56 protein-coding genes and 1 pseudogene (1 of these 57 only partly in view) are annotated in these 55,155 nt (G+C 31.2%); 24 read left to right on the top strand and 33 right to left on the bottom strand.

Features of this window, described 5'->3' with window-relative positions; genetic code table 11:
* Positions 1-196 precede the first annotated feature (196 nt).
* Entirely contained in the window at positions 197-1,153 is a 957-nt protein-coding gene (gene metF / locus N5D90_RS01895) for a methylenetetrahydrofolate reductase [NAD(P)H] (protein ID WP_180906735.1), read from the top strand.
* Between the two features lie 53 nt (positions 1,154-1,206).
* On the opposite strand, the gene N5D90_RS01890 is transcribed toward metF, so the two are convergent.
* From N5D90_RS01890 to N5D90_RS01870, 5 genes are all read right to left on the bottom strand, one after another.
* Positions 1,207-1,983, bottom strand: a complete 777-nt coding sequence (locus N5D90_RS01890) for a hypothetical protein (protein WP_280061392.1) — start codon at positions 1,981-1,983, stop codon at positions 1,207-1,209.
* Positions 1,984-2,023: 40 nt separating this feature from the next.
* Positions 2,024-2,323, bottom strand: coding sequence for a hypothetical protein (locus N5D90_RS01885; protein ID WP_280061391.1), 300 nt, complete (start codon positions 2,321-2,323; stop codon positions 2,024-2,026).
* 42 nt (positions 2,324-2,365) lie between these two features.
* Positions 2,366-2,569 (bottom strand): hypothetical protein, encoded by a 204-nt coding sequence (locus N5D90_RS01880; RefSeq protein ID WP_280061390.1) that lies wholly within the window; start codon positions 2,567-2,569, stop codon positions 2,366-2,368.
* 164 nt (positions 2,570-2,733) lie between these two features.
* Positions 2,734-3,948, bottom strand: a complete 1,215-nt coding sequence (locus N5D90_RS01875; RefSeq protein ID WP_280061389.1) for an MFS transporter — start codon at positions 3,946-3,948, stop codon at positions 2,734-2,736.
* A gap of 87 nt (positions 3,949-4,035) precedes the next feature.
* Complete coding sequence (locus N5D90_RS01870; RefSeq protein ID WP_347881104.1) at positions 4,036-4,971, bottom strand: AraC family transcriptional regulator; 936 nt, start codon at positions 4,969-4,971, stop codon at positions 4,036-4,038.
* A 98-nt stretch (positions 4,972-5,069) separates the two neighbouring features.
* Between N5D90_RS01870 and N5D90_RS01865 the strand changes: the two genes are divergently transcribed.
* Positions 5,070-5,837, top strand: a complete 768-nt coding sequence (locus tag N5D90_RS01865; protein WP_280048910.1) for a methyltransferase domain-containing protein — start codon at positions 5,070-5,072, stop codon at positions 5,835-5,837.
* 46 nt (positions 5,838-5,883) lie between these two features.
* Here the strand turns inward: N5D90_RS01865 and N5D90_RS01860 are convergent, their stop codons facing one another.
* The 3 genes from N5D90_RS01860 to N5D90_RS01850 are packed head-to-tail and all read right to left on the bottom strand — an operon-like array spanning position 5,884 to position 9,337.
* Complete coding sequence (locus N5D90_RS01860; RefSeq protein ID WP_280061388.1) at positions 5,884-7,071, bottom strand: aspartate aminotransferase family protein; 1,188 nt, start codon at positions 7,069-7,071, stop codon at positions 5,884-5,886.
* 1 nt (position 7,072) lies between these two features.
* A complete protein-coding gene (locus N5D90_RS01855) occupies positions 7,073-7,624 on the bottom strand; it encodes a hypothetical protein (RefSeq protein WP_280061387.1) in 552 nt (183 codons plus the stop codon).
* Between the two features lie 39 nt (positions 7,625-7,663).
* Positions 7,664-9,337 carry an OstA-like protein gene (locus N5D90_RS01850; RefSeq protein ID WP_236688166.1) on the bottom strand — a complete coding sequence of 558 codons (1,674 nt, stop codon included), beginning with the start codon at positions 9,335-9,337 and terminating at the stop codon, positions 7,664-7,666.
* A 244-nt stretch (positions 9,338-9,581) separates the two neighbouring features.
* Between N5D90_RS01850 and N5D90_RS01845 the strand changes: the two genes are divergently transcribed.
* Entirely contained in the window at positions 9,582-10,502 is a 921-nt protein-coding gene (locus N5D90_RS01845; protein ID WP_280061386.1) for a Dyp-type peroxidase, read from the top strand.
* Positions 10,503-10,562: 60 nt separating this feature from the next.
* Here the strand turns inward: N5D90_RS01845 and N5D90_RS01840 are convergent, their stop codons facing one another.
* Positions 10,563-11,015 (bottom strand): Fur family transcriptional regulator, encoded by a 453-nt coding sequence (locus N5D90_RS01840; RefSeq protein ID WP_038331681.1) that lies wholly within the window; start codon positions 11,013-11,015, stop codon positions 10,563-10,565.
* Positions 11,016-11,211: 196 nt separating this feature from the next.
* Between N5D90_RS01840 and N5D90_RS01835 the strand changes: the two genes are divergently transcribed.
* Positions 11,212-13,554 (top strand): ATP-dependent helicase, encoded by a 2,343-nt coding sequence (locus N5D90_RS01835; RefSeq protein ID WP_280061385.1) that lies wholly within the window; start codon positions 11,212-11,214, stop codon positions 13,552-13,554.
* Positions 13,555-13,788: 234 nt separating this feature from the next.
* Positions 13,789-15,252 carry an alanine/glycine:cation symporter family protein gene (locus tag N5D90_RS01830; protein ID WP_280061384.1) on the top strand — a complete coding sequence of 488 codons (1,464 nt, stop codon included), beginning with the start codon at positions 13,789-13,791 and terminating at the stop codon, positions 15,250-15,252.
* 52 nt (positions 15,253-15,304) lie between these two features.
* Here the strand turns inward: N5D90_RS01830 and N5D90_RS01825 are convergent, their stop codons facing one another.
* From N5D90_RS01825 to N5D90_RS01775, 11 genes and pseudogenes are all read right to left on the bottom strand, one after another.
* The gene (locus N5D90_RS01825) at positions 15,305-15,823 is read right to left on the bottom strand and encodes a YceI family protein (protein WP_115000649.1); all 519 of its coding nucleotides are present in this window, start codon (positions 15,821-15,823) and stop codon (positions 15,305-15,307) included.
* Between the two features lie 37 nt (positions 15,824-15,860).
* A pseudogene (ygiD, locus tag N5D90_RS01820) lies at positions 15,861-16,679 on the bottom strand (4,5-DOPA dioxygenase extradiol).
* 26 nt (positions 16,680-16,705) lie between these two features.
* Positions 16,706-17,278: a YceI family protein gene (locus N5D90_RS01815; RefSeq protein ID WP_115000651.1), complete on the bottom strand. Its 573-nt coding sequence runs from the start codon at positions 17,276-17,278 to the stop codon at positions 16,706-16,708.
* Between the two features lie 212 nt (positions 17,279-17,490).
* Positions 17,491-17,790: a hypothetical protein gene (locus N5D90_RS01810; RefSeq protein ID WP_038331664.1), complete on the bottom strand. Its 300-nt coding sequence runs from the start codon at positions 17,788-17,790 to the stop codon at positions 17,491-17,493.
* A 6-nt stretch (positions 17,791-17,796) separates the two neighbouring features.
* Positions 17,797-18,558 (bottom strand): type I methionyl aminopeptidase, encoded by a 762-nt coding sequence (gene map, locus N5D90_RS01805; RefSeq protein WP_115000652.1) that lies wholly within the window; start codon positions 18,556-18,558, stop codon positions 17,797-17,799.
* A gap of 136 nt (positions 18,559-18,694) precedes the next feature.
* On the bottom strand, positions 18,695-18,952 hold the full coding sequence (locus N5D90_RS01800) for a Txe/YoeB family addiction module toxin (protein ID WP_115000653.1): 258 nt from the start codon (positions 18,950-18,952) through the stop codon (positions 18,695-18,697).
* Positions 18,953-19,207, bottom strand: a complete 255-nt coding sequence (locus tag N5D90_RS01795) for a type II toxin-antitoxin system Phd/YefM family antitoxin (RefSeq protein ID WP_115000654.1) — start codon at positions 19,205-19,207, stop codon at positions 18,953-18,955.
* A 121-nt stretch (positions 19,208-19,328) separates the two neighbouring features.
* Complete coding sequence (locus N5D90_RS01790; RefSeq protein ID WP_180906722.1) at positions 19,329-19,625, bottom strand: Dabb family protein; 297 nt, start codon at positions 19,623-19,625, stop codon at positions 19,329-19,331.
* 11 nt (positions 19,626-19,636) lie between these two features.
* On the bottom strand, positions 19,637-20,944 hold the full coding sequence (locus tag N5D90_RS01785) for a DEAD/DEAH box helicase (protein ID WP_180906721.1): 1,308 nt from the start codon (positions 20,942-20,944) through the stop codon (positions 19,637-19,639).
* Positions 20,945-20,971: 27 nt separating this feature from the next.
* Complete coding sequence (locus N5D90_RS01780; protein WP_280061383.1) at positions 20,972-21,505, bottom strand: STM3941 family protein; 534 nt, start codon at positions 21,503-21,505, stop codon at positions 20,972-20,974.
* 86 nt (positions 21,506-21,591) lie between these two features.
* Positions 21,592-23,355 (bottom strand): long-chain fatty acid--CoA ligase, encoded by a 1,764-nt coding sequence (locus N5D90_RS01775; protein ID WP_280061382.1) that lies wholly within the window; start codon positions 23,353-23,355, stop codon positions 21,592-21,594.
* Between the two features lie 121 nt (positions 23,356-23,476).
* Between N5D90_RS01775 and N5D90_RS01770 the strand changes: the two genes are divergently transcribed.
* On the top strand, positions 23,477-23,863 hold the full coding sequence (locus N5D90_RS01770) for a hypothetical protein (protein WP_115000663.1): 387 nt from the start codon (positions 23,477-23,479) through the stop codon (positions 23,861-23,863).
* Positions 23,864-23,899: 36 nt separating this feature from the next.
* Here the strand turns inward: N5D90_RS01770 and N5D90_RS01765 are convergent, their stop codons facing one another.
* Positions 23,900-25,666: a long-chain fatty acid--CoA ligase gene (locus N5D90_RS01765; protein WP_280061381.1), complete on the bottom strand. Its 1,767-nt coding sequence runs from the start codon at positions 25,664-25,666 to the stop codon at positions 23,900-23,902.
* 105 nt (positions 25,667-25,771) lie between these two features.
* Positions 25,772-26,425, bottom strand: a complete 654-nt coding sequence (locus N5D90_RS01760; RefSeq protein WP_038331641.1) for a class I SAM-dependent methyltransferase — start codon at positions 26,423-26,425, stop codon at positions 25,772-25,774.
* Positions 26,426-26,532: 107 nt separating this feature from the next.
* On the opposite strand from N5D90_RS01760, the gene N5D90_RS01755 reads away from it, so the two are divergent.
* Complete coding sequence (locus N5D90_RS01755; protein WP_115000667.1) at positions 26,533-27,114, top strand: DUF6642 family protein; 582 nt, start codon at positions 26,533-26,535, stop codon at positions 27,112-27,114.
* 206 nt (positions 27,115-27,320) lie between these two features.
* Here N5D90_RS01755 and uvrA read toward each other — a convergent pair whose 3' ends face one another.
* Together uvrA and N5D90_RS01745 are read right to left on the bottom strand one after the other, a co-directional pair.
* Positions 27,321-30,125, bottom strand: a complete 2,805-nt coding sequence (gene uvrA / locus N5D90_RS01750; RefSeq protein ID WP_280061380.1) for an excinuclease ABC subunit UvrA — start codon at positions 30,123-30,125, stop codon at positions 27,321-27,323.
* 152 nt (positions 30,126-30,277) lie between these two features.
* A complete protein-coding gene (locus N5D90_RS01745) occupies positions 30,278-30,616 on the bottom strand; it encodes a hypothetical protein (RefSeq protein WP_280061379.1) in 339 nt (112 codons plus the stop codon).
* A gap of 156 nt (positions 30,617-30,772) precedes the next feature.
* Between N5D90_RS01745 and N5D90_RS01740 the strand changes: the two genes are divergently transcribed.
* Both N5D90_RS01740 and N5D90_RS01735 read left to right on the top strand, forming a co-directional pair.
* Positions 30,773-31,747: a bile acid:sodium symporter family protein gene (locus N5D90_RS01740; RefSeq protein ID WP_280061378.1), complete on the top strand. Its 975-nt coding sequence runs from the start codon at positions 30,773-30,775 to the stop codon at positions 31,745-31,747.
* Positions 31,728-32,819 (top strand): DUF3810 family protein, encoded by a 1,092-nt coding sequence (locus tag N5D90_RS01735; protein ID WP_280061377.1) that lies wholly within the window; start codon positions 31,728-31,730, stop codon positions 32,817-32,819. Before N5D90_RS01740 ends, N5D90_RS01735 begins: the two co-directional genes overlap by 20 nt.
* A 32-nt stretch (positions 32,820-32,851) precedes the next feature.
* Here the strand turns inward: N5D90_RS01735 and N5D90_RS01730 are convergent, their stop codons facing one another.
* Both N5D90_RS01730 and pepT read right to left on the bottom strand, forming a co-directional pair.
* On the bottom strand, positions 32,852-33,520 hold the full coding sequence (locus tag N5D90_RS01730) for a head GIN domain-containing protein (RefSeq protein WP_280061376.1): 669 nt from the start codon (positions 33,518-33,520) through the stop codon (positions 32,852-32,854).
* 87 nt (positions 33,521-33,607) lie between these two features.
* On the bottom strand, positions 33,608-34,849 hold the full coding sequence (gene pepT, locus N5D90_RS01725; RefSeq protein ID WP_280061375.1) for a peptidase T: 1,242 nt from the start codon (positions 34,847-34,849) through the stop codon (positions 33,608-33,610).
* 64 nt (positions 34,850-34,913) lie between these two features.
* Between pepT and N5D90_RS01720 the strand changes: the two genes are divergently transcribed.
* Together N5D90_RS01720 and N5D90_RS01715 are read left to right on the top strand one after the other, a co-directional pair.
* Positions 34,914-35,780 (top strand): hydroxymethylglutaryl-CoA lyase, encoded by an 867-nt coding sequence (locus tag N5D90_RS01720; protein ID WP_115000675.1) that lies wholly within the window; start codon positions 34,914-34,916, stop codon positions 35,778-35,780.
* A gap of 136 nt (positions 35,781-35,916) precedes the next feature.
* On the top strand, positions 35,917-37,287 hold the full coding sequence (locus N5D90_RS01715; RefSeq protein WP_280061374.1) for a peptidylprolyl isomerase: 1,371 nt from the start codon (positions 35,917-35,919) through the stop codon (positions 37,285-37,287).
* 58 nt (positions 37,288-37,345) lie between these two features.
* Here the strand turns inward: N5D90_RS01715 and N5D90_RS01710 are convergent, their stop codons facing one another.
* A complete protein-coding gene (locus tag N5D90_RS01710) occupies positions 37,346-37,888 on the bottom strand; it encodes a lipocalin family protein (protein ID WP_038331617.1) in 543 nt (180 codons plus the stop codon).
* A gap of 125 nt (positions 37,889-38,013) precedes the next feature.
* Here N5D90_RS01710 and N5D90_RS01705 point away from each other — a divergent pair, with 125 nt between their 5' ends.
* The 4 genes from N5D90_RS01705 to N5D90_RS01690 are packed head-to-tail and all read left to right on the top strand — an operon-like array spanning position 38,014 to position 40,258.
* Positions 38,014-38,286 (top strand): DUF2089 family protein, encoded by a 273-nt coding sequence (locus tag N5D90_RS01705; protein WP_038331614.1) that lies wholly within the window; start codon positions 38,014-38,016, stop codon positions 38,284-38,286.
* A complete protein-coding gene (locus N5D90_RS01700) occupies positions 38,279-38,758 on the top strand; it encodes a PH domain-containing protein (RefSeq protein ID WP_038331612.1) in 480 nt (159 codons plus the stop codon). The genes N5D90_RS01705 and N5D90_RS01700 overlap by 8 nt, the downstream gene beginning before the upstream one ends.
* The gene (locus tag N5D90_RS01695) at positions 38,739-39,335 is read left to right on the top strand and encodes a hypothetical protein (protein ID WP_038331609.1); all 597 of its coding nucleotides are present in this window, start codon (positions 38,739-38,741) and stop codon (positions 39,333-39,335) included. Before N5D90_RS01700 ends, N5D90_RS01695 begins: the two co-directional genes overlap by 20 nt.
* Entirely contained in the window at positions 39,332-40,258 is a 927-nt protein-coding gene (locus N5D90_RS01690) for an alpha/beta hydrolase (protein WP_280061373.1), read from the top strand. The genes N5D90_RS01695 and N5D90_RS01690 overlap by 4 nt, the downstream gene beginning before the upstream one ends.
* A gap of 43 nt (positions 40,259-40,301) precedes the next feature.
* On the opposite strand, the gene N5D90_RS01685 is transcribed toward N5D90_RS01690, so the two are convergent.
* Complete coding sequence (locus N5D90_RS01685; RefSeq protein WP_280061372.1) at positions 40,302-40,748, bottom strand: hypothetical protein; 447 nt, start codon at positions 40,746-40,748, stop codon at positions 40,302-40,304.
* A 639-nt stretch (positions 40,749-41,387) separates the two neighbouring features.
* On the opposite strand from N5D90_RS01685, the gene N5D90_RS01680 reads away from it, so the two are divergent.
* Genes N5D90_RS01680 through N5D90_RS01670 form a run of 3 tightly spaced genes read left to right on the top strand, consistent with a single transcriptional unit; the run spans position 41,388 to position 43,878 of the window.
* Positions 41,388-42,218 (top strand): hypothetical protein, encoded by an 831-nt coding sequence (locus N5D90_RS01680; protein WP_280061371.1) that lies wholly within the window; start codon positions 41,388-41,390, stop codon positions 42,216-42,218.
* Positions 42,219-42,242: 24 nt separating this feature from the next.
* Complete coding sequence (locus N5D90_RS01675) at positions 42,243-43,064, top strand: hypothetical protein (RefSeq protein WP_280061370.1); 822 nt, start codon at positions 42,243-42,245, stop codon at positions 43,062-43,064.
* Positions 43,065-43,083: 19 nt separating this feature from the next.
* On the top strand, positions 43,084-43,878 hold the full coding sequence (locus N5D90_RS01670) for a hypothetical protein (RefSeq protein WP_280061369.1): 795 nt from the start codon (positions 43,084-43,086) through the stop codon (positions 43,876-43,878).
* Positions 43,879-43,938: 60 nt separating this feature from the next.
* Here the strand turns inward: N5D90_RS01670 and N5D90_RS01665 are convergent, their stop codons facing one another.
* Entirely contained in the window at positions 43,939-44,466 is a 528-nt protein-coding gene (locus tag N5D90_RS01665; RefSeq protein ID WP_280061368.1) for an SRPBCC family protein, read from the bottom strand.
* 119 nt (positions 44,467-44,585) lie between these two features.
* Positions 44,586-45,617: a pirin family protein gene (locus N5D90_RS01660; protein WP_280061367.1), complete on the bottom strand. Its 1,032-nt coding sequence runs from the start codon at positions 45,615-45,617 to the stop codon at positions 44,586-44,588.
* Between the two features lie 284 nt (positions 45,618-45,901).
* Here N5D90_RS01660 and N5D90_RS01655 point away from each other — a divergent pair, with 284 nt between their 5' ends.
* Positions 45,902-46,819 (top strand): hypothetical protein, encoded by a 918-nt coding sequence (locus tag N5D90_RS01655; protein WP_280061366.1) that lies wholly within the window; start codon positions 45,902-45,904, stop codon positions 46,817-46,819.
* Between the two features lie 38 nt (positions 46,820-46,857).
* Here N5D90_RS01655 and N5D90_RS01650 read toward each other — a convergent pair whose 3' ends face one another.
* Together N5D90_RS01650 and N5D90_RS01645 are read right to left on the bottom strand one after the other, a co-directional pair.
* Positions 46,858-47,844 carry a lipoate--protein ligase gene (locus tag N5D90_RS01650; protein ID WP_280061365.1) on the bottom strand — a complete coding sequence of 329 codons (987 nt, stop codon included), beginning with the start codon at positions 47,842-47,844 and terminating at the stop codon, positions 46,858-46,860.
* Between the two features lie 126 nt (positions 47,845-47,970).
* Positions 47,971-49,830, bottom strand: coding sequence for a TonB-dependent siderophore receptor (locus N5D90_RS01645; RefSeq protein ID WP_280061364.1), 1,860 nt, complete (start codon positions 49,828-49,830; stop codon positions 47,971-47,973).
* Positions 49,831-49,917: 87 nt separating this feature from the next.
* Here N5D90_RS01645 and N5D90_RS01640 point away from each other — a divergent pair, with 87 nt between their 5' ends.
* The gene (locus N5D90_RS01640; RefSeq protein ID WP_280061363.1) at positions 49,918-51,399 is read left to right on the top strand and encodes a PLP-dependent aminotransferase family protein; all 1,482 of its coding nucleotides are present in this window, start codon (positions 49,918-49,920) and stop codon (positions 51,397-51,399) included.
* Positions 51,400-51,416: 17 nt separating this feature from the next.
* Here N5D90_RS01640 and N5D90_RS01635 read toward each other — a convergent pair whose 3' ends face one another.
* Positions 51,417-51,872 (bottom strand): DUF4442 domain-containing protein, encoded by a 456-nt coding sequence (locus tag N5D90_RS01635; RefSeq protein WP_280061362.1) that lies wholly within the window; start codon positions 51,870-51,872, stop codon positions 51,417-51,419.
* A gap of 391 nt (positions 51,873-52,263) precedes the next feature.
* Here N5D90_RS01635 and N5D90_RS01630 point away from each other — a divergent pair, with 391 nt between their 5' ends.
* The 4 genes from N5D90_RS01630 to N5D90_RS01615 all read left to right on the top strand — a co-directional run.
* Positions 52,264-52,905, top strand: a complete 642-nt coding sequence (locus N5D90_RS01630) for a hypothetical protein (protein WP_347881103.1) — start codon at positions 52,264-52,266, stop codon at positions 52,903-52,905.
* A complete protein-coding gene (locus N5D90_RS01625; protein ID WP_280061360.1) occupies positions 52,906-53,769 on the top strand; it encodes a hypothetical protein in 864 nt (287 codons plus the stop codon).
* A gap of 49 nt (positions 53,770-53,818) precedes the next feature.
* Positions 53,819-54,904 (top strand): NAD(P)-binding domain-containing protein, encoded by a 1,086-nt coding sequence (locus N5D90_RS01620; RefSeq protein WP_280061359.1) that lies wholly within the window; start codon positions 53,819-53,821, stop codon positions 54,902-54,904.
* A 203-nt stretch (positions 54,905-55,107) separates the two neighbouring features.
* Positions 55,108-55,155 carry the beginning of an acyl-CoA desaturase gene (locus N5D90_RS01615; RefSeq protein WP_038331764.1) on the top strand. Its footprint extends 708 nt past the window's final position, so only the first 48 of its 756 coding nucleotides appear in the window; its start codon is at positions 55,108-55,110; the stop codon falls past the right edge of the window.

Here is a 55,155-nt window from a genome sequence, read left to right as displayed (position 1 = left end):
AGAATGATAACGAACGTAGAACAAAATTAAAAAAAGCGTTAGGGATTGCAGTGAAAATCCTTTTTTGTTGATTAAACAAAGTCGAAATCAACAAAAAAGATTGCAACGAAAAGCCCGCCCGAAGGGAACGCCCTTATAAAAGAAATTATATAATCGAAATTCGAGATTCGAACTTCGCTAAACGATAAAATAAAGAATGAAAGTTACCGAACATATAGAACGCGCAAACGGAAAACCGTTGTTTTCTGTGGAAATTTTACCACCTTTGAAAGGGCAAGATGTCAATGCGACGTTCAAAACTTTAGATCCATTAGTTGAGTTAAATCCAGCTTTTATCGATGTAACTTATCATCGTCAAGAGTATATTTACAAACAGAAAGAAAACGGGTTATTGAAGCGTTATCAGGTGCGAAAACGTCCTGGTACAGTTGCGATTTGCGCTGCGATACAGAATCATTATAAGATAGATGCAATTCCTCATTTGATTTGTGGTGGATTTACAAAAGAGGATACAGAAGATGCGTTAATAGATTTGAATTTCTTGGGAATTGATAATCTTTTGGTTTTGCGTGGAGATCCTATAAAATCAGAAAAGTCTTTTGTTCCAGAAGTTGGTGGACATGCGCATGCATCGGAATTGATTGAGCAAATTACGGCTTTAAATACTGGAAATTATTTGGACGACGAGCTACAAGAATCGCATGCAATGGATTTTTGTATTGGTGTGGCGGGTTATCCTGAAAAGCATTTCGAATCGCCGAATCTTGCAATGGATTTGTATTATTTGAAAAAGAAAGTGGAATTGGGTGCAGATTATATCGTGACGCAAATGTTTTTCGATAATCAGAAATATTTTGATTTCGTGAAGAAATGTCGCGAAATGGATATTAATATTCCGATTATTCCAGGTATAAAACCTTTAACAACTTTCAATCAACTAACGTCGATTCCGCAAAATTTCTATTTGGATCTGCCAGAAGCTTTGGCAATGGAAGTTTTGAAGTCGAAAGATAAAGAACGAATTAAGGAAATCGGGATTGAATGGTGTATTCAACAATGTAAAGAATTGATCGATTTTGGTGTTCCAGGATTACATTTTTACACAATGAGTAATTCAATAAATACAAAAAAAATCGCTGAAGCGGTTTATTAAAATAGAAAATATAAGTTATTAAAAATCCGAGTGAATGCTCGGATTTTTGATAATCAATTTTTAAAATAAATATCTTTAAAAAATAAATTATCTGTATAATCTGGTAAATTAGATTTAGATTTTTTAGAAGAAATAATTTTGAGACTATTCTTATTCAAAATTCCTTTGGTTGTTCTAAAAATTTCTTCTTTTCTTGGACTTTCAACAAAAGTTACTTCAATCTTATTTTTAAGTATTTGACCTTTTCTATTTACAATCTTATTTTCTGTAATATAACCACGCCTTAAATCTCCTGTTTTTAAAACATAACTATATCTTATCGCCGCTAATTCACTTCTATTTGGAATTTCATTATAAGGAATTTTCAAGAAAAAATTTTCATCTAATAATCTATCAGTTTTAAAATCTTTCAATTTAGAATCATAATCATATATAAATGAAATTTCAATTTGCTTATCATTAAGTTTATTAAATTTATCTGATTTAAACTTTATTTTATAGTCTTCATCACTATCTTCAGAGAATGAATAATAAGCATCATTTTCTATTATAGTAAGTTTTTCGGTAAAAATTAATGTGTCATTTTTTATTTCCCAATTTCCATTGTAATCTTTCCAACTAAAACAACTAATAGAAGGTCTTTTAGAAAAAGTAAAATCTTTATCTGATGTTAAATTTATTCCTCGAATTTCATCATCCCATTTCATAATTACGTCATTTATTTCAAGTGAATCCTTAATGTCATTATTTATATAAGCTACAGGATATATTTGCCCTAATAAATTCAAATTAGATAATGCAAATAATATAAAAAATAAATTTTTGTTCATAGTTGAGCCAAAGAAATAGATAGAATTAAACTTCAATAACTTAGCAGAAATTATCATTATAATTTTTTAAATTATTCATAAACTTAGTTTTATTTTTTATAACCTTATTTTTAAATAATTTATATATATGGTATTGATTAATATTGTTTTGAGTAATAATAAGTGGTTTTTTGTGATTTTTTATATTTATTTTACTAAAACCTAAATCTTTAGAAAATAAATTCGTGTTCCAAGAGTAAAATAATTCTACAGACTCTACTTCAGAGAAGTCTATTTCAGTTTTACTATTGTTCTTTTTATTAGTAATAATTATTTTTTTAGTCAATTTATCAATTTTCACGTCTTCAATTTGATTTTGTTTAAAATATTTGCTTCTAATAATTTACATTCCTAAAAATAAATATGCTAAAATTGAAAAAAGTATAATAGAAGTTAATGCAAAAATTATTTTACCAAAATGAAAATCATTCCAATTTAAATACATTTTTCTAATAATCATCACTGTTATATAACCTGAAAATAAAAGCATTATAAAACCGAATATTAAATCAGTCTGTATTTTATTTTTATTATACTCAAATTCCATTATAAATGATTTTGGATTTACTTACAATTATTCGAAAAAGTTTTGACTAAAATTCTTTTTCAATTCCACTAAACAAAAGCCTTTTCAAATTACACTAAATTAAACAATAAACCAATATAAAAAAACTCTTTTCACAAAAAATCCGAGCATTTGCTCGGATTTAATTATACGATTATAGCCTTTTTTCGAGTTGATTTTTTCATTCGATACATAAGGTAAATAATTAGAGACAATAGAAATGAAAATATAAAGTATCTGATTGCTAATCCATTTTGAGTATCAACTTTACCAGTGCTTGAGATTATAAAACTTGTAAGCGAAGTAATAATATACGTCATTCCTCCCATCAAACCGCCAGCAACACCAGCATTTTTAGGAAAAGCCATCATATTTGAAGTAAAAAATGATGTGAATAAAATTCCTGAACAAATATGAATGAAAAACGCAAAGAATAATAAAACAAATAGATTTTGAACAAAGAAACCTGTGATAATCAATAGTGAAATCAAAATTAATTGAACAATAATAGGTAAAGCTATACTTTCTTTAAAATCAAGATGCATTCTTTTCTTTCCGACAAATCCGCCAATCATCCACGAAAAACCTAAAATTAAAGTTGAATAACCAATCACAACAGAATTAAAATGATAGGTATTTTCAATTAAAAACGGACCAATAATATTGAAAATCATCACAATAGAATAAGCAACAGCTTGTATCATAATTCCGACTATAAATAATTGATTTTTAAGCATCATTCTATACGTATCGATGACGTTTTTAAAATTTAATTTAGTTTTTTCAGTAATACTTTCTCCACTAAAAACCAATTCAAAAATTAAAATTAAAGCAGCATAAATAGCCAAAAAATAGAAATTTGCATGCCAATTGAACAATTTTTCTAAATATCCACCTAAAAAAGGTGCTAAAATAGGTCCGCATGACCAAACAATTGTAAAATAACCTAAATAATGTTTCGCCTTTTCTGGTGTATGCATATCGATAAAAAGTGCTCGAGTTGCAATGACAATAATCGCAACTGAAATTCCTTGAATAACACGCAGCAAACAAATCAACAAAATACTATCTGTACTCGCGATAACCAAACTTGTGATTAATACGACAAATAATGCTACAATTTTTGGATAATATCGTCCAATTGCATCCAAAATACTTCCAATAAACAATTGAGACAAACCGTAACTCAATAAAAAACAAGTCAAAGTTAATTGAATACTACTTTCTGGAACCATCAACGATTTTGCCATCGACGGAAATGATGGCAAATAGATATCTGTTACAAATCCCGAAATTGGAATCGAAAAGAAACCAAGTATACTTACAATTTTTTTTCTTTTTTCTGATGCTTCTCTCAACATAAATCATTTTTTACCATGCAAAAGTAAAATGAATGTCAAATTGATGAATTAAAAAAGACAAATAAAAAATTACAAAAATCAAATAAATTAATTTTCTTGTTTAAATTTTAATGGAGAAGTTAAAGTATGTTTTTTAAAAAAATTATTAAAATGAGCAGGTTCTTCAAAGCCTAATGTATAACCAACTTGCGCAATATCCCAATCAGTATACAACAGCAAATTTTTAGCTTCTTCAACAATTTTCTGTTTAATAATCTGCGTCGTTGTTTGTTTCGTCACAGATTTCACCGATGAATTTAGATGATTTACATGAATATTTAATTTCGTTGCGAAATCAGCTGGTGTTTTCAAAACAAGTGGATGAGCAGGAGAATCTAACGGAAATTGTTTATTTAATAATTCATCAAACTTCTTATACAATCTCACATTCGAAGGCAATTCAACCGCATGTATTTCATCAACTTTTTGTTCTAAAACATAATGAAAAATAGCAGATAAATGATTACGAATACTAAAATATCTCAATTGGTAATTGGATTGATTAAGACGATACATTTCCTGAAAATAAGACAAAATCAAAGGCAATTGCTCTTCAGAAATCTCAATGAAAGGAGAACTCCAATCTTTAAACAAAGATGTTTTTTTGAATACATCAAACTCTTTATTTTCAGAAAAAAATTGTTGATTGAACAAACAAAAATAACCTTCTTGTAAACTCGATTTACATTCCCAAGTGTAAGAAATATGCGGAGATGGAAGAAATAAAACCGGTTTAGAAATATACCGTTCATTATTTCCATATTTAAAAATTCCTTCACCAATCAACAGACTAATTTTGTAATAATCTCGTCGACTATATGGACTTTTAAAACTACAATACTTGCGCAAAGAAATATTAAAATGCGCTTTATCGTGTTCAAAATTAGCAGAATTCATCAATTCGGCTTGCTCTAAACTAATTTTATTATAATAATCTGCAATAGTTTCTAATTCTTGGCTCATCTCTATTCTTACAAAATTCAAATAAACAACATTTTAGAATAATTACATGTTAAAATCTATATTAATCATAAATATTATAAAATTTCATTAACTTTAATCACATTCAAAATTCAATAAAAATGCCTTGGAATCCCGAAATTTATAATCAATTCAAAAATATTCGTTATCAACCTTTTTATGATTTAGCGGTTTTGATTTCTGCTGATAATTTGAAAAATTGCGTCGATGTTGGTTGTGGAACTGGTGAACAAACAGCTATTCTTGCCAATAAATTTGAACACGCTAACTTTTTAGGAATTGATTCTTCAAAAGAAATGCTCGAAAAGTCAAAAGAATTTGATTTAGCAAACCTTTCCTTTAAACAACAAACGATTGAAGAATTTTCAAATTCTGATTCAAATTGGGATTTAATTTTTAGTAATGCCGCATTGCAATGGTCAGATAATCACGAAAAATTATTTCCTAAATTAATCTCAAAACTGAATATTAATGGACAATTTGCGGTACAAATGCCTTGTCAAAAAGATAATGTATTGAATGTTATTTTGAGTGATTTAGCACGAGAAAAACCTTTTGCAGATTATTTGAATAATTTTCATCGAGACTCGCCTTTGTTAGCGATAGATGATTATGCGAAAATCATGTTTGATAATGGATTGAAGGATTTAAACATCAGCATGAAAGTTTATCCAATTTACGGAAATGACGAAACAGAATTTTATAATTTCATTTCTGGTTCTGCTTTGATTCCTTATATGGAGCACTTAACGACTGAACAACAAGAATTATTTACTACAGAATTCAAAACGAGAATGAAGAAATATTATAAGACTTTTCCTGCAATTTATTCCTTTAAGAGAATGTTGTTGTATGGGAGAAAGAGCTAAATAAAAAAGAGAATCATAACTGATTCTCTTTTTTATTTATTAAAATTTAATCTAAATCGTCTAATACAGATTTTAAGATATTACAACCTTTTATAATATCTTCATCCGAAATATTAATCGGTGGTGTAATTCGTAAATTCTCGATGCTATACATCAAAAAGAAAATAATCAAACCTCTGTTCATACATTCTTGCTGAACGCGCAACGTATATTCTGGCGATGATAACTCAGGAGCTAACATCAAACCTTTACCATGAATTTTCTTAATTTTTGGATGCTGAAGATTTTCTCTGAATAATTGCTCTTTTCGATCAATATCATCCATTAATTTTTCATCTTCTATAACATTTAGTAACTCCAAAGCCGCTGCTGCAATCACAGGATTTCCTCCAAAAGTCGTAATATGTCCCAATTGAGGATTTTGTTTCAACGAACTCATAATTTTATCAGAAGTCATAAACGCACCAACAGGCAAACCGCTCGCCATGCCTTTTCCCATTGCCACAATATCTGGCACAACTCCAAAATGTTCGAAACCAAACAATTTTCCAGTACGTCCAAAACCTGGCTGAATTTCGTCCATAATCAATAATGCACCAACTTCTTCACAACGTTTTTTCAACTTGATAAAGAAATCATTTTCTGGCAATCTAAAACCAGAAGCACCACGAATAGATTCAACAATAACACCAGCTGTTTCTTTGGTAATTTTTTGTAAATCTTCTTCGTTATTAAAATCGATGAAATAAACTTCTGGTAACAATGGTCGGAAAGCAGCCTTTTTACGTTCATCACCCGAAACACTCAACGAACCATGTGTATTTCCATGATAGGCATTACGAAAAGAAATTAATTGACGACGACCTGTAAAACGTTTCGCTAATTTAAGCGAAACTTCGATCGCTTCTGTCCCAGAATTCACCAAATAAACTTGATCCAATCCTTCTGGTGTTAAATCAACCAGTCGCTTACATAATTCAACTGGTTTTTCTTGCGCATATTCACCATAAACAGCGACATGCATATATTTGTTTACCTGATCTATAATCGCTTGATTGATGCGCGGATGGCTATGTCCAAGTGTATTCACCGAAACGCCAGCTACAAAATCAAGATAGGCTCTTCCATCCTTTCCATAGATATAAGAGCCCTTTGCGTAATCGACTTCAAAACCAGATGCAAAATTTGTTGTTTGCGCCTGATATTTGAAAAATCCTTCCTTTAATCTTCCCATTTTATTTTAATAAAAAAAGTACAGCTGCACCGCCCATTGCATATGCTGCAACAGTAAGAGCATCTGATTTACCTTTCGAAAATTTTCTTATTTTGAACGATGAAATATCGTTTTTATGAAACTTTAATTCTTTTTCTGTTCCTTTTACAACAGCATATAAAGTATCAGCTTTCCATTGCTTCGCCTCTATTGTATATTCTTTTCCTTGCGCATCTACTTTATAAAATTGATCGGGTTTGATAACATCCGAAATTTTAATTGTAGAAGGATCTATCGCTACTTTCTCTTCTTTATTCTCTTGTTTTTTAGCTTTTAATGCAGCTAATTCTTCTTTACTTTCTGAAAGAGATGAACTAATTGCATTTTCATTAGGACTTTTGCGTTCTCTTTTCATGTCAGCAATTCTTCCGTCTGCCGTATTTCTACTTCTTACATTAGAAGGTTCAGTTTTGGTTTTCGCCATTTCCAATGCATACTCCTCAGGATCAAAAGCTTTGTATGTATAACAACTTGATAATAACAGAATAGATAATATGATAGATGTAGTTTTCATTTATAGTTTTAGAAATTAAACGATTAATTTATGAAAAGATTATTTCGAATCGATAAAAATATCTCGCCAAGTGTTTAATCGTTCAGAAATTCGCCATTTAAAATCGGGTAAATAACGCATTTCTTCTGGAAATTTTGACAATGGATACATTTTTCCGTCCGATTTTATGCGACATGCAACCAATTCCACATCTTTTCCTACAACATCAACTTCTATAATTCCACAATAAGAAATATTAACTCCATAACGTTCTTTCACTTTCGTTTTTTGATCCGTGTCATCCATGTACGTCAATGCAACAGCATTTTCTTCTACATTAATAAAATCAATTTTATCATCTTGAAAAAGAACAGTTAAATATTTTCCTTTGATTTGATGATATTCATTTTCCACAAGCGAATCCACTTTAGCAATCACAAACGCATTATTGAACACTTTCATCGAGTCTAATTTTTCTGTTTTCGCATTTGTATACGCTTCGATATAATCTCCAGTCACTTGATTATCGCCAGAAAACAAAATTGGATCTTTATAAAATTGCATCAATCCTTTAGTTTGATTGTACACCAAAGAATCTGCTTTTCCGTTCGCATTCGATTTGTAAAAACGCGCTTTATGAAATGCTTTCACCAATGAAGTCGAATCAACATCGTGACGTTTTACCGCCAACAAAGTATCCGCACTAATGTAAAGCGAATCTTTATCAAACGCTTTCACAGCATACGCATTCTTCGTTACAAAAGCCGAATCTAAGTATTTAAAAGCTTCTCCGTAATCTCCCTTCAAAAATCTTTTTTCTAAAGGATCATCTAAAAAAACATCACCTTCACCTTTACCAAAACCTGTTTTATCGTTGAAATAAAGTTTTTTAGCCGTCAACGTTTTGTTTTGATAATAAACTTTTGAATTTCCTCTTAACCAAGCTTCACCTGTTTTTTTATTAAAATCTCCATCAGAAGTAATAATATATTGCGATGGATCATTTCGACGCGTAATTTTAGAATAATCGCGGAAAGTTGTAATTCCCGTAATATCATTGGTCGTCATTTTTCTTGAATAAATCGTATAATCTTTATTCGTAATAAAAACTTCTGAACCAAAATTTGCCGATTTAGACTTTACATTATACACAACATTTCGTCCTTCAACTAAAGTACCATCAGAACCGATTGTTTTGTAAGTATCATTTACAATAATATTTCCAGTCAATCGCTCGTAAATCATTTTCTCAGAACTTATTTGTTGCGTAGGCGTCTTCACTTCTACTTTCCCAATACCAGTCGCAATCTCAGTTGTACGATTATAATCCATATAATCTGCCGTAATACGAGAACTTGGATCAGTCAACACCACATCTTTGAAAGCTTTTGCAATTGTTGTGTTTCCGTCATACTCCATTTTATGCGCCGTAATTGTTTTGTCTTTACTCACCAAACGTGCATTCGACCAAACAACAGCCAAGTTTTTATCACGATATAAAACCGCACTATCAGCTGTAATTACATCACCTTTATATTCAATAACAACATTACCTGTTAAAATCTGATTCCCTTCAAAACGATCTGGATAACGCTCAACTAAATCAGCATTCTTCAACACAACTTTTTCTTTTTTAGGTTTCTGTTGCGCAAAAGCACTTATCGTCATAAAACATGAAAGTAAAAAAGCAACTTTCAAACCTGTTTTATTTTTATTTATATAATTAATTAACAATTACTTAATGTTTTTATTTAATCTCTATTTCACTTCAAAAAAGTGTTAGCCAAAATTAGTATTATTTTTTTAGTCCTAAAAATTAATTATTACGTTAAAACGTGCTTGAATACTTAAAATTTTCATAATGTTTTAATCACTATGATAGATTTTTAAGTCTTAATTTGATTAAAAAAATAACTATTATTCATAAAATTCAATTTTAAAATTCTTAACTTCATATTCAATTTTTTAAATCTATTAAATGCCTCAATATCAAAATGTATTAGATAGTCCAAATACCAATACTATTTTTATGGTTTGGAATTTCAAGGAAAATACTGTTTACAAAAATGCTTTCAAAAAGCTTTGTGCTTTGGTTATCAATCTTAACCATTCAGCAAATACACGTTTTCCGAAAACACAATCGAGCGTTATTTTAGGAATTAGCTACGATGCTTGGATAAAATTAAATTTACCAAAACCTTTACCGAAAGAATTAAAACCATTTGTTGCCATTAAGGGAGAAAAGCATGAAGCCGTTTCTACAAAAGCTGATATTCATTTTCATATCCGTTCTACGCAACAAAGTTATTGCATTGATATTGTTTCTAATCTAACTGATTTATTAAATGATGTTGCGACTTGTCAAGAAGAAATTCATGGATTTAGATATTGGGATGGACGTAGTATTTTAGGTTTTGTCGATGGAACTGAAAATCCTCAAGGTGACGAGAGAACAAATTTTGGTTTGATTGGCAATGAAGATTCTGCTTATACAAATGGAAGTTACTTATTTGTGCAAAAATACATTCATGATATGCAAGCTTGGAAAAATTTACCAATCTCTGAACAAGAAAAAGTAATTGGTAGATCTAAAGTTGATGATATCGAAATGAATGATGATGAAAAACCTTCGAATTCGCATTCTGCATTAGCAAATGTTGGAGATGACAAAAAAATTGTTCGTGATAATATGCCTTTTGGAAATATGTCGACAAATGAAATGGGAACCTATTTTATTGCTTATGCCAGAAAATTTAGCATTGTAGAAGAAATGTTAGAACGCATGTTTGTTGGTGAACCTGCCGGAAACTATGATCGAATATTAGATTTTAGTAAAGCCAAAACTGGAACTCTATTTTTTGTTCCTTCTTTTGATTTGTTAGACCAATTTTCTAATTAAAATAACAAAAAAGACCTTTTACGAAATCGTAAAAGGTCTTTTGATTTTATAAAATCAAGGTTATTTATTTTTACGAGTTCCGTAAAAATACAATGAATGATTATCAATTTTGATATCAAAAATATCTTCTATCGTTTGTTTAATAGATTGAATTCTTGGATCACAAAACTCCAATACTTCTCCTGTATCAGACAAAATAATATGGTCATGATTTTTGTCGAAATATGATTTTTCGTAATGCGCTTGTTGATCTCCAAACTGATGTTTACGCACCAATTTAGCTTCCATCAAAAGCTCGATAGTATTGTATAAAGTAGCACGACTAACGCGGTATTTCTTATTTTTCATTTTGATATACAACATATCAATATCAAAATGATCATCTGTAAAATAAATTTCCTCTAAAATAGCATAACGTTCAGGTGTCTTACGATGTCCATTGTCTTCCAAGAAATTCGTAAACACTTGCTTTACTATTTCGTAATTACTTGATTTTACTGATTCGTCTGTCATATAAAAAATTTGTGTAAATATACAGAATATTTCCTTATCAATGTAACGAAACAGCTTTCAATTCGTACGTTTTTTTCTATCTCTTGATAATAAATCTTTATAGCAGCATATAATTAACAATACATCTATATAAGAAAATATATAATCTTTCAAAATTATTTTATCCTTTACACCACAAAGGTTAACTTTGCACACGATGGAAGAAAATTATTTAGAAAAACTGAACGAACCACAGCGTTTGGCTGTAGAAGCTACCGAAGGTCCAGTAATGGTGATTGCAGGTGCGGGTTCTGGAAAGACGAGAGTGTTAACTTATCGCATTGCTCATTTACTAAATAAAGGAGTTGATGCTTTCAATATATTGTCTTTAACATTTACCAATAAAGCTGCCCGAGAAATGAAAGAACGTATCGGACATGTGGTTGGTGAAGCGAATGCAAAAGCTCTTTGGATGGGTACCTTCCACTCTGTTTTTGCGCGCATTCTACGTGTTGAAGCACCGCTTTTAGGTTATCCATCAGATTTTACAATCTACGATCAACAAGATGCAGTTTCGGTAATGACAAAGATTATTAACGAAATGCATTTGGATAAAGATATTTACAAAGCAAAACAAGTTTTGGGAAGAATTTCTCAATACAAAAATAACTTGATTACAGTTAGAGCTTATCATAACAATCAAGCTTTAATTGAAGCAGATAATGAAGCAATGCGACCTCGAATGGGCGATATTTATAGAGCTTATGTAGATCGTTGTTTCAAATCTGGTGCAATGGATTTTGATGATTTATTGTTGCGTACCAACGAAATTTTGACGCGTTTTCCTGAAGTTTTAGCAAAATATCAAGAACGTTTCAAATACATTATGGTAGATGAGTACCAAGATACCAATCATTCGCAATATTTGATTGTAAAAGCATTGGCTTCTCGTTACGAAAATCTTTGTGTAGTTGGTGATGATGCGCAATCTATCTATGCTTTCCGTGGTGCAAATATTCGAAATATTTTATCATTCAAATCTGATTATCCTGACGCGAAATTGTATCCATTAGAACAAAATTATCGTTCGACACAAATGATTGTGGAAGCAGCGAATCAGATTATCAAACAAAATCAAGATCAATTAGAAAAAAATGTTTGGACAGCAAATGAAACTGGTGAAAAAATAGCCGTTTATCGTGGACTTTCTGATGCTGATGAAGCGCGTTATATTGCAACTCAGATTTGGGAAAGACAGATCAATGAACATCTTCAACCAAAAGATTTTGCTATTCTTTATCGTACCAATGCTCAATCTCGTGCATTAGAAGAAGCCTTGAGAAAAAGAGGAATTCAGTACCGTGTTTATGGCGGAACCTCTTTCTATCAGCGCAAAGAGATTAAGGATATGGTAGGCTATATGCGATTATTGATAAATCAAAATGATGAAGAATCTTTATTGCGAACAATCAATTATCCAGCACGTGGAATTGGTCAAACAACAATTTCTAAACTTTTGGTCGCAGCAGATCAACATCAAATTAGTTTATTTTCTTTAATTGAAAATATTGCGATGTATGCGCCAACAATTGGTATAAATGCAGGAACAGCAAACAAACTGAATGATTTTGTGTTGATGATTAAGCGCTTCCAAGTCATGTTAAAATCGCATGATGTATACGAAGTAACGATGGAAATGGCAAAAACGACACAATTGTTGAATGCGTTGAAAGAAGATTCTACTCCAGAAGGTGTTTCTCGTTTAGAAAACGTTCAAGAGTTGTTGAATTCAATTCAAGGTTATGTTGAAGAACAACAACAATTAGACGAAGGAGACGCTTCTTTAGGAGGTTTCTTAGAAAATATTGCTTTAGCAACTGATGCGGACAACGAAGAAGATGACGATAACAAGGTAAATTTGATGACTGTTCACTTAGCAAAAGGTTTAGAATTCCCTGTTGTATTTATTGCAGGTTTAGAAGAAAATCTTTTCCCTTCTATGATGAGCGTTAACACGCGCGCTGAGTTAGAAGAAGAGCGTCGTTTATTTTATGTTGCCTTGACGCGTGCTGAGAAAGTGGCTTATATGACCTATTCTGTTTCACGTTTTCGTTGGGGCAAAATTATCGATTGCGAACCTTCTCGCTTCTTAGAAGAAATTGATGATAGTTTCTTGGATTGGAAAAATCTTAATATTTCTGCAAGAGCTTCTAATAATAGTGGATTATCAGCTGATTTATTTGGAGATGAACCAACGCCGCAACAGTATCAACAACGAGAAAAATCGGTTGCACGACCTAACCCGAGAGCACGTGTAGAATCAGCTCAACCAAGATCAAATTTCAAACCAGTTAATCAAACAAAAAGTAGTACTTCATCAACAGCGAATGCTCAAGGTCTGCAAGTTGGTCAAGTTGTCGTTCACGATCGTTTTGGACGTGGAATTGTGAAAGATTTTCAAGGAGAACCATCAGATATGAAAGCAATTATTCATTTTGATAATGCTGGAGAGAAAAAATTACTCTTAAATTTTGCTAAACTAAAAATTATTCGATCATAATATAAAACAGAAAAGGTTACAATAATTTGTAACCTTTTTCTATTTATTTTCAATTGTTTAAATACTAAAATATAAACCTAAACTTTAATCACTAATAAATAACTCCTTTAACTTATTGAGTATAAATTGTTCAAATCTTTTGTTGAAAAAAAGAAATAATAAATATCATATATTAAGATTTTTTTAGCATTTTAGCACCACAAATAAACACAAGAACAAAAATTTTATACTCAAATGGATGATATCATCAATCTCGTAAGCAGCTACGTCTGGTCATATGCTTTAATTGGACTTTGCGCTTTAACAGGAATTTACTTCTCTATTCGCACCGGATTTTTACAAATCGTTTACATAAAAGACATGGTTCGCTTGCTATTTAGTGGCGAAAAATCAGACAAGGGGATTACACCTTTTCAAGCCTTTTCTTTAGCCATATCTGGTCGTGTAGGGACAGGAAACATTGTTGGTGTAGCTACCGCAATCGCAATGGGAGGACCTGGAGCAATTTTCTGGATGTGGTTTATCGCATTTTTAGGAAGTGCATCTGCTTTCATCGAATCTGCATTGGGACAAGTCTACAAACAAGAAATCAATGGAGAATATCGTGGAGGACCATCATATTACATCGAAAAAGGTTTAGGAATCAAATGGTACGCAGTTTTATTCGCAATCATTACAATTATGAGCTGCGGATTATTATTACCAGGCGTTCAGTCCAATAGTATTTCATCTGCTTTGAATAACGCGTTTGATATTCCTATTTATAATTTTGTTGGGATTCCAATCAACATAGTAGGATTCGTCATTATTGGATTATTAGCCCTGATTATTTTTGGAGGTGTAAAACGTTTAGGACAAGCTTCTGAATTTATCGTTCCCTTTATGGCAGGTGCTTACATCTTAATGGCAATCATCATTATTGGAATGAATATTCATCAAGTTCCATCAGTTTTACGATTAATTTTTTCATCAGCTTTCAATCAAGAATCGCTTTATAGTGGAGTTTTTGGATCGGCAATTGCTTGGGGAATAAAACGTGGAATTTATTCTAACGAAGCTGGTCAAGGAACTGCTCCACATGCTGCTGCTGCTGCCGAAGTTAACCATCCTGCACAACAAGGTTTAGTACAAGCTTTTTCTGTTTACATCGATACATTATTCGTGTGTACAGCAACTGCTTTTATGATTTTATTTACAGGAAAATACAATGTAAATCACCCAGAAAAAGCGGGAAGTTTCATTACTCAAAATCTTCCCGGCGTAGATTATACAGGTTTTACGCAAGCAGCCGTTTCTAGTCATTTCCCTTCATTCGGAAATAGTTTTGTTGCAATTGCTTTGTTTTTCTTTGCTTTTACAACAATTATGGCTTATTACTATTATGCGGAAACGAATATTACATACATTTTCAAAGGAAAAAATACAAAAGTTTATGTATGGATTTTACGTTTTTGTTTCTTGGGCGCTACGTATTACGGAACAATCAAAACTGCTGAAACTGCTTGGGCAATTGGTGATATTGGTGTAGGTTTAATGGCATGGGTAAATGTTATCGCTATTTTATTATTGAGCGGAGTTGGGCTTAAAGTCTGGAAAGATTATAAAGACAAACGTAAAAAAGGAATTAAAAATCCTGATTTCAATCCGTTAGAAATCGGAATTAAAAATGCTACTTTTTGGGAGAACAAAAATAAATAATACAAAAAAGCCACTTCGTTGGAAGTGGCTTTTTTGCTATTAAAAATTATGATTATTGGGCTTGAGTAAACTCTAAATTCACCAATAATTTTACTTTATCCGAAACAACTAATCCTCCTGCTTCTGTTACTTGGCTCCATCCTAATCCGTAATCTTTACGATTGATTTCGCCTGAGAATTCGAAACCAGCTCTTTCTAATCCCCAAGGATCAGTAATAACTCCACCAAAATCTGCATTTAAAGTGATTGGTTTTTTCTCTCCACGGATTTCTAAAGTTCCCTCAATTTTTCCGTTTTGAATACCTGAAGTACTTTCAAATTTCATTTCTGGAAATTGTTCAGCAGCGAAAAAATCAGCTGATTTTAAATGTCCATCACGATCTGAATTTTTTGTATTGATTGAATCTACTTTTGCATCAAATTCAAATTTTGCATCAGAAAAATCGTTACTATTACTTTCTACACCAGCATTGAAATGATCAAAATTTCCTGTTACTGTAGAAATTACCATGTGTTTTACTTTAAATTGAACTTCTGAATGAGAAGGGTCTAAATTCCATTTTGTTGCCATAATGTTTTGTTTTTATTTGTTATTTAAATTGATTTATTTATCCTATTTTGAATGATAACATTCCTAATGATCCGTAAATTAATTTGTCATTAAAAAGTGTTACTTCCTCTTCTTTTCCTTGTAATGCTAATGCGTAAATAGATGGCAAATAATGTTCCATAGATGGTACGGCGAGATTAAATGCGCTACCTTTTTGTACAAAATTGAACAATTCGTCGTGATTACCTGTTTGAACAATATTCTTGAATGTATCATTCACCTCATAAGCCCAATCGTAACCAGCATTTGGCTCGTTCCAATTTAACGCTCTCAAATTGTGTACAACATTCCCACTTCCTACTATTAATACACCCTTACTACGCAAAGCGTCTAATTCCTTTGCTAATTCGTAATGCTCTTTTGGCATTTTATAAACATCCAAACTCAGTTCTATCATCGGAACATCTGCTTCTGGATACAAAAATTTAATCACACTCCAAGAACCGTGGTCAAATCCCCACATTTTGTCTAAATCGACATCTGTTGTTTTAATTAAATTTTTGACCTCTGTAGCCAATTCTGGACTTCCTGGTGCTGGTTATTCAACATCGAATAAAGCTTGCGGAAAACCATAAAAATCGTGAATCGTTTTCGGTTGTTCTAAAGCCGTAACTTTAGTCCCTTTCGTTTCCCAATGTGCCGAAATACAAATAATCGCATTTGGTTTTGGGATTGTTTTTCCAATATTCTTCCAACCTTCTACAAAAATATTTTCTTCGATTGCATTCATCGGAGAGCCATGTCCTAAAAATAAAACTGGCATTTTATCAGTTGTAGAAAAACTTGAAGTAATTGATTTTAACGTATTGAAATCCACGATTTTATGACATATTTTATTTATTATTATTTTGCTTTTGGAGCTGCAAATTCTAAGTTAGATGTTAAGGTAACAACATCACCTACAACAGCTTCTGGGAAATTACCACCGATGTTAAAATCACTTCTTTTTACATTTCCTTTTACTGTAAATCCGTACGTTTTAACTCCGTTATTATTGATACTTCCGTTGTAAACTAATTTTAACGCAACTGGTTTAGTTACTCCGTTTAATGTTAAATCACCAATCATTTTAAATTGATTTCCTTTAACACGTGTGATTCCTTTTGAAGAGAATTCTAATTTTGAATTTTTTGCTGCATTGAAAAAATCTGCTGATTTCAAATGATTATCACGTGCTTCAACTCCTGTATTGATAGAGTTGATATCTGCAACTACATGAAATTTTGCATCGCTTAAATCTTCTTTTGTAAAGTTTAAATGAACATCAAAATTTTGGAATTGTCCTTCAACATCAGAAATTGTCATGTGCGAAACAGAAAAACCTAATTTTGAGTGTGCTTTATCATTTGTATAATTTTGAGCGAATGCAGACATTGAAGCTGCTGATAACATTAACGTGAATAATAATTTTTTCATAACGAATGATTATTTGATTGTTTTTAATTAATTATTTTGATAGGACAAATTTAGCTCAGACCTCAATGAGATTTCATTGACATAAGATAAGAAATTAAAAAACTTGATTTTTTCAACTAAAAAACAATCAGATTGTATCAATTAATATTCCAAAAAGTAAAGATTTTGAATTCGTTAACAATAAAAAAACACTTCAATAGAAGTGTTTAATATTATTTTACTGGACTAAAATACCAGTAGGTAGATGTTTTTTTATTCTCGACTTCCAAATATTCTGGAAATGCTTGTGGTAATAAATGTAATTCTTCCGATTTTTTCAAATCAGTTAGAATCTGACGTAAAGGATATCCTTTTTTACGATCGTGAGGAAAATATCCTTTTTCTATTAAGAAAGGCATCATGTCCTTCGTTTTTACACGTTCCAACTTATTTTCTGTTAAATAAGCCTGAATATCTTCGCTCATTTTTTTGACCACTTCGCGGTCTACTTTAATATATTCGTTTCTCTTCATATAATTTTACCAATTACCATTCATGTGCGTCAAAATCATAGGACCTTCAGAAGTTACCAAAACAGTATGTTCGTGTTGCGCAAAAACGCCAGGAGCATTTCCTATCATCGTCCAACCATCCGCTTGTTCAATTGCTTCGTAAGAATTTTCAGAAATAAAAGTTTCTAACGCAATCACAGAGTTTTTACGGAATCGACGTTTATCATCTGGATCTCTGAAATTCATCAAATCTAACGGTTCTTCGTGCAACGAACGCCCTACTCCATGACCAGTTAAATTCTCAATCACATGATAATGATGTTTTTTTGCTTCTTTCTCAATAATTCCACCAATATCAGCGATTTTAACGCCAGATTTTACAGCCGCAATTGCTTTTTGAAGTGCAGAAATCGATGCATCAACAATTTTTTGATAACCATTTACATCTTCTCCAACAACAATAGAACCTCCATTATCAGCCCAAAAACCACCTAATTCTCCAGAAACATCAATATTAATAACATCTCCATCTTTCAAAATTTTATCAGCTCTTGGAATTCCGTGACAAATTTCTTCATTCACGCTTAAGCAAGTATAACCAGGAAATTGATATGTCTCGAAAGGAGCTGATTTACAACCAAATTTGTGCATAATCTTCGCACCAAAATCGTCCAATTCTTTTGTTGACATTCCAGGTTTTACATAATCTTTCATCTCTTTAAGAGTAACAGCTACAGCTTCGCTGACTTTTTTCATTCCGATTAACTCTTCTTCTGTCTCTATAATCATTGCTTAAATTCTATTGATTTCCTTTTCAGAAATCATTTGCAAATTTACGTGTATTTGCAACGATTATTCGCTTATTTTGATAGAAATTCGTGATTATTGTATAATAGATTATATTGTTGATTGATAAAGAAGTATATTAATCATAATGAAAACGACATTTCGCGATTTGAATTTCATCTTCTACAACACGATATATTAACCGATGTTCATGATCTATTCTTCTTGACCAAAAACCTACATATTTGTGTTTCAAAGCTTCTGGTTTCCCCAGACCATCAAAAGGATTTCGAGCAATATCTTTAATCAATTCATTGATCTTTTTCAATTTAGATTTATCTGTTTTTTGCCAATACAAATAATCTTCCCAAGATTCATCAACAAAAACGATTTTCATTTATTCTTCGATTAACTCTTTTGTAAACGTTTTCTGAGTTTTTAATTTCTCAATTGCAGCATCCAAACGCTCTTCATTTTTGCGAGAAGAAAGCTCATAATTTGTAGCCATTAGTGAGTTATACTCTTCTAAAGACATAATAACAACACCAGAATTTTTTCCACGATTGATAATCAATGTTTCAAAATTATTCGTCACACGATCAAAATATTCTTTCATATCTTTTCTAAATTCAGAAATACTTGTTATCAACATATGTACAATATTTTGTACAAATATATGTACAATTAATTATAAATCAACTTGATTTACAAATTTTTAGAAAATAAAAAAATCCGTCAAATTGACGGATTTAAGTTTATATTTTTTATAATTATTAATCTGCATCATAGATTAATACTCGTTTTGCTAGTTTATTTGGACCATTCAAAAACTCAATATGTTGTGGATGTTTTTGATACGTCTCAAATTGTTCCATCGTTTCGAAAGCTGCAAACAAAGAAAACGAATACGAAGCATCGATAACATCTCTTTCGATATTTGCAGGCGTTCCAACATGAAAAAATGCTGAAGGAGCAATTGGTTCTAAATCTTTCAAAGCTTGATGAAATGTATTCACTTCAGCTTCTGTAGCGTCATCTTTTAACCAAAATAATACGTGGTGTGCTAACATAAATTTATATTTTAGTATGCAATTTGCATTTTTACTTTCTTATTTTTTACTTTTTGACCGTTCAATTTTTTCAATAAATCTGGAACTTTTTTACGGTTAATCGCAACATACGAAGTGGTATCTTTTACTTCTATAATTCCAACATCGTTTTTCTCCAAACCTCCTTTTTTGAACAAGAATCCTACAATATCAACTTTGTTTACTTTGTCTTTTTTCCCTGCAGAAATATAAATCGTTTGGTAAGGTGTACGTTCTGGAATTTTATATGTTCCTCCTAAATTTTCGACAGGTAAATTTTCATTTACAAACGGAAAATGCTCTTCATTACTGATAATTAAATATACAAAACCTTTCGCATTCATACGAGCTGTACGTCCATTTCTGTGGATAAAAGCAGCTTCTTTTGCAGGTAATTGATAATGAATAATCGAATCTACTTCTGGAATATCCAAACCACGCGCAGCCAAATCTGTTGTAATTAAAACTCTAACCGAATCATTTCTGAATTTCAGTAATGCACGTTCACGCTCATCTTGTTCCATTCCTCCATGAAAACTTTCGCGCGCAATTCCTTTTTCATGCAACAAATTGCTAATACGATCAACTGCATCGCGGTGATTACAGAAAATCAACATACGTTTGCTTCCAATTTTACAAATCAAATTGAATAATGTATCCAATTTTTCTTCTGAAATGGTATTCACCACTTTCATGTGTAAATCTGGTTTTACCTCGATTTGTTTTAGATAACTCACGATTTTTTCGTCATTCAATCCAACAAATTCTGGAATATTTTCCATTTCTGTAGCAGAGGTTAAAATACGTTGTTTCAATCCAGAAAGTTGCTCAACAATAAAGCTCATATCTTCTTGAAAACCTAATTCTAACGCTTTATCAAACTCGTCTAAAATTAAAGTCTGAACAGTTGAAGGATCAAAATTTTCGTTACGCAAATGATACGCAATACGTCCTGGAGTTCCGATTAATACAGCCGGAGCTTCTAACAAAGTATTTTGCTCAACTTTTGTATTGTGTCCACCATAACAACACGTTACTTTATAATCAGATTTCATCGATTTGAAAACTGTTTCGATTTGTAAAGCTAACTCACGCGCAGGAACTAAAATTAAGGTTTGAACACCTTTTACATCTGGATTTAAATCTCTTAAAGTCGGAAATAAAAACGCCAATGTTTTACCAGAACCTGTTGGTGATAATAGAATTAAATCTCGTTGATTTTCGGACATTTTGAATGCTGAACGTTGCATTGCATTCATATCTTTGATGCCCAAATTTTTATAAAGTAAATCGATTTGCATGCTGCAAAAATAGTCTATTCTTTCGAATTAATCATTTTTTGACACTGTAGAAATCTTATAATCTTCCATAAATTCATCAAAAAGATTCATGATTTCGAAGTGATTTTTATCTAATGTATTTGCGTCAAACGAAACAACAGCACCATACATTTTATTCCAAAATCTCATGCGCACTTGTAGGAATTTTTGAGATTCATTATTGATAAACTTATCAGCATCAACAACTTTTATATTAATAACACGTTGACGAGGTAATTTCAGCTCTTCAATTTCTAGAATCTTTTCCCATTCAATATAATTCAATTGATCCGTAGGTTTGTAAACAATTCCTTTTTTATCGATCAATAAAATCAATTGTTTTTTCATCAATTTTTTGATTGAAATTATGATGAATAAAAGACTTGGAATAAATAAAATTCCGCTTAAAACTTTTGCAGTTTGCGGAGAATTAACTTGATTGGCGTTTAAAAATAAATAAATTGAACAAGCAATAAATAAAAGACTACCGAATAATAATCCCCAATTGCTTGTCTGTTTTGCGTAAACTTTAACTGAATTCAACTGATTTTGTTTTTACAAAAATATAGATTTTAATCTTAATTAAAGGTTATAAAAAAAGAGCCTCAAAAACTGAGACTCTTTCTAAATTATCCAAAAATTTCTTGGTATTGTTTCTTATATTTTTCTAAAATAATTTTTCGTTTAAACTTTAGTGTAGGCGTCAACTCTCCTCCTTCTACAGTCATTTCATTTGGAATAATTGCAATCTTTTTGATTTGCTCCCAATGTCCAAAATGATTATTCAGTTGATTGATTTCTTCTTCTAATTTCTTTTTGACAACATTGCTTTTCTGAAATTCATCATGAGGAAGATTTACAATTTCCGAAGCATTTGACTGCGACCATTTTTTGAGATTTGTATAACTCGGAACCACAAAAGCACCAGGAAACTTCTCGCCTTCTCCAACAACCATCAATTGCTCGATGAATGGCGATTCTACCATTTTCATTTCGATTTGTTGTGGAACAATATATTTTCCTCCCGAAGTTTTGTACATTTCTTTTTTACGGTCAACAATTTTCAAGAATTTATTGTCAACCCATTCGCCAATATCCCCCGTATATAACCAACCATCTCTGATTTCTTCGGCAGTTTTTTCTGGCAAATTATGATAACCCATCATCACAATATCACCTTTTACTAAAATTTCGCCATCATCGGCCAATTTTACTTCAACACCTTTCAGCGGAGGTCCAACAGTTCCAATCTTTTTCCCTCGACGAAAACAATTCACCGCAATTACTGGTGAAGCTTCTGTTAATCCATAACCTTCATAAATTGGAATTTCTGCAGCTAAAAATACACGAACAATTCGTTGTTGAATCGCTGCACTTCCCGTTACAATGGCTTTTAGTTCACCCCCAAGTCCTTCGTACCATTTATGTAAAACCAATTTTCGAGCAATTGCTAATTTCAAATTATAAATTGCCGAACGCTGATCGTCTTCTAACACAAACTCATCGCCAACTTTTACAGCCCAATCAAAAATAGATTTCTTAAAACCTGATAATTGCGCTCCCGTTTGCATGATTTTCTCGTACACTTTTTCAATCACACGAGGAACAGCCGTAATCATATGCGGTTTGATTTCTTTTAAATTATCGCCAATCTTCTCCATCGATTCTGCAAAATATATCGAAATTCCCATGTACACATACAAATATTGAATTGTTCTCTCATACGCATGACAAGCTGGAAGAAAGGTCAAAGCACGATCATAAGGATCAAGTGGTGTTGAATATTCACACGCAATCACATCTGCAATAATGTTTTTGTGCGACAACATCACGCCTTTTGGATTTCCTGTTGTTCCTGACGTATAGATTAAAAAAGCTAAATCTTCGTGCTTTACATTTGCGGCACGTTTGTCTATTTCTTCTTGTTGAATTGTTTTTCCTTTTTCGATTAAAACATTCCAACTTTCTGTATTTTCAAACTCATCAATCGAGTACAATTGCTCTAATGAAGGCAATTTTGTTTTTAGTTGATTGATTCGCGTGTACAAATCGAGATTACTTGTAAAACACAATTTTATAGCCGAATCGCTAAAAATATATTCGTAATCGTTGTCAGAAATATTCGGATAAATCGCTACCACAACAGCTCCGATTTGTTGTATCGCATAATCTATCATATTCCATTCGACACGATTTTCTGAGATTAATCCCACTTTTTCACCTGGTTGAACTCCACAAGCGATCAATCCTTTTGAGATTGCATTAACATGTTCTAAAAAAGTTGTGGTTTTCATCGGTTTCCATTCTCCATTTTGTTTGGATACAAACATGGATAAATCAGGAAACTTCTCCAGCTGACGTTTTGGTAAATCAAAAATTCTGGTTGCTTCCATAGTGCACTTATAGTTTTGTAATTTTGAAAAGAATTCGTCGAAAATAGCATAAAATGATGAGTTTTTCAAAAATTTTATCTTCAACTTAAAAAGAATTATTTTCGTCATAAATATTACAATTATGAAATATCTAATTCTATTTCTACTATTATTTTACTCTTGTAGCTCTGATTTTAAAAAGTCTTATAAAATTGGAGATATTAAATTATATGAATTACAATGTTCTGGACACTATTATTTGAGCACTGATAATTGTGATTGTAAATATTTACCAACTAATTATTTTATTCCAAAAGGTGGAAATGATTCATTTTTTGAATTATTCTTAAAGGAGAATAAAGGAAAACTTCAAGTTAATTCACTTTATAATGAATTTGAAACTCATGGAAATATCAAAGAAAAAGTAGATTTTATTATATATACCGATAACGCTTCTTTTATGGATAGTATAAGAAAAGTAAATTATACTGTGATTCGAGGATATTCTAATGGAAGAATGAATCCATAAAAAATCCCTCAATTCATGATGAGTTGAGGGATTTTTTTATTTATAAATTTCTTCGAATTCTTTCTGGTATTTTTTTAGAATAACTTTACGTTTCATTTTCAAAGTTGGCGTTAATTCTCCCGCTTCAATTGTGAATTCATAAGGTAATAAATGAAATTTTTTAATCTTTTCCCAATTTCCAAAATTGACATTTAATTTGTTGATTTCATTTCCTATCAATTCATAAATTTTTGGATGCGTTAAAAATTCTTCAAGAGGTAAATTAATCAATGAAGATTCATTTGTTTTTGCCCAATCAATGCAGTTTTCATACGAAGGAATAACCAAAGCAGCAGGGAATTTTCGTCCTTCTCCAACCACCATAATTTGTTCGATATAATTAGATTCTGAAAGAATTTTCTCAATTTGTTGCGGAACAACATATTTTCCTCCAGAAGTTTTGAACATTTCTTTTTTACGATCGATAATTTTTAAGAATTTATTATCAACCCATTCGCCAATATCGCCCGTATATAACCAACCATCTTTCAAAACTTCAGCAGTCGCTACAGGATTTTTATAATATCCTTGCATGATATTTTTTCCTTTTGCTAAGATTTCTCCGTCTTCAGCTAATTTAATTTCAATATCAATCAAAGGAATTCCGACAGTTCCGATTTTCATTCCACGTTTGATGCAATTTACAGACAAACATGGTCCAGCTTCTGTTAAACCATAACCTTCGTAAATTGGAATTCCGGCAGCTAAATACAATTTCAATAAACGAGTTTGTAAAGTTGCACTTCCCGAAGCAATTCCTTTAACATTTCCGCCAAGCGCTGCTTTCCATTTCGAAAAAATTAATTTTCGAGCAATATTTAATTGAAATTTATACCAAGCAGAAAGCTTTGATTCATCTAAATCATACTGTTCTCCTAACGAAATTGCCCAAAAGAATAATGCTCTTTTAATTCCTGTCAATTGTTCTCCAGTCGCCATAATTTTATCGTAAACTTTCTCTAAAACACGTGGAACAGCCGAAAAAATATGCGGTTGAACTTCTTTCATATCTTGCCCAATCGTATCCATTGATTGCGCAAAATAAATTGGTAAGCCCATTTTGATGTACACATATTGAAAGACGCGTTCATACGCATGACAAGCAGGTAAAAAAGACAACGCTTTATCATACGCTTTTACAGGAAAAGAATATTCGGAACTATTGACATCAGCCAATAAATTTTCGTGAGAAAGCATCACACCTTTCGGATTTCCAGTTGTTCCAGAAGTATAAATAAGAGTTGCTAAATCAGTTGGTTTTACATTGTCCATCTTCGTTTGTAAAACCTCATCAGCAATAGAAATTCCTTTCGAAATTAATTCAATCCAATTTGGTGTATGCGGATAAGTATTAAATGTATAAACTTGTTCAAGATTTGGAATACGATCTTTAATTCCTAATAATCGTTGATACAACGCGTCATTGCTCACAAAACAAAGTTTGATTTCGGCATCATTTAGAATAAATTCGTAATCATTGTCCGAAATATTGGGATAAATTGCCACAACGACAGCTCCAATTTGTTGAATTGCAAAATCTACTAAATTCCATTCCAAACGATTTTCGCAAATCAACGCAACTTTATCATTTGGTTGAACGCCATTTGCAATCAAACCTTTCGAAATATTATTTACTCGATTGATAAAATCTGTTGTCGAAATTCCCTTCCATTCTCCTTTTTCTTTGTAATTAAAAATCGAAATGTTAGGTGTATTTTTTTCTTGAAATCGAGGTAAATCGAATACTCTTTGCGGTTGTTTCATATTCTTGAAATAAGGATACAAATTTCTGCTAATTCTTTCTACTTTAGAAATTATTTGCTCATTCTTTTCTCAAAAAAATTAAGTTTATTATCAATAAAAATCATTTTACTTTTTTGCAATAATTATACTATACTCTCTTTCAACTTTTTCGCCAGCTTTACTAATCACACTTTCCGAAAATGTTTTTGTATCTTCAATCGAAAATTTAGCAGATTTCAATAGTTTTATCACTTCATCTTCTGTGTACAAATTGAAGCCAAATTGAGTAAAAGGCAATGTTTCCATAAATTCCTTTTTAGCAAAAGTAAGCGCAAATTTCCCGTTGAATTTCAAGACTCTATAAATTTCACTCAAGAAAAATTCAGGATTTTTCCAAAAATAAATTGTATTTACCGTGAAAATTTTATCAAAGCGTTTTTCATAAAAATGAATTCTTTCATCCGTAATTATTTCAAATCTAATATTTGCATTCAAATAATCAGAATTGTTCATAATAGCACTATTTTTCATGACCTGTGAAAGTTCTAAACCAATATATTCTAAACCATTTGCTTGATTCAATACATAAGATAAATGCTTACAATTTCCATGACCTAACTCCAAAATTTGTTCTTGATTTTGTAATTGTAAATGATCTATTGTCATTTTCGTCATTCCAAAATTACTTTCACTCATTTGCTCACCAATTTCAATTCCTTCGTCTCCATTTGGACAACTCAATTGTTTCGCAAGGCTTTGTAAATCAATATTATTTTTCATTTAATTTATTTATATAGAATAATTCTAAATTAATAAATATTAATCATTATACGCGTGATTTTAATCATTTAAAAATTACATCTTACCTTTGAAAAATAGTAAAATAGATGAGGGATATTATACGAACTGAAGACGAAGATGATTTCAAACTGTTTTGTTTGGAATCTGTAGCAGATATTGAAGAGCAAAATGATTCGCAATTATTGGAATTTTTGGAACATTTGGCGCGAGAATTTCAGATTACGAATGTTTATAAAACGACTGATAGCTTTGAAGGTTTCGAGGAAAGTTTGACCAATCTTCTTTATCATGATAAATATTTTAGAGATTATAAAATCATTTATTTAGTTTTTGAAGGACAAGGAAATCAAATTCAAATTGATGATTATTACTATAGTTTGGAAGAAGTTGCTGAGATTTTTCAAGGAAAATTAACTGATAAAATTGTTCATTTTTCGAATACAATGAATTTGGATTTGGAAGACGAAAGTTTTCAATATTTTATTGATGTGACGGGCGCAAAAGCTTTGTCTGGATATGTAAATCCTTCTCCAATTTTGAGTACGATTTTGGATCAATATTATTTTTGTTTAGCGAAAGAAATTGATGACGAAGAAGAGCTTGTACATGCGTTGTTTGATAAACATGCAAATATATGCCTGAAATTAGGTTTTAGATTGTATCATTAAAACTAAATTAACTACACAAAAAACTTGGAGATATAATCCTATAGTTAAAATGAAAAGTGCGCACTTATATACAATTTAAAATTATAGAGATAGAAACTGCAAGATTTAATTCTTAAAAATAATGTATAAAATTACATTAATATAAACTTAAACAATTCATTTATATATTTTAAGATAAATGCTATATCATTTTTTTAATTTTATTATTATTTCAATTTATCTTTCAAGAATTGTGCAGTATAGGATTCTTTTGCTTTGACAAAATCTTCTGGTGTTCCTTCAGCAACTAAATAACCACCTTTTTTTCCTCCTTCTGGACCAAGATCAATTACCCAATCGGCTACTTTGATAATATCCATATTATGCTCGATTACAAAAACCGAATGTCCCAAATCAATCAAAGCACGTAACGCTTTAATCAATTTCTGAATATCTTGGAAATGTAGACCAGTAGAAGGCTCATCGAAAATAAACAAGGTTTTGTTTGTTGTTTCTCCTTTCGTCAAGAAAAAAGCCAACTTCACACGCTGCGCCTCTCCACCAGAAAGTGTATTTGACGATTGCCCAAGTTTTACATACCCCAAACCAACATCTTGCAATGGTTTTAGTTTTTCGACAATTTTATTTTGTTGATGCGTTGCAAAAAAGTCAATTGCTTCATCAATTGTTAGATTTAAAACATCTGAAATCGATTTTCCTTCAAACTTAACTTCTAAGATTTCTTTCTTGAAACGTTCTCCGTGACAATCTTCACAAATCAGCTCTACATCAGCCATAAACTGCATTTCGATGGTAATCGTTCCTTCTCCTTTGCACGTATCACAACGACCGCCATCTACGTTAAACGAAAAATGTTTTGGTTGAAATCCCATCACTTTACTCGCTTTTTGATTAGCAAATAAATTTCGAATATCGTCGTAAGCTTTTACGTAAGTTACAGGATTAGAACGCGAAGATTTTCCAATCGGATTTTGATCGATTAACTCAATACCTTCCAATTGTTTTAGATCTCCAACTAACTCATCAAAATCACCAATTTTATTTCCAAAAATCTCGAAATGACGTTGAACAGCTGGTGCTAAAATATCTTTCATTAACGTCGATTTTCCTGAACCTGAAACACCTGTAATCACAGTTAATTCGTTCAGAGGAAATTTAACATCAATATTTTTTAGATTATTTTCTCTTGCTCCAATAATTTTCAGATAATTAGGAGATTTTAGACGTTTTTTAGGAACTTCAATTTCTAATTTTCCGTTCAAATATTTAGATGTTAATGTATCACCTTTTAATAATTCATCATAGGTTCCTTCAAAAACTACTTCACCTCCATTTGTTCCCGCTTCTGGACCAATATCGATGATATAATCGGCAGCTTTCATAATGTCTTCATCATGTTCTACTACAATCACTGTATTTCCTAAATCGCGTAAACGATGTAAAATCGTAATAAATTTGGCTGTATCTCGCGAATGTAAACCAATCGAAGGCTCGTCTAACACATACATCGAACCAACCAAACTACTTCCCAAAGAAGTTGCTAAATTGATACGTTGTGATTCTCCTCCAGATAAGGTATTCGAAGCTCGATTTAGCGTTAAATATTCTAAACCAACATCTAACAAAAACGTTAAACGCGACTTAATTTCGTATATAATTCGACCCGCAATTTGCTGATCATATTCGTTAAATGTAATACTTGTGAAGAAATCATTCAACTCATTCAAAGGTAAATCAACCAAATCATTAATCGATTTATCCGCAATTTTCACGTAATTAGTTTCCTTACGCAAACGCTTTCCTTTACAAGTCGGACAAGTTGTTTTTCCTCTATAACGAGACAACATTACACGATATTGAATTTTGTATGTATTCTCCTCAACCATTTTGAAGAAACCATCCAATCCTTCCCAATCATTATCTCCGTGCCACAAATAGTCTTTTTGCTCTTCTGATAATTCAAAATATGGTTTATGAATTGGAAAATCTACTTTTTGAGAAAGTTTGATAAAATGATTTTTCCACTCGCCCATTTTCTCACCTTTCCAAGCTACAACTGCATCTTCATAGATTGACAACGATTTATTTGGAACGACAAGGTTTTCCTCAACTCCAATTACTTTCCCATAACCTTCGCAAGTTGGACAAGCTCCATAAGGATTATTGAAACTAAAGAAATGAATCGTTGGTTCATTGAAAATCAGACCATCTGATTCGAATTTATTAGAAAAATATTTTACCGAATTATCTTCTACATTTACAATCGCTATTTCTCCTTTTCCTTCGAAAAAAGCCGTCTCGATAGAATCTGCCAAACGATGATAAAAAGATTCTTCATCCTCTGTTGGCAAAGCGATACGATCAATGACAAGATGAACGTCATTTTCGGGTTGAGGCTCAAAATTAAATGAAATTAAGTCTTCAATTTTTACTTGATTTCCATCCACACTCAAACGTGTAAACCCTTGTTGTTGAAGAATATTCAAATGCTCTGCAAACGAACGTTCCTCTGGCACAACCAATTTTATTTGAAGAATAAATTTAGTTTCAGCCGCAAAAGTTTGTAAATAATCAATTGCATCCGTTACCGAATCTTTTTGAACTAATTCTCCTGTAATCGGCGAATATGTTTTTCCAATTCGTGCGTACAACAACTTTAGATAATCATAAACTTCTGTTGTTGTCCCAACTGTAGAACGTGGATTTGTTGAATTTACTTTTTGCTGAATCGCGATTGCAGGAGCAATTCCTTTGATATAATCAACTTGAGGTTTATCTAATTTCCCTAAAAACTGACGTGCATAAGACGACAAACTTTCGACATAACGACGCTGACCTTCCGCATACAACGTATCAAAAGCCAAAGTAGATTTCCCAGAACCAGACATCCCAGTAATCACGACCAATTTATTTTTTGGAATCGCTAAATCAATGTTTTTTAAGTTGTGCAATTTTGCACCTTTAATCAGAATAAATTCTTTCGGATCAAGTTGATTGATATCTTTTTTCATCGTGGCGTAAAGTTAAGTTATTTTAGAAAGTTAAACTTAATTACCACAAAAATTCGTCATAAAATTATAAGGTATAAAAGATAATAGATTAGGTGTAAATATAAAAGCGCATCAACATGTTGACGCGCTTTTTTCAATAAAAAAATAAAAATTTATTCCTGAAATAATAAATAATTTTCTTCGTTTAACTCTTGATATCCAACATCGTACACATAAAAAATCGTGCCGTTTTTTGATTCATCTACATTTGTAATGTATTTAAAATCAAAGTTTCTCAAACTCAATTCGTTTTTATTTACCGAACGAGCGCCTTCATCTAATAAGGTTTTCAATATACGATTATTCTTTCTTAATCTGTTATTAATATTACGAACAATTTCAACTTTATCGCGATTAAGATTATTATTATAAGAATTTCGACAAAAATCGTTACAGAACTTTTTGTCTTTTCGACCAAATAGTGTTTGGTTACATTGGAGGCATGTATTCATAAGATAGATTTTAGGTTTGTAAGTACAAATATAAAAAAAAAGTTATTCAATTTACAAATACTTAACCTTATGTAGTTTTGTCTTTAAATCAAACTCTTAAATATTTAGTAAATGTTTATCATCATATTTATTATTTTTGTTTAAATTTTATTGATTTTGAAAATTTTAAACAAATTACCCGACCCATTTATCCTATTTTTATTCGTAGCCATTGTTGTCGCCTATTTTTTTCCTGATATTAGTTTGTGGTCTTACAAGGATTTCAATCTGAATACAATAATAGATATTGGCGTTATTTTAGTTTTCTTTTTTTATGGATTAAAACTTAATTGGAAAGAAGTATTCAAGGATTTAGCAAACTGGAAAATGCATGTCTTGATTCAATCTATTACATTTATATTTTTCCCATTATTAGTATTGTGTTTTTATCCGTTAGTAAAAAGTTACCCAATTTATTTTACACTTTATGTCGCAATATTTTATTTAGCCGCATTACCAAGTACCGTTTCTTCGTCAGTTGTAATGGTTTCGATTGCGAAAGGAAACATACCAAGCGCTATTTTTAATGCAAGTATTTCTGGACTAATAGGTATTGTTGTTACACCGCTTTGGATGAGTTTGTTTTTATCAAAAAGTAATGGTGAATTTGATTTATTAGCCACTTTTTTGGATTTGGTTCTTAAAATTATTTTACCTGTTTTTGTCGGCGCACTTTTACAACCTTATTTAGGGTTTTTTTACAATAAATATAAAAAACAATTCGGGAATTTGGATAAACTAACCATTGTACTTATTGTTTACAACAGTTTTAGTCATACTTTTTTGGATGGATTATTCTCAAAATTAGGCGTTCTTCCGTTGTTGGCAGTTTTCATAATTGTAGTTGCGTTATTCTTTTTCTTTTTTAATCTTTCAAAATGGGTTGCGAAGAAAATGAATTTTAATCGAGAAGATGACATCACCATTCAATTTTGTTCGACTAAAAAATCATTGGTTCATGGCTCGGTAATTGCAGCAGTTATTTTTACGGGAGATATCGGTATTTATTTGATTCCGATTATGCTTTACCACACTTTTCAGTTAATTTATATCAGTTATATCGCCAATCAATATGCTAAAGAAGTTGAATAAAACTTATCGAAGTATTCTTATTTTTCTATTTCAAATTATTTTATTTTCGATACTATTTTCAATAGAAAGCGTTGATGATTTTATCGTGAATCATCTTACATTTCCAATTTCAGGATTTATTGCAAAAATCACGAATTCAGTTCATTTTCCTGTTGGAGAATTATTTTATTTAATCATTGGAATAATCGGTTTTGTATTGATTTTTAAATTGATTCGAAGTTTTTTTAAATCAAAAGAAAAAATCTCGCATTCAATTTATTGCATTATGATTTTTGCAAACTGTATTTACTTTATTTACACATTTGCTTGGGGCGTGATGTACAAAAAAGAAACGTTAACAATTGACAAAGAAGAAATCGTTATTCAACCTAAAATTCTGAAAGAAATCTATTGCTACGAACTTGATAAAGCAATATCAACAAGAAATTTAATCGAACACAATGATTCGACAACCACGATAAAATTCAAATCAGATTTAGAAGAGTATAACCAAGAGTTTTTTGCTTTACAATCTCAAGTAAAAAAAGTAAAATGGTTGAAAAATTATCGATTATTAAATGATACACATTACAAATTATCTTGGATTTCGGAAATGCAAAATTATATGGGAATTTTGGGATACTATAATCCTTTTACGGTAGAAGCAAATCTGAACCGATACAATACAAATTTGAAACAACCTGCTACGCTTTTTCACGAATATGGGCATCAAATGGGATTTGCATCAGAAAGTGAAGCTAATTTTTTGGCTTATTATTTAGGCACAAAATCTAAAAATCCTGAAATTAATTATTCTGTTTATTACAAAAGTATTTACACACTGTTAGGCGCTATTTACAAATCTGATCCGTATTTTGTGAAAATGGAATTGGATAATATGCATTCTAAAATAAAGCAAGACAGAAAAGCCGAATTAAAACATTATTTGAAATATGAAGGCGCTACGAGCGATACTTTTTCTGAATTAAATAATCAGTTTTTGAAGGCAAATAATCAAGAAGGAACGATAAGTTATAGCAAATATGTCGAATTGATTTACTTGTTGTATCAAACAAAAAAAGCAACGAATTAATCGTTGCTTTTCTATTATTGTTAAAGTTTTAATTATTTAAAATTAATTTTTCCGCCAGCTAATTTTTTCTGATTACGCTGCGTTGGATTACCATAAATATCAATCACTCCACCTGCTCTAGTTTTTGCTTCTACAGATTTCTCTGCTCTCGCTTCTATTACACCACCAGCATTTGTTGTTAAACTTGCTGTATCAGAATTTAATGTTTTCGAATAATATTTTCCTCCAGAATTTGCAATTACAGTCTGAAATTCTGTATCACCAGTTAAAATTACTTCTGCACCAGAATTTATTTTGACTTCTAATTTTGATGTTTCGATTGGTAATTTGATAGATGAACCTTCGTTAGACGTCAAATACAATGCTTGCGATTTTACGACATCATCAGAATAAATGCGAGAACCTTGACTTGCCTGAATTTCGTATAACGATTTGTAATAAACCTTAACCGTTGCTTCTCCTCCTTGCATCAATTTGGTTCCTGTCATTTTCAATTTCAGTTCACCTTTATTATTCTCAACTTGAACATCACTTGCATTAACTCCATCTATTTTTACTAAGTTTTCATTTGAAGAAATTAATTCAACCGGAATTTTATCATAAACTTTTAAGATATTAAAATCTCCAACATTTATCTCTTCTTGCGCAAATGCAAAAGTTGAACAAAATATAGCGGCTGCTGACAATACGATATTTTTCATAAAAAAGTTTTCTAATTTGATTTGAAATTACACAAAATTTAAACCAAAAAAGAAAACTTAAGTTATTTTTAAGATATATTGTAAGAATTATTTCGCTCCTTCAGCTGTTAATTCTGCAATACGTACAATAATTTCTGTTGCTTTTTCCATAGATTCTACTGGTACATATTCGTAAGGTCCGTGGAAATTGTGACCTCCAGCAAAGATATTAGGACAAGGTAATCCCATAAAAGATAAACGAGCACCGTCTGTACCACCACGAATTGGTTTGATATTTGGTGTAACTCCACAGTCTTTCAAAGCTTGTTCTGCGATTTCAACTGATTGAAATTTCTCTTTTACTTTTTCAATCATATTAAAATATTGATCAGAAACTTCTGCTGTAATTACTTCATGATCAAAGCGCTCTTGAATATCAGCAGCAATTTGTAAGAATAAAGCTTTACGCGCTTCATATTGCTCCATATCGTGATCACGGATAATGTACACCATTTTTGCTTCAGATACATTTCCTGTGATTTTAGCTAAATGGAAGAATCCTTCACGACCATCAGTTAATTCAGGAACTTCGTCGTTTGGTAATTGTGCAGCAAACTCCATCGCAATATTAGATGCATTAATCATCTTATCTTTTGCATAACCTGGGTGAACAGATTTACCTTTGATTGTAACAATTCCAGATGCAGCATTAAAGTTTTCGTACTCTAATTCTCCAATTTCAGAACCATCCATTGTGTAACCCCATTCTGCACCAAATTTCTCTACATTAAAGAAATCTGCTCCACGACCAACTTCTTCGTCAGGTGTAAATCCAATAGCGATACGTCCGTGTTTAATTTCTGGATGAGCAATCAAATACTCAGCAGCTGTTACAATTTCTGCAACACCAGCTTTATCATCAGCACCTAATAATGTTGTACCATCAGTTGTAATGATAGTTTGACCTTTATATTGAGCTAATTCAGGGAATTCGTTTGGTGATAAAATCATTGATTCGTTCAATTTGATATCTTCACCATCATAATTTTCCCAAATTTGAGGTTGTACATTTTCTCCAGAAAAATCTGGCGATGTATCCATATGAGAAACAAACCCAATTGTAGGCACTTCATGATCAACTGTAGAAGGAACATATCCGAAAACATAACCATTTTCATCAATAGAAACGTCTTCTAAACCGATTTGTTTTAACTCCTCAACCAAATAATTTGCTAAATCCCATTGACGATCTGTACTTGGAAATTTATCTAAAAAAGCCTCACTTTCAGTGTAAGTTTTAACATATTTCAAAAAGCGTGTTACCAACTTTTCTCTCCATTCTGTTTGCATTGCGTTTTAATTTTTGTCAAAATTACTAAATTATCTACCTTTAAGGCGCAAATAAACCAAAAAAATGAGTGAGCTAACTTTTAAAATTATTGAATGTCCACGTGATGCGATGCAAGGACGCAAAGATTTTATACCAACTGACAAGAAAATTGATTACTTAAATCGTTTATTGACTGTTGGTTTTGAAGCGATAGATTGTGGAAGTTTTGTTTCGCCAAAAGCGATTCCACAGATGGCGGATACGAAAGAAGTTTTAGATAATATTGATAAAACCAATTCAAAATCGAAATTGTCTGTTGTTGTTGCCAATAAAAGTGGCGCAATAAAAGCTGCTGAACACGAAAAAGTTGATATTATTGGATTTCCTTTTTCTATTTCAGAGAATTTTCAGCAATTCAACACGAATAAAAGTCGTGAAGAAGCATTTGAAATGGTGAAAGAAATCAACCAAATTGCAAATGATAATGGTAAACATATGTTAATTTATTTATCGATGGCGTTTGGAAATCCTTATGGAGAAACTTGGAATGAAGAAATCGTAAAAGAATGGTCGAAAAAAATGGCTGATATCGGAATTTCTTCAATCAATTTATCAGATACAATTGGCGTTGCAGACGAAAAAACAATTGTTGATTTGTTTCAAAATTTGATTCCTCATTATCCAGAAATTGAATTTGGTGCACATTTTCATACCGTTTATACCGAATGGCATTCTAAAGTACAAGCCGCTTATGATAATGGTTGTCGTCGTTTTGATGGTGCTATAAAAGGTTTGGGCGGTTGTCCAATGTCAAAAAGTGATATGGTCGGAAATATGCCAACCGAAAAGTTAATTAGTTTCGCAAATGAGCACAAAGAAAAACATGGTTTGAATCTTTTTGATTTCGAATCTGCTTGGAATGTTTCTTTGCGTACATTTGGCTTAGTTTAATCTTAACAATAAACTAAAAAATCAATTCTTTTGTTAAAGGAAATTAAAATATGTTGGACTTTAACAAAAAAAGTTAAATTTGCTCATCGGTAAGTTTTTTTATCGAGCTTAGAATATTAAAATGAAATTAAAGTATATGAAATTTAAATCGAGTATGATGTTGCTAATTGCAGCATTATTTACGGTAAATACTTTTGCACAAACAGCAAAACCAACACCAAAACGTCTTGCTAAAGTAGATGGTATAGCTGCTGTTGTCGGAGATCAGATTGTTTTAGAGTCTGATGTAGATCGAGATTATTTAATGTCAAAACAACAAGGGATGCAAGTCGAAGATAAATGTGATTTCCTAAATGACATTATGTTAGACAAAATGTTGGTTGATCGTGCAAAACAAGATACTTTAATCAAAGTGACACAAGACGAGGTAACTCGTCAATTAAACAACCAAATCGAAGGTTTGATTGCTCAAGCTGGAGGAGAAAAACAAATTTTAGACTATTTCGGATTCCGTACAATGGCGGAAATGAAAAACGAAACTAAATATATCGTAGAAGATAATATTTATGCACGTAACAAAAGAGAAATGGTTGTAAAAGGTGCTGATGCTACGCCAGAAGAAGTTCGTTTGTTTTTCGAAAAACACCAAGGTGAGTTACCAGACGTAAAAGACGAAGTTTCGATTAGCCATATTGTAACTTATCCTGAAGTTTCGCAAGAAAATCAACAAAAGATTATTGATCAATTAAAAGAAATCAAAAAAGAAATTGAAGAAGGTGCTTCTTTTGCAACGAAAGCAATTTTATATTCAGAAGATCCAGGTTCCGCAAGTAACGGAGGTGAATACAAAAAAGTTTCTCGTGGTAAAATGGTAAAAGAGTTTGATGCGGTTGCGTTTAACTTACAAGAAGGTGAAATTTCTGATCCATTCAAAACTGATTTTGGATATCATATTATTAAGTTAGAAAAACGTCGTGGACAAGAATTAGATTTGCGTCATATCTTGATTACGTTGAAACCAACGGAAGAAGAAATAAAAAAGGCTTATAATAAATTAGATTCGATTCGAGTTTTAATTAACGACGGAAAAATGACATTTAAAGATGCTGCATTAAGATTTTCTGATGATAAATACACAAAATTTAACTCAGGAAATATCATGAACCAAAATTCTGGTGACGATCGTTTCGAGAAAATGGCTTTACCTCTACCAATGTTTACAGCGATTGCAACATTGAATGAAGGAGATATTTCTCAAGTTTTCGAAGATGATTTTGATAACAGAAAAGCTTTAAGAATCTTAAAAATCAATAAATTTTATCCAGAGCATAAAATCAATTACCAAGATGATTACTATAGAATTCAAAAATTTGCAGTTCAAGATAAAGAACGTACATTGTTGATGGATTGGGTAAAACGTCAAGTTGGTGATGCTTACATTAAAATTGGAAAAGAATACCAAAGTTGTAATTTCCCGATCGATTGGGAAAAGAAAAACCAAAAATAATAGAACAAAAAACCTCGAGAATTTCTCGAGGTTTTTTTATGTCTAAAAATAAATAATCTTATTTCGCAATCGGAACTTGAGAAGGCCAAATTAATTTACTTGGATCAAACCCTACTTTCTTTGCCGAATCAGAAAATCTGTCTTTTACCTTATCCGAAATCTCTTTCTTACGTGATAGAATCCATAACTTTTTATAATCTTCACTTGCAACTAATACATTATTGTAATCTTTATCAAAATCGATAACATATAATTTCTTTGCAAAAATTGGTAAAAACGTAGTCGAGAACAACCCAACATTTTCTATGTCTTGCGTTGCAATTCCTTCAATTTTCTCCCACCCTTTTTTCTTCGCATTATATCCGCGTACAATTACTTCCAATTGTCCATTTTCTTCGTTCAAATTAAAACGATGTGTCACATTTGTTTGTCCTTTTTGCGCTTTATTTTCCAAACGTGCAATTTCGTACCAACGTCCTAAAAATCCACCTAAATCAAAATTTTGAGCAGGTTTGTATTTTACATTTTTCTTATTGTGATTAACGATATATGCTGTTGTCCCTAACGCCAATGCTGCAAGGGCTAATTTCTTAAAATTCATTTTACTAAAACTTAGGTTGCAAATGTATCAATAATATTAAAGTTGAAAAAATATGATTTTATGTTTTGAATTAATTAAAGTTTTATTTAATTTTATTAAAACTAATTTTAATATTATTTAATTCAATGAAAAAACTTCCTGTTATATGCCCCAGCTGTGCCGAAGAATTAGCGGTCGAAAAATTAATTTGCAACCATTGCGAAACACAAGTTGTAGGAAACTATGAACTTCCTTTATTTCTGAAACTTACAAATGAAGAACAAGCATTTATTATGCAATTCTTTGTCAACTCAGGAAGTTTAAAAGACATGGCAAAAGAATTTGAAGTCAGCTATCCAACCATGCGAAATAAAGTAGATGATTTGATTAATAAAATAAAAACAATGTCTGATGAATAAAGAATTTTCAGCATCGATGTCGCTTTTTTTCAAGGTTACAACTACAATTTTAATCATATTAATAATCTTAATTGGAGGAATATTGTTTAAAGAAACAGAAGTATATGTTGCGGTGATTTATGCAATCATTATTTATCCATTGTTTGCGTATTATTATTTAATCTCATTAAATAAAATTAAAGTTGATTTGAATAATATTTATTTTATTTCAAAAATTAAAACGAATATTATTCCGATAAATGAAGTAAAAATTATTACAAGAAAATCTCAAAATAATTTGATAATTGTTGGATGCAGAGGATTTATGGGATTGATAGGAAGATCTATGGACAATTACAGATGCAATATAAAAAATCGCACAAAACTTGTTGCTATTGAATTAGAAAATGTAAAATATTTGGTAAGCTGCGACAAACCTGATGAATTTGTTAACACAATAAATACACTAAAAAATGATAAAGAAACTCCTTAATCCATTTGCATATTTCGATGAAAAAATACTGTTCATTATTGGGCTATTTTCGCATTTCTTTTTCACATACATCGCTAAAATAACGGAATCTTTTTTCCCTGATTTTTTAAGCATCAAGAAAAATGGAATTTCTTATTCTTATCTCGATTTGTTGTATCAGAACACAAGAAATTTAGCGATTGCCATCCTCCTATTTTACATTTTAGGAAAAATCATCAATAACAGAACGCGAATTATAGACATTGTAAACGTCGTTTTAATCTCAAGAATCGCTTATTACATTGTATTTATTACCGATTTTATTCCAATTGTCAACAAAAGTATGGACAAAGTTCTAAAAGGAGTTACAACAAATAATCTCGAAGTTTTGCACGAAGCTTCTACAATGATTGTCATTGTAATTGTAGCTTTTATCGCAATATTTTTCTTGTGCGTAATGTTTTACTACCTGTACATTGGTTTCAAAACGGTTACTAATATGAAAAGCATCAAACAAGTTCTTGCTTTTATTGCTGTCTTGTTATTCATCATTGTTTCAACCTCAATATTATCATTATTAATCCCACAAAATATATGAAAAAAGTTTTATTTGTCTTTATACTTATCTGTTCTACAGCTTTTGGTCAATCAACAAATAATTTCACAGAATCAGATATTCAACTTAATGAAAACCAAGTTAAATTATTTGGAACATTATGTTTACCTCAAAACGCAAAATCTAAAATACCAATTGTTTTATTAATTTCTGGCTCTGGACCAACGGATAGAAATGGAAACAATAATATGATGATTAATAATTCATTGAAATATTTAGCTCATAGTTTAGCTGAAAAAGGAATTGCATCTATTCGCTATGACAAAAGAGGAATTGGAGAAAGTTCTATTGCTAATTTGGACGAATCTAAACTTACATTTGATGATTACGTTGAAGACGCAAGTAATTGGGTAACTTTCATAAAAAAAGATAAAAGATTTAGTTCTATTTCAATAGCTGGACATAGCGAAGGTTCATTAATTGGAATGCTTGCTTCAACAAAAAATGTCGACAAATTCATCTCAGTTTCTGGCGCTGGAGAACCTATCGACCAAATACTTAAGAAACAATTAACTCAACTTCCTGAAAAATTAAAAACTGAATCGTATGCTATTATAGATTCTTTAAAGAATGGAAATACTGTAAATAATATTAATCCTAGTTTATCAGCATTATTTCGTAAAAGTGTACAACCTTATTTAATTTCTTGGATTAAATATAATCCTGTAAATGAAATCAATAAATTAACTATTCCTTTTTTAGTGATTCAAAGTGATATGGACATACAAGTTGAGACGGAGAATGCTAAAAACCTATCTCCAAAATCTTCTGTTATTATCAAAGGGATGAATCATGTTTTAAAAAACGTTACTTCAAAAGATGATTTATCCTCTTACAATAACCCTGAACTTCCAATAAATACAGAATTAGTCGAAGTCATTTCTAATTTTATCCTCAAAAAATAACCATAAAAGACAAAGCAAATTGCTTTGTCTTTTTATTTAAAAATTAACATGCAGTTCCTCCTTCAAAGTCAACTGTTTTTGTTTGTTGATCAGATTTTCGAGTGATTGTCATTGATCCATTAGCTAAAGCTGAATCAGATTCAATATTTTGTTCTCCAATTTTTGCATTAATTTCGATTATATAATCATCATTTTCTAAACGCAACGTATATCCATTGTCATTTTCAGTGGATTTGGTATCATCATTTTTAGAAGAAAAAACTTCTCTTTTTCCATTAATCGAAATATAATTAACCCAAGTTAACTCGTCTTTAGAACTTGTTTGTAAATAGATTTCGTCTTTCATTTTACTTCCTTTTTTATAATATTCGGTCACACAACCTACTCCATAATCTGATTCGGCAACCGAAAGCTTATCAACAACAATTTCATTTTTTGAAGAAGTTTTAAGATTAGTTTTGAGTTCTTTTTTCTCGCAAGAGTTCAACATTAGAATTGAAAAAGTTAAAACGAAACATTTTATTAGTTTATACATAATTAGTTTATTAAAAATTATCTCTTTGATTGTTATTTCTTGATCTACATCAATTTAAAACATCAATTGTATTCATAAATTTACAATTCTTATTTGTGATTCGTAACAAAAGAGTTTAAAGATTATACAGATTTTTCATAGTATAAGGTTGGTTAGGTTATTTAACAAAGAGCAGAAGAAATTTTGCTCTTTGTTTTGTTTTATATATAATTTTAAAGATAAAAAAGAATCACATTCGTTAGGTAAATAATCTTATTTATTGCTTTTATATTTTCTATTTTAAAAATTAAATTACTGTATAGGTTGATGTTATCCTCTTATAAGTTAATAAACAATTGATTACATAAAAAAATAATTAAATTTTTTGAATTAAAACTCATTCTTAAATAAAACGTCTTAAATTAATAAAATAACTTAATTTCTCTCATTTTAGGGGTTTAAATTTTATAAAAAACATAAGTTTCAAATAACATAAAAAACTATATTACTATAACTTAAACATTTTAAATTAGTTAAATCACTCTAAAAATGACTATATTATTTTATTATAATTTTTTTTTGTGTATTTTTGTCATTAAATCAAATTAAAAACCTATGAAAAAAAATTCTATTTTCAGCCTAACCTTTTTGATTTTTAGCAGCATATCTTATGCCCAAGTGGGAATACAAACTGCTTATCCAAAAGGAACTTTTCATGTTGATGGGAATAAAGATAATCCCAAAGATGGTACTACAGTTGTATCTCCTGCACAGCAGGCAAATGACTTTATTGTACAATCAACTACAGGAAATGTAGGAATTGGTACAAATCAACCACAAACTAAATTGGTTGTAAATGATGGTACTTCTAACCAAGCTATTTTAATAAAAGATGGAAATCAAGGTGAAGGAAAATATCTCATGAGCGATGCTAATGGTTTGGCTACATGGAAAATACCTAACTCTTTTAAATCTGCTATTGCTTGGAAATATGATGGTACTAATATTAAAGTTTCTAATAACATACCATTATCAACAACTGGTAATAATATTGGTTACTATGAACCTAAAGGATCAAGTTATAGCAACCTTACACTAACAGGTTTAACAAAAGGTAAATGGATTGTAAGTATGGGAATTCGACTAAAAACTCAAGTTGAATTAGCAAATGCTTTTTGGATTCATGCAAAATTATCTAGTTCTAATACTGGTGTTACATCTAATGGATTTACAAACTTAGGCCCAGCAGGTAATGCAACAGGTTATGCGGGTGTTGTATTTGGAGATGGTAGTGTGGACGGAAGGGGATTCTTATCGGGTACTTCTATTATAGAAGTAACTTCAACCAATCCAATTAACATTTTTTTATTTTTAGAAAATATTGCGCAATGGGATTTTGAAACACAATCTCCAGAAAATTATTTTTATGCAATTCCAATTAATTAATCAACCTAATTAAAAATATACATTATGAAAAAGATCTTACTCTTTTTAAATTCCATAATTATTTCTACTATGGCATTTGCACAAGATGGTAGAGTTGGTATAGGAACTTCAGATCCTAAACAGGTATTTCATGTGGATGCCGCAAAAAATACTTCTACTAACGATAATAAAACTATATTAGATGACGTTGTTGTAACTTCTACAGGACAAATGGGAATTGGAACTGTAACTCCAAGTAAAAAATTAGAAATTATTACGACTACTGATAATACTATAAATCCTAATGCAATAAAAATTGTAGATGGTACTCAGAGAGCAAATGCCTTTCTACAAAGTGATGAAAATGGAATCGGGCAGTGGTTTATACAAGGAAGTATTAAACCCATAGAATTAGGAACGTGGTCTAAATCTGATGGCTTATTATCATCTGATTACAATGGTTCCAATGCAAATGTAAAGAGTTTAAACTTAAAAATAGAATTAACACCAGGAGTTTGGATGGTAAATTTTGGAGCAACTTTCAAAATGAATTTCAACACTCCTTATTGGCTACACATTTATTTGTCTGACACGAATACAGGCAGAACTATGACAAAATTTAATTTTCTTGGACATGGAGGTAATAATACTGGTTATGCTGGTTTAATGATTCCTAACAAAACAGCTGGTGTCGGAAATGCCAATCTTATAAGTGGATCATCTATTATTGAAGTTTTAGAACCTAAAGATGGTTCAAAAACAGTTGTAATTTGGGTTGTTGCTGAAAATAAACCAAATAATTATTGGAATTTCAAAGCTGATAATTGGGAGAATTATTTTTATGCAGTTCCGTTAGATCTTAAATAATCAACTTAATCTTAAACAAATGAAAAAGAATTTTTTATTATATAGTATACTTTTTACAAGTATTTCTTCATATGGACAAGTGGGTATAGGAACAAGTACTCCTAAAGAAATATTACATATCGACCCTAAAAAAGACACCAACTTAGGTAGTAGTTCTCCTACTGGTTATACTGATGATGTAAATATTAATTCTGTAGGTAATGTTGGAATAGGAACTATATCACCCTCAGCTAAATTAGAAATTAACTCTACTACAGCTGGTGCTATACAAATTATAGATGGAACACAAGGAAATAAGAAAGTGTTAGTTAGTGACAAAGATGGTGTTGGTACATGGAGAGATTTGCCAGTTTTCCAATACATGAAAAATGGTACATTTGTAGCAAATCAAACAATTAATTCTGATCAATCTGGTGGTTATAAATATTCGCAGGGATCTATTACCCTAAAACCTGGTAAATGGTTAATTAGTGTTGGATTAACAATTCGACTAAGAAATGATGACGCAGCTGCAAATACAAAACCTTATTGGTTAAAATTATTTCTTTCGAGTTCGCAAACTGCTCTTACACACACCTACTTCACATATACAAGTCCTGTTGTAGATAATAATTTTGGTGGTAATATGATAAAAAGTCAAGATACACATTATTATAATTTTATCACAGGTTCAACAATTATAGAAGTAACAAAAGAAGAACCAATTTATTTACTAATAGAAAATATCTATAGTTTAAAAAATGGAACTACTGGAAATTATATCTTTGAAACACGTAATTACGAGAATTATTTATACGCTATTCCAACAAACTAATATTTGAATAAAACAATATAAAAAAGCGAATTTAACAAAGTTAAATTCGCTTTTTTATTATTAATCTTCAACTAATTTTTTCAATTTATCAAGACCTTTTCCATAAGATTTTTCCATTTGCGAATCCATCATCAGTTTCATCAAATTCATTGGGTAATCCAATTCACAATCCATACTCCACGTAATTTTTGTTCTATTTCCTTCTTTTGTTAACACGATATCAGAAGTAGCATCACTTTCGAAAGGCTTTTTGAACATCATTTTAGTTGCAATTTTTTGATTCGGAACCAAATCTGTAATCACATGACAACCTTGTCCAACATCGTCATTTCCTTCCCAGCAATACTCATCTCCAGGCTGTCCTTGCGTACCAGAATAAGTTAATTTCAAATTAGGGTCTAAATCCATCCAAGGATTCCATTCGTTAAATTTCTTTGAAGAACTTGCTTGTTCATACACCTTTTCGATAGGCACATTCAATACTCTTGATGTTTCAAAATGATATTTTTTTCCAATCGCAAACATCGTAATAGTCAATACAACAAGTAGTCCCACAACAATCCAAAGTAGTCGTTTTAATAGTTTCATAAAGTGTAATTTATTTACTACTAATTTATATTTTATTTTGATTAGAAACTATAAAATTCTCTACTTCGAGCAACAAAAAAGGTCAGAATTTCTTCTGACCTCATCATTTTTTTAAAAACTTATTTCAAATCTGGTTCATCCAACTCTTTTCCAAAATTATAACTTGCAAAACGTCCCGCTTCTTTCGGATTTACGATATCGGTTTCTTTGTCACCCCAAGGCCAACCTCCAAATTGTGTTTTTTGATATTCTGCAAAAGCATCACGAATTTCTTGCTCCGTATTCATTACAAAAGGACCATAAGCCGCTACAGGCTCATTAATTGGTTCACCTTCTAAAATCAAAACTTTAGCTTGCGAATTTCCATTTTGAATGATAATTTCTTCATTTCCATTCAAGTCTGCTAAATGTCTTTGCTGAATTTTGTAATTATCAATCGAGATAACATCTACTCCATCATAAAAAAACACAAATCTGTTCATCGTTTCAGAAACTGCAGGCAATGTAAACGAAGAGTTTGGATCCATATTCAATAAAGCAATTCCGACATGATGTTTTGGATTTCTCGCCCACGAATGTGCCAAAGGATCCTGCGATTTTACACCTGCATAATCACCCAAAACCACTCGAACATTCATGTTTCTTCCCTCCTCGTCTTTCACATCTTTTTGTGGAATCGTTTCACTCCAAAGCATTTTATATGTTGGTTCTGTTAATTTATCTGACGAATGCATATTCAACCATATCTGAAATAATCGGAATGGATTATCCGTTTCATCATTCAACAACGGAAACATTTCGCCATGCAAAACGCCAGAACCAGCACTCATCAATTGCACATCGCCATTTCCATAACGACCTTTTGAACCTTTCGAGTCAAAGTGATCCGCAAAACCTTCTTCTACAATGGTTGCAATTTCTAAACCTCTATGCGGATGATGTGGAAAACCTGGAATTGTTTCACCATGATACATTCGCCAATCTGCATTTCTGTCAAAATCTTGACCAATGTTTTTACCTTTTAATAATTCGGCATCAACCCCCATTTTTCCATTTCCTTTTGGATACAAATCGTAATGATATGCACCTAATATAAATGGATCACGAATTGGCATTGGGCCTACAACTTTATTTATATTTTTAACTTTCATATGTATTGATTTAATGTACAAATACATATTCAAAATACGAACCAAATCACCAATTAACCCATTGATATGACAGTTCTTACAAAACAAAACAAGTTAAAGGCAAATCCTCTACAAATCAATGTAATAAGATGTCAATTTGGCATTAATAATTATTTCATGCATCTAAAAATTAGCTATTATCAGGGATAAATATTATTGGATTATTTCGGATATTTATTCAACATTCTTTAAAAAAGACTAATGAAAAAAGTATTCAAAAAAAAGCAGAAGCAACACTATAAACGATGAAAAAAATAATCAATAAAATTAAAAAACAAGGCTATTTTGAAGATGATTTAGGACTCGAAAAATCAGAAATCAATGAATTAGAAAATCAGTTGAATTCTAAAATTCCCGATTTTTTCAAAGAATATCTCAAAAATTTCGGATTTAATGAAAATGTTTTTTGGGCAATTTTTAATGAGGAAGATGAATTTGTGGAGCAAAATGAACTCATTCAAGAACTTGGTCATACTAATTTCATTGCAATTGGTGATGAATATGCTGAGAATTTAATTGTTGCAAATATCGAAACTCAACAACTTTATTTGTTAGAAGATGACCTTTTGATTGATCTTAAAACCACTTTTGAACAGATGTTACATGAAGCCATTTCAACGTTCGATTTACCAGATTTTGATGCGCTACAAAACATTGAAACTGCGTTTAAAGTCTTGTTAGAACATAAAACTGAAATTACAACTGCATTAATAGATAGTTTGAATGCACTAATTAATGAAGCTGAACAAAATGACGATAGCTTATTTTCGATTATTATTTCAGCTGTTCCAAATAATGATTATGTGGTTTATGGAGGAAGTTTTAACGATTTCAAAAGCGTTATTGATACCGAAAACATCGATTATGATCATTTATGGAGTATTAATTCAGCCAAATATCAACAACCAATTAATTTGAATCAAACACCTTCCAAAGCGATGGATTTACTCCTTTTAGATATTCTAAAAGACTTAAAAAATGAAGGTTATTTTAATCAACAAATTGAAAACATCTCAATTTCGGTTCAATCTGAAGATGTGAATTTCTTTACAGAAGACACTTTTGATGAAGCTTTGACGAAGAAAAATAATCTAGAAACGAAAATTAAAAGATTTTGGGAATCTTCGTACGACAGAACCCGATTATTAATTGAAGTTTTATAAAAATAAGCCAAACTTCCTTAGAAATTTGGCTTATCATTTTATCTAAATAATTCTAAAATTTCGTCTACTGTAACCTTTCCAAAATAATCTGTTACATCAATAGAATTCAGAACTTTTGCAATCTCTTCTTCGTTATGTTTTACACCAATTAGCTTATTTTCTAATACTTCTATCGGTTCTGAAGCAAAGAAATCGCCAAATATTTTAGCTTTTTCTATTGTTCCGCCTCGCTCAACATCCAAATGAACTTCGATAAAACCTGCTGGAATTTTCTTCGCATTTTTGAAATTATATTTCGGTGAAAAACCAAAATTCCAATCCCATGTTTGGTATTTTTCTTCAATCAATTTCGCTACACCATTCAAATCTTCGGTTGTTAAATGATAAATTGTTGCTCCTTCATTTGTTGCTAACATTTCATCAATCAACAAAGCTTTCAACTCATCCGTCGTCATTTCATTTGGAAAATACTCAATCAAATTAATCACGCGCGCACGATTAGATTTGATAGCTTTATCCACATATTTTAAGGGATTAATTTTTAACGCATCGCCTAAAACAGACATATCCGAATTAAAAAGGATCGTTCCATGTTGAATCATTTTTCCATTACGAGCCAATTTTGCATTTCCACTAAACTTTTTACCATCAACCAACAAATCATTTCTTCCTTCCAATTTTGCAGGAACATTCAAATCGTTTAACAATTTGACAACAGGTTCTGTAAAAGTCGAAAAATCCATAAAATCATTCTCTCCCAATAAAGTATGGAAAGAAAAATTTAGATTCCCTAAATCGTGATAAACAGCTCCACCACCCGACATACGACGAACAACTTTGATGTTATTTTCAGTTACATAATCCCAGTTAATTTCGGCCAATGTATTCTGAAATTTCCCAACAATAATTGACGGAGCATTGATATACAACAAAAAAATATCTTCCGTTGGATAATGGTACAATAAATATTCTTCTAAAGCTATATTGAAATACGCATCGTGAGATGGCGAATCGATGATAATCATACAAATTATTTTTGCAAAGTTAGGAAGAAATTTATGGAATCAAAAAGAGACAACTTTCCTAAAAAAGTTGTCTCACCGCATTTATAATATAAACTATTAAAGAGAATGTTAAATGTTTGTCATCATTTAAATTCCAGTAAACTTAATTCCTAAACTCATCCAAGTTGTTGGTAACGGAATTGCTCCAGCTTCGTTATATGTTGTGTTAAAAATGTTTTGTGCATCAAAATAAATACTCAAATTATTTTTGAATGAATGATTAATTCTTGCATCAGTAATCCAATAAGATTTATACGATTGACGTGTATTGTAACGATTCGCAATACTTAAAGTAGTTCTTCCGATTGTATAATCTATTGTATTGATTAACTGATGTTTTAAACTTTCTATTTTATATTTAGAATTGTATTGATCATCGACATTTTTAAACTCAGGATCAAGATAAGAATAGCTCAAAGAAAACTTCAAACTTTGGTTCGCAGAAAGATTTGCTAAGTACGAAACCTTCGTATTAAATCCATTCGTTTTTAAATCTCCAAAGTTTTGCGCTTCCCAAGGTTCATTAGATGTTAAACGTACCCAATCGATAAAATCTGTGATCGAACGATAAAAATAATAGGCATTAAACGTCCAATTTCTCTTGTTATATTTGAATCCAATTTCTGTTTGAAAAGCCTTCTCAGATTCTACATTTGCATTTCCTATATTTCCTGGTCGTTGATCCAAATACAAATCTGTAAACGAAGGAATTCGCTGACTTGTACCTGCATTTACCATCAATTTCAAGTTCGAATTTACTGCATAACTCGCATCAATTCCTGGAAATGCTTGCCAACCATATTGCGAATTATAGTTAACATACGTTCCGACATTTACATTCAGTTTTGGAGTAACGTCCGTTTTATATTCCGCATAAAATCCAACATTATCGCGTGTATGATTTTTGATACTTGTCGATGATATTTGCTCATTTCGGTATTCAACTCCTACTCCAATTTGCCCTTTATTCAATTGGTACGTCGAGTTTACTTCTCCCGAAATAGAATTTGAATAATGCAGAGAACGAGCTTTATTCAAATCGTTTTTATAATAGCGATAATCATCAAAATTGTAACGATAACTCACTCGTGGCGCTAAGGTAATTCGATCCGATAATTGATGCTTTGATTGAATGTTAACTAAAGTTGTTTCAACCAATTCTTTCGAATTTTTATCACCCGGAGATGCATAAAAACCATTTGCTCCAAATCCATTTTTCACATAACCATACGAAGCAACTAAACTATTGGCATCATCAAACTGAAAGTTCCCTTGATAATACAATTTATTGTTCTCGTAAGCCGTATTGTATCGGTATCCATTTCCCCAATCATGGCTCACATACAGTTGATGTTGATGCGTTTCTTTTGCCAAATTCGCACCAAGCTGCACACCTCTACTAGTGTAGGTATCGCCAGTATCTTCGGTATCTTTCTTAAAATTTGTTCCAAAATAGGTATTCGCATAAACGCCCGTTTTCTTTGGTTGACGCGTTACAATATTAATAACACCTGTCAAACTATTATTTCCATAAACACGAGCAGCCGGACCACGCACCACCTCAATTCTGTCGATCGCTTCTAATGGAATGGGAAGATTTAGCGCATTATGAGCCGTTTGATGATCCATTATTTTTACACCATTCAACAAAATCAACGTTTGCTCAAAACTTCCGCCATCCATCGAAATATCAGCTTGCGTTCCAAACGGTCCTCGTTGACGCAAATCTATTCCAGATGCATACTGCAACACATCTTGCAAAGAGCGTGCAGGTAATTTGTTTATTTCTGATTTACTTAACACATAAATGTTTCTATTTTCTTTAGAAAGTGGCGTATTCAGACGGTTATCTAAAATAGAAACTTCTCCTATCGCAATGGTATCATTCGCATTTTGTGCAAAAATACTTTGTGCAGCTAAACACAATACCATAGTAATCTTCTTCATTTTTGACTAATTATTTAATTAATTGAGTTAAATCTGATGCGAAAGTAGTACCTTTCCGACCTATCAGAATATACCAGTTTATAAATAATGAATAGTCCGGCTGAAATACCATACAAAAGTTTTATCGAAATCGAACGTAATTCCGATACACCGATTTATCTTCAATTAGCGAATCAACTGGCTAAAGCAATACAATTAGGTTATATTCCGAGTGGAACAAAATTGCTTGGTACAAGGCAATTAAGCGAAATTCTGAATCTTCATCGCAATACAATAGTCAATAGTTTTCAAGAACTTGAAGCTCAAGGTTGGATAGAAATCGTTCCAAATAAAGGAAGTTATGTACTGAGTCAATCTTCTCAAAAGTTTCAGAAAACCATTGTTCCAAAGCAATTTTCAATCAATTTGTATCCTGATAAAACGGGTTTTCAATTCGAACAATCGATACTTTTGGATAATCCGTACGAAAGTTTCAATCAACGCTTATATTTAACGGATGGAACAATCGATCATCGGTTAACAGAACTGAAACTTCCAGCTAAATTATATTCAGCTATTTTAAAACGAAAAACGTCAATTTCGAAAGTAAATCAGTCTAAAAATGAGTACTTTTTGAAGAATTTAGCCAATTATCTCAATTTAACGAGAGGATTACATATTTCGAAAGAGAATATTTTGGTAACGAGAAGTTCAGAAATTTCACTTTTTCTGATTGCTGAAATTCTACTAAAACAAAATGATGTTGTGGCGGTTGCAAATTTAAGTTATTATAAAAGTAACATGATTTTTCAGACCCAATTTGCTAAAATCAAACAAATAAAAACGGATGAATTTGGAATTGACACGGATGATTTAAGAAGATTGTGCGAGCAATTTCCGATACGAATTGTATATGTTACGCCACATCACCACTATCCGACAACGGTTACGCTAAGTTCGCAAAGAAGGGTTGAATTACTACAACTTTCGCAGGAATTTGGGTTTGCAATTGTGGAAGATGATTACGATTTTGATTTCCATTATAGCAATCATCCTATTTTACCGTTGGCAAGTTCGGATCAAAATGGAATGGTTATTTACACCGGAAAATTTGGTCATTATCTTGCACCAGGTTACCGAATTGGATTTATTGTCGCACCCAAAAATCTAATTCTCGAAGCGAAGAAACACTTGTCTATCCTTGATCAGCAAGTTGATCCATTTATCGAGCAAGTTTTAGGTGAAATGATTAGCGAAGGCGAAATTAATCGAATTCTAAAAAAACATCGTAAAACTTATCGAGAGCGACGCGATTATTATTGTCAAAAATTAAAAACTGAATTAAATGATTTGATCAGTTTTACGAATCCAAATGGAGGTTTAGCGGTTTGGATTAATTTTAATCAACCTATAAATTTGATGGAATTAAAACGAAATTGCGCAAAAAATGAATTGTTTATTCCGCAAACAATTTTATATCAAACCCAACATCAAACTGGAATTCGCCTTGGATTTGCACATCTAAATTTTGAAGAAATAGATGAAGTGGTTTCAATTTTGAAACAAGAAATCACAAAAAAAGCTGAATAAATTTCAGCTTTTATATTTTATTTTTTATCTCTCAACTTGAATGTCCACGTAAATTCAAATTCTGAAACAACATCTCCTTCCTCATCTACGCCTCTACTTGTCACATTTAGCGATACACCTTTTTTCGTTTCGATCGCTTCTTTTATAGCCTCATCTATTTTTTCTCCATCTTCGCAAGTAAATACAATTTTACCAACAGCTTTCTTCAAATACTTCGATTGCATTCCCAAAACCAACATCGAAACATCTTCTCCCGATTTCGAAATCTTAGCATTTGCCATCAAACCAGAAGAAAATTCTGCCGCCATTCCTTGCACTGCCCAAAACATACTTTTGAATGGATTTTGATTAAGGAATCCATATTTTACGCGTGTCGAAACTTTATTTTCTTCCCACGACTCCAAACGAACACCCGCAATCCATGCAATCGGAATTTGAGTTGTCAATATATTTTTAAAAAGTTCTTTGTTCATCTTATTAATTGATCAAAAGGGTTAATAGAAATAAATGTAAACGTTTTATTTGACTTATTTTCTATAATTATAGTTGAATGTTCATCTAAAATAGAAAATAGTATAAAACTTCATTTTTCAGCGTAACAGAGAATTTCAATTTTCTTTTGATTTAGACATCGCTTAATCTCAGACTTAGACTTACCTTTCTTTTCACATCTAAAATCATTAATCTGTAAACTTCCCCTCAAACCAAATACTTTTTATATTTTACATAGTACAATTCTAAAAAATAGTTTGTTTTAGTTTATCCTTTTCATTTTTAAAATAGTATTTTGCATAGATGAATGTTTTCTCTTATCATATCGCAAAGCTTAGCTATTTTCAAGCCTTTAAATTGATGCTTTTTCCTTTGAAAACAAATAAGATTATTGGATTAATATATGCTGAAACGATGTCTGCAATGAAATTAGGTTCTCCTATTTTTTCAAAAACGAGGATTTTTAATCAAACTATTGTTGTATTTGCGCAATGGGAAGATGAAAAATCTTTAGAAAACTTTTTAAAAAATAATTCTCACGGAAAACTTTTAGCGAAAGGATGGCATGTTCGATTAGATTTTTTGAGACAATGGGGAAATATTTCTGGTTTTCAAATTCCGACAGAAGAAATGGAGGAAAACAGAAAAAATGAGCCTGTTGTTGCGGTAACAATTGCACGAATGAAATACACAGAGATTCCTCGTTTTCTACGCTGGGGAAGACCTGTCGAGAAATTAGTTCGAGATCACAAAGGCACTACACTTTCGTTGGCTTCTATTCGATATCCCAATATTATTTCGACATTTTCGATTTGGAAATCTCAATCAGAAATGACGTATATGGTGAATGGACATAGCAAAATGCCTGACCCAAAAAGACATGCTAACGCAATGAAAGAGCGTAATCGAAAGGATTTTCATTTTGAATTTACAACACTTCGTTTTAAACCAATTTCTGAACATGGACAATGGAATAATTGCAATTCTTTTCTTCCTAATAATGAAAATATTTAGATGAATTTAGCTTTTACAATGCAAAAATTTCAGGATTGGTTTACACAACAATGGGTAATTCTTTGGGGAAGAAAAATTAATCAAAACGATTATTCGTGGTTGATTGCTCCTTTCGGTGAATTGAACGGAATTGGTGAAGATTTTATATATCAATTAGCGAAAAAAGAGAATTTTATTATTACTCGAAATTCAACTTCAAAAGGCTTATTAACTTCTATTCATGAATTGAATTTAACTGATGATCAGCTCGAAAATCTATCAAAAAAGGTGATTGATTTTTATGAAGCTACCTCAGATTATAATTTAGAATTCAATGTAAAATGGAATCCTTATTTTTCTTTTTTTGGTTATTTGGTCAATCGTTTATTTAGTCAACGGATTAATCAATTAAATATTCCAACAAAAAATATTGCACAATCCGAAGATTTAATAAATGAAATCATTACGCTAAATCATCCGCAAAGCAACAAAGTTATTTATACCATTTGGTTGAGAAAATTCAAAAATTCAGGCAAAGTGATTTATTCTGGTATTTACGGAACGTGTACACTTCCTTCTGGTAAAACCTGTATCAAAGCTGTTTTTCCTCTACCAAAAGGCAATGCAACAGTTATTATGAAACCAACTGTTGGTCTTGAAAATGAATTGATTTTAGATTCGAGCGGAAAACAATTTGGCGATGCTGGTTTCTATTTTTTATTGAATGATGCTAAACACAATTATTGGGCTCAATTTATTTCTTCGTTTACCGATCAATTAATTGTAAAAGAAAAAGATAATCATTTACAAGCAATTCAAACCCTAAAACTTTGGGGATGTAAAGTTTCGCAATTTATATATCGCATTCGGAAGAAACCCAAATAAAACGATTTCTTCACATAAATTTACAAATAGTTTTAATTAGCTTTATAAAATGAATCATTCAGAAATATTTTACAAAGTTGATATCGTTGTGATTGGAGCTGGACAAGCTGGTTTGTCTGCAGCTTATCATCTCAAAAAAAGAGGAATAAAACCTGGAAAAGGTTTTGTGATTTTAGATGACGAACCACATGCTGGCGGCGCTTGGCAACATAGATGGGATTCGTTGACATTGAGTACGGTGAACGGAATTAATGATTTACCAGGCTTGACTTTTGCCGAAGCTGTGCATATACAAGACAAGGAATTGCAAGCAAATAAAGCTGTTCCTGCTTATTACGAAAAGTATGAAAAAGAATATGATTTTCCCATCATTAGACCATTGCGCGTTGATAAAGTAGAAGAAAATAATGGTCGATTTCTTATCCGAACAAATGGTGTTCAATTTAGTGCGAGAGGAATTGTAAATGCAACAGGAACCTGGAAAACTCCTAATATTCCTCATTATCCTGGAATCGAAAAGTTTGAAGGAAGACAATTGCATACCAATCAATATAAAAATGCCAAAGAATTTATTGGGCAACATGTGATTATTGTGGGAGGTGGAATTTCTGCCGTTCAATTATTAGGCGAAATCTCAAAAGTTACCGAAACAACTTGGGTAACAAGAAGACCGCCCGATTTTAGAGATAACAAATTCACCGAAGAATTAGGACGAGAAGCCGTAGCAATGGTAGATAAACGCGTGAGAGAAGGATTACCTACTCAATCGGTGGTGTCTGTTACCGGTTTACCTATCACGCCTGCAATCGAAAGTTTGTTACATACAGATGTTTTAGATCGCAAACCAATGTTTGATGAAATTATAGAAACAGGCGTTAAATGGAACGACGGAACGGTATTAAATGCTGATGTAATCTTCTGGAATACTGGTTTTCGACATAGTTTGGATCATCTTGATCCTCTTCATTTACAAAATGAGAAAGGCGGAATCGAAATGAGTGGAAAATTAGCTACACAAGTTGCTAAAGATCCAAGAATTCATTTAACGGGATACGGTCCATCTGCCTCTACAATTGGTGCAAATAGAGCCGGCGCAGCTGTTGCAAGAGAAATAATTGTTTATTTAGGTTTATAACTTTAACATTTATTTAATCAACGTATTTAGTATTAAATAATTACATATAAAAATCTAATATTAAATGGATAATTTATTTGATTAGAGCAGATTAAAATTAACTTTTTTCATTATAAATAATCAATAATTTTATGAGTTCTATGATTTTAATTAGTGGAATTCACAATCCTAACGATTATATTTGTAAAAATTTAAAATTAGTAATGACAGCAGTAATCATTATCTTTGTTATACATTGGTATGCTTCTTTA

It is taken from the genome of Empedobacter sp. GD03797 (genome assembly GCF_029842105.1).
In the GTDB taxonomy this organism is placed as follows: Bacteria; Bacteroidota; Bacteroidia; order Flavobacteriales; family Weeksellaceae; genus Empedobacter; species Empedobacter falsenii_C.
Note: the sequence above shows the minus strand (reverse complement) of the source record. Positions and strands in the feature narration are given on the sequence as shown.

What these genes read in the sequence shown, in the direction of transcription:
- N5D90_RS01875 (WP_280061389.1), bottom strand. Translation starts at nt 3,948, where the DNA reads ATGTTGAGAGAAGCATCAGAAAAAAGAAAAAAAATTGTAAGTATACTT.
- N5D90_RS01800 (WP_115000653.1), bottom strand. Translation starts at nt 18,952, where the DNA reads ATGAAAATCGTTTTTGTTGATGAATCTTGGGAAGATTATTTGTATTGG.
- N5D90_RS01755 (WP_115000667.1), top strand. Translation starts at nt 26,533, where the DNA reads ATGAGGGATATTATACGAACTGAAGACGAAGATGATTTCAAACTGTTT.
- N5D90_RS01705 (WP_038331614.1), top strand. Translation starts at nt 38,014, where the DNA reads ATGAAAAAACTTCCTGTTATATGCCCCAGCTGTGCCGAAGAATTAGCG.
- N5D90_RS01710 (WP_038331617.1), bottom strand. Translation starts at nt 37,888, where the DNA reads ATGAATTTTAAGAAATTAGCCCTTGCAGCATTGGCGTTAGGGACAACA.
- N5D90_RS01720 (WP_115000675.1), top strand. Translation starts at nt 34,914, where the DNA reads ATGAGTGAGCTAACTTTTAAAATTATTGAATGTCCACGTGATGCGATG.
- N5D90_RS01735 (WP_280061377.1), top strand. Translation starts at nt 31,728, where the DNA reads ATGCTAAAGAAGTTGAATAAAACTTATCGAAGTATTCTTATTTTTCTA.
- N5D90_RS01790 (WP_180906722.1), bottom strand. Translation starts at nt 19,625, where the DNA reads ATGTTAGCACACCACGTATTATTTTGGTTAAAAGATGACGCTACAGAA.
- N5D90_RS01865 (WP_280048910.1), top strand. Translation starts at nt 5,070, where the DNA reads ATGCCTTGGAATCCCGAAATTTATAATCAATTCAAAAATATTCGTTAT.
- N5D90_RS01795 (WP_115000654.1), bottom strand. Translation starts at nt 19,207, where the DNA reads ATGTTGATAACAAGTATTTCTGAATTTAGAAAAGATATGAAAGAATAT.
- N5D90_RS01680 (WP_280061371.1), top strand. Translation starts at nt 41,388, where the DNA reads ATGAAAAAAAATTCTATTTTCAGCCTAACCTTTTTGATTTTTAGCAGC.
- metF (WP_180906735.1), top strand. Translation starts at nt 197, where the DNA reads ATGAAAGTTACCGAACATATAGAACGCGCAAACGGAAAACCGTTGTTT.
- N5D90_RS01860 (WP_280061388.1), bottom strand. Translation starts at nt 7,071, where the DNA reads ATGGGAAGATTAAAGGAAGGATTTTTCAAATATCAGGCGCAAACAACA.
- N5D90_RS01715 (WP_280061374.1), top strand. Translation starts at nt 35,917, where the DNA reads ATGAAATTTAAATCGAGTATGATGTTGCTAATTGCAGCATTATTTACG.
- N5D90_RS01625 (WP_280061360.1), top strand. Translation starts at nt 52,906, where the DNA reads ATGAATTTAGCTTTTACAATGCAAAAATTTCAGGATTGGTTTACACAA.
- N5D90_RS01890 (WP_280061392.1), bottom strand. Translation starts at nt 1,983, where the DNA reads ATGAACAAAAATTTATTTTTTATATTATTTGCATTATCTAATTTGAAT.
- N5D90_RS01730 (WP_280061376.1), bottom strand. Translation starts at nt 33,520, where the DNA reads ATGAAAAATATCGTATTGTCAGCAGCCGCTATATTTTGTTCAACTTTT.
- N5D90_RS01645 (WP_280061364.1), bottom strand. Translation starts at nt 49,830, where the DNA reads ATGAAGAAGATTACTATGGTATTGTGTTTAGCTGCACAAAGTATTTTT.
- N5D90_RS01840 (WP_038331681.1), bottom strand. Translation starts at nt 11,015, where the DNA reads ATGACAGACGAATCAGTAAAATCAAGTAATTACGAAATAGTAAAGCAA.
- N5D90_RS01815 (WP_115000651.1), bottom strand. Translation starts at nt 17,278, where the DNA reads ATGAAAAAATTATTATTCACGTTAATGTTATCAGCAGCTTCAATGTCT.
- N5D90_RS01650 (WP_280061365.1), bottom strand. Translation starts at nt 47,844, where the DNA reads ATGATTATCATCGATTCGCCATCTCACGATGCGTATTTCAATATAGCT.
- N5D90_RS01700 (WP_038331612.1), top strand. Translation starts at nt 38,279, where the DNA reads ATGAATAAAGAATTTTCAGCATCGATGTCGCTTTTTTTCAAGGTTACA.
- N5D90_RS01690 (WP_280061373.1), top strand. Translation starts at nt 39,332, where the DNA reads ATGAAAAAAGTTTTATTTGTCTTTATACTTATCTGTTCTACAGCTTTT.
- N5D90_RS01695 (WP_038331609.1), top strand. Translation starts at nt 38,739, where the DNA reads ATGATAAAGAAACTCCTTAATCCATTTGCATATTTCGATGAAAAAATA.
- N5D90_RS01635 (WP_280061362.1), bottom strand. Translation starts at nt 51,872, where the DNA reads ATGAACAAAGAACTTTTTAAAAATATATTGACAACTCAAATTCCGATT.
- N5D90_RS01830 (WP_280061384.1), top strand. Translation starts at nt 13,789, where the DNA reads ATGGATGATATCATCAATCTCGTAAGCAGCTACGTCTGGTCATATGCT.
- N5D90_RS01855 (WP_280061387.1), bottom strand. Translation starts at nt 7,624, where the DNA reads ATGAAAACTACATCTATCATATTATCTATTCTGTTATTATCAAGTTGT.
- uvrA (WP_280061380.1), bottom strand. Translation starts at nt 30,125, where the DNA reads ATGAAAAAAGATATCAATCAACTTGATCCGAAAGAATTTATTCTGATT.
- N5D90_RS01675 (WP_280061370.1), top strand. Translation starts at nt 42,243, where the DNA reads ATGAAAAAGATCTTACTCTTTTTAAATTCCATAATTATTTCTACTATG.
- N5D90_RS01825 (WP_115000649.1), bottom strand. Translation starts at nt 15,823, where the DNA reads ATGGCAACAAAATGGAATTTAGACCCTTCTCATTCAGAAGTTCAATTT.
- N5D90_RS01665 (WP_280061368.1), bottom strand. Translation starts at nt 44,466, where the DNA reads ATGAAACTATTAAAACGACTACTTTGGATTGTTGTGGGACTACTTGTT.
- N5D90_RS01745 (WP_280061379.1), bottom strand. Translation starts at nt 30,616, where the DNA reads ATGAATACATGCCTCCAATGTAACCAAACACTATTTGGTCGAAAAGAC.
- N5D90_RS01810 (WP_038331664.1), bottom strand. Translation starts at nt 17,790, where the DNA reads ATGAAGAGAAACGAATATATTAAAGTAGACCGCGAAGTGGTCAAAAAA.
- N5D90_RS01785 (WP_180906721.1), bottom strand. Translation starts at nt 20,944, where the DNA reads ATGCAAATCGATTTACTTTATAAAAATTTGGGCATCAAAGATATGAAT.
- N5D90_RS01670 (WP_280061369.1), top strand. Translation starts at nt 43,084, where the DNA reads ATGAAAAAGAATTTTTTATTATATAGTATACTTTTTACAAGTATTTCT.
- pepT (WP_280061375.1), bottom strand. Translation starts at nt 34,849, where the DNA reads ATGCAAACAGAATGGAGAGAAAAGTTGGTAACACGCTTTTTGAAATAT.
- N5D90_RS01845 (WP_280061386.1), top strand. Translation starts at nt 9,582, where the DNA reads ATGCCTCAATATCAAAATGTATTAGATAGTCCAAATACCAATACTATT.
- N5D90_RS01640 (WP_280061363.1), top strand. Translation starts at nt 49,918, where the DNA reads ATGAATAGTCCGGCTGAAATACCATACAAAAGTTTTATCGAAATCGAA.
- map (WP_115000652.1), bottom strand. Translation starts at nt 18,558, where the DNA reads ATGATTATAGAGACAGAAGAAGAGTTAATCGGAATGAAAAAAGTCAGC.
- N5D90_RS01765 (WP_280061381.1), bottom strand. Translation starts at nt 25,666, where the DNA reads ATGAAACAACCGCAAAGAGTATTCGATTTACCTCGATTTCAAGAAAAA.
- N5D90_RS01655 (WP_280061366.1), top strand. Translation starts at nt 45,902, where the DNA reads ATGAAAAAAATAATCAATAAAATTAAAAAACAAGGCTATTTTGAAGAT.
- N5D90_RS01770 (WP_115000663.1), top strand. Translation starts at nt 23,477, where the DNA reads ATGAAATATCTAATTCTATTTCTACTATTATTTTACTCTTGTAGCTCT.
- N5D90_RS01620 (WP_280061359.1), top strand. Translation starts at nt 53,819, where the DNA reads ATGAATCATTCAGAAATATTTTACAAAGTTGATATCGTTGTGATTGGA.
- N5D90_RS01835 (WP_280061385.1), top strand. Translation starts at nt 11,212, where the DNA reads ATGGAAGAAAATTATTTAGAAAAACTGAACGAACCACAGCGTTTGGCT.
- N5D90_RS01775 (WP_280061382.1), bottom strand. Translation starts at nt 23,355, where the DNA reads ATGGAAGCAACCAGAATTTTTGATTTACCAAAACGTCAGCTGGAGAAG.
- N5D90_RS01760 (WP_038331641.1), bottom strand. Translation starts at nt 26,425, where the DNA reads ATGAAAAATAATATTGATTTACAAAGCCTTGCGAAACAATTGAGTTGT.
- N5D90_RS01685 (WP_280061372.1), bottom strand. Translation starts at nt 40,748, where the DNA reads ATGTTGAACTCTTGCGAGAAAAAAGAACTCAAAACTAATCTTAAAACT.
- N5D90_RS01880 (WP_280061390.1), bottom strand. Translation starts at nt 2,569, where the DNA reads ATGGAATTTGAGTATAATAAAAATAAAATACAGACTGATTTAATATTC.
- N5D90_RS01660 (WP_280061367.1), bottom strand. Translation starts at nt 45,617, where the DNA reads ATGAAAGTTAAAAATATAAATAAAGTTGTAGGCCCAATGCCAATTCGT.